Source organism: Pseudarthrobacter sp. lyk4-40-TYG-27, assembly GCF_030209295.1.
Taxonomy (GTDB): Bacteria; Actinomycetota; Actinomycetes; order Actinomycetales; family Micrococcaceae; genus Arthrobacter.
Window position 1 is genome coordinate 171,007 of sequence record NZ_JARVSH010000004.1, and the last position, 54,363, is coordinate 225,369.

The 54,363-nt window shown below is 67.3% G+C and carries 54 protein-coding genes and 1 tRNA gene (2 of these 55 cut by a window edge); 19 read left to right on the top strand and 36 right to left on the bottom strand.

The annotated features are described in order from the left end of the window. The 4 genes in view from QRM96_RS08430 to QRM96_RS08445 are tightly spaced (at most 52 nt apart) and all read right to left on the bottom strand, a layout consistent with a single transcriptional unit that may run on beyond the window. Positions 1-19: the beginning of an MFS transporter gene (locus tag QRM96_RS08430; RefSeq protein ID WP_285319603.1), read on the bottom strand. Its footprint begins 1,343 nt before the window's first position; the window shows 19 of its 1,362 coding nt (coding positions 1-19); it begins with the start codon at positions 17-19; its stop codon lies beyond the left edge, outside the window. A gap of 5 nt (positions 20-24) precedes the next feature. Beyond that, positions 25-531: a winged helix-turn-helix transcriptional regulator gene (locus QRM96_RS08435; RefSeq protein ID WP_026264312.1), complete on the bottom strand. Its 507-nt coding sequence runs from the start codon at positions 529-531 to the stop codon at positions 25-27. Between the two features lie 52 nt (positions 532-583). Continuing rightward, entirely contained in the window at positions 584-1,747 is a 1,164-nt protein-coding gene (locus QRM96_RS08440; protein WP_018760526.1) for a cystathionine gamma-synthase, read from the bottom strand. A 10-nt stretch (positions 1,748-1,757) separates the two neighbouring features. Continuing rightward, positions 1,758-3,143 carry a cystathionine beta-synthase gene (locus tag QRM96_RS08445; RefSeq protein WP_018760527.1) on the bottom strand — a complete coding sequence of 462 codons (1,386 nt, stop codon included), beginning with the start codon at positions 3,141-3,143 and terminating at the stop codon, positions 1,758-1,760. A 62-nt stretch (positions 3,144-3,205) separates the two neighbouring features. On the opposite strand from QRM96_RS08445, the gene QRM96_RS08450 reads away from it, so the two are divergent. Continuing rightward, positions 3,206-4,390 carry an ArsB/NhaD family transporter gene (locus tag QRM96_RS08450; protein WP_285319605.1) on the top strand — a complete coding sequence of 395 codons (1,185 nt, stop codon included), beginning with the start codon at positions 3,206-3,208 and terminating at the stop codon, positions 4,388-4,390. Positions 4,391-4,411: 21 nt separating this feature from the next. On the opposite strand, the gene QRM96_RS08455 is transcribed toward QRM96_RS08450, so the two are convergent. Beyond that, entirely contained in the window at positions 4,412-4,825 is a 414-nt protein-coding gene (locus QRM96_RS08455; protein WP_018760529.1) for a VOC family protein, read from the bottom strand. Positions 4,826-4,961: 136 nt separating this feature from the next. Between QRM96_RS08455 and QRM96_RS08460 the strand changes: the two genes are divergently transcribed. From QRM96_RS08460 to QRM96_RS08475, 4 genes are all read left to right on the top strand, one after another. Then, on the top strand, positions 4,962-5,945 hold the full coding sequence (locus tag QRM96_RS08460; protein WP_285319199.1) for a DNA-3-methyladenine glycosylase family protein: 984 nt from the start codon (positions 4,962-4,964) through the stop codon (positions 5,943-5,945). A 105-nt stretch (positions 5,946-6,050) separates the two neighbouring features. Then, positions 6,051-6,641, top strand: coding sequence for a hypothetical protein (locus tag QRM96_RS08465; RefSeq protein ID WP_285319201.1), 591 nt, complete (start codon positions 6,051-6,053; stop codon positions 6,639-6,641). A 68-nt stretch (positions 6,642-6,709) separates the two neighbouring features. Next, complete coding sequence (locus QRM96_RS08470; RefSeq protein WP_109044320.1) at positions 6,710-8,203, top strand: calpain family cysteine peptidase; 1,494 nt, start codon at positions 6,710-6,712, stop codon at positions 8,201-8,203. 137 nt (positions 8,204-8,340) lie between these two features. Then, positions 8,341-8,658: a hypothetical protein gene (locus QRM96_RS08475; RefSeq protein WP_109044319.1), complete on the top strand. Its 318-nt coding sequence runs from the start codon at positions 8,341-8,343 to the stop codon at positions 8,656-8,658. On the opposite strand, the gene QRM96_RS08480 is transcribed toward QRM96_RS08475, so the two are convergent. Next, positions 8,659-10,335, bottom strand: coding sequence for an AMP-binding protein (locus QRM96_RS08480; RefSeq protein ID WP_285319204.1), 1,677 nt, complete (start codon positions 10,333-10,335; stop codon positions 8,659-8,661). A 103-nt stretch (positions 10,336-10,438) separates the two neighbouring features. Between QRM96_RS08480 and QRM96_RS08485 the strand changes: the two genes are divergently transcribed. Beyond that, positions 10,439-10,717: a putative quinol monooxygenase gene (locus QRM96_RS08485; RefSeq protein ID WP_018760535.1), complete on the top strand. Its 279-nt coding sequence runs from the start codon at positions 10,439-10,441 to the stop codon at positions 10,715-10,717. 69 nt (positions 10,718-10,786) lie between these two features. On the opposite strand, the gene QRM96_RS08490 is transcribed toward QRM96_RS08485, so the two are convergent. Next, positions 10,787-11,224, bottom strand: a complete 438-nt coding sequence (locus QRM96_RS08490) for a thioredoxin family protein (RefSeq protein WP_285319206.1) — start codon at positions 11,222-11,224, stop codon at positions 10,787-10,789. A 92-nt stretch (positions 11,225-11,316) separates the two neighbouring features. Then, the gene (locus tag QRM96_RS08495) at positions 11,317-11,871 is read right to left on the bottom strand and encodes an acyl-CoA thioesterase (protein WP_285319207.1); all 555 of its coding nucleotides are present in this window, start codon (positions 11,869-11,871) and stop codon (positions 11,317-11,319) included. A 72-nt stretch (positions 11,872-11,943) separates the two neighbouring features. Here QRM96_RS08495 and QRM96_RS08500 point away from each other — a divergent pair, with 72 nt between their 5' ends. Next, the gene (locus QRM96_RS08500; RefSeq protein ID WP_285319208.1) at positions 11,944-12,678 is read left to right on the top strand and encodes a potassium channel family protein; all 735 of its coding nucleotides are present in this window, start codon (positions 11,944-11,946) and stop codon (positions 12,676-12,678) included. A gap of 341 nt (positions 12,679-13,019) precedes the next feature. Continuing rightward, positions 13,020-14,045 carry a LysM peptidoglycan-binding domain-containing protein gene (locus QRM96_RS08505; protein WP_285319209.1) on the top strand — a complete coding sequence of 342 codons (1,026 nt, stop codon included), beginning with the start codon at positions 13,020-13,022 and terminating at the stop codon, positions 14,043-14,045. Between the two features lie 248 nt (positions 14,046-14,293). On the opposite strand, the gene QRM96_RS08510 is transcribed toward QRM96_RS08505, so the two are convergent. Both QRM96_RS08510 and QRM96_RS08515 read right to left on the bottom strand, forming a co-directional pair. Beyond that, positions 14,294-14,375: transfer RNA gene (locus QRM96_RS08510), tRNA-Tyr, on the bottom strand. 170 nt (positions 14,376-14,545) lie between these two features. After that, entirely contained in the window at positions 14,546-14,800 is a 255-nt protein-coding gene (locus QRM96_RS08515; RefSeq protein WP_026264315.1) for a hypothetical protein, read from the bottom strand. Positions 14,801-14,984: 184 nt separating this feature from the next. Between QRM96_RS08515 and QRM96_RS08520 the strand changes: the two genes are divergently transcribed. Then, a complete protein-coding gene (locus QRM96_RS08520) occupies positions 14,985-15,476 on the top strand; it encodes a YajQ family cyclic di-GMP-binding protein (protein ID WP_018760541.1) in 492 nt (163 codons plus the stop codon). A gap of 47 nt (positions 15,477-15,523) precedes the next feature. Here QRM96_RS08520 and htpX read toward each other — a convergent pair whose 3' ends face one another. Together htpX and QRM96_RS08530 are read right to left on the bottom strand one after the other, a co-directional pair. After that, complete coding sequence (gene htpX / locus QRM96_RS08525) at positions 15,524-16,390, bottom strand: zinc metalloprotease HtpX (RefSeq protein WP_285319210.1); 867 nt, start codon at positions 16,388-16,390, stop codon at positions 15,524-15,526. A gap of 28 nt (positions 16,391-16,418) precedes the next feature. After that, positions 16,419-17,690: an MFS transporter gene (locus QRM96_RS08530; RefSeq protein WP_285319212.1), complete on the bottom strand. Its 1,272-nt coding sequence runs from the start codon at positions 17,688-17,690 to the stop codon at positions 16,419-16,421. A 106-nt stretch (positions 17,691-17,796) separates the two neighbouring features. Here QRM96_RS08530 and QRM96_RS08535 point away from each other — a divergent pair, with 106 nt between their 5' ends. From QRM96_RS08535 to QRM96_RS08545, 3 genes are all read left to right on the top strand, one after another. Next, positions 17,797-18,282 (top strand): Fur family transcriptional regulator, encoded by a 486-nt coding sequence (locus QRM96_RS08535; protein ID WP_285319214.1) that lies wholly within the window; start codon positions 17,797-17,799, stop codon positions 18,280-18,282. Between the two features lie 7 nt (positions 18,283-18,289). Beyond that, the gene (locus tag QRM96_RS08540) at positions 18,290-19,786 is read left to right on the top strand and encodes a catalase (protein WP_285319216.1); all 1,497 of its coding nucleotides are present in this window, start codon (positions 18,290-18,292) and stop codon (positions 19,784-19,786) included. A 141-nt stretch (positions 19,787-19,927) separates the two neighbouring features. Continuing rightward, entirely contained in the window at positions 19,928-20,563 is a 636-nt protein-coding gene (locus QRM96_RS08545) for a DUF2461 domain-containing protein (RefSeq protein ID WP_285319218.1), read from the top strand. Here QRM96_RS08545 and QRM96_RS08550 read toward each other — a convergent pair. The 8 genes from QRM96_RS08550 to QRM96_RS08585 form a co-directional block, all read right to left on the bottom strand. Then, complete coding sequence (locus QRM96_RS08550; protein WP_285319220.1) at positions 20,548-21,204, bottom strand: TetR/AcrR family transcriptional regulator; 657 nt, start codon at positions 21,202-21,204, stop codon at positions 20,548-20,550. The genes QRM96_RS08545 and QRM96_RS08550 overlap by 16 nt on opposite strands. A gap of 79 nt (positions 21,205-21,283) precedes the next feature. Beyond that, entirely contained in the window at positions 21,284-22,843 is a 1,560-nt protein-coding gene (locus tag QRM96_RS08555) for an amino acid permease (RefSeq protein ID WP_285319221.1), read from the bottom strand. Positions 22,844-23,016: 173 nt separating this feature from the next. Beyond that, positions 23,017-23,424 (bottom strand): DUF779 domain-containing protein, encoded by a 408-nt coding sequence (locus QRM96_RS08560; RefSeq protein ID WP_285248567.1) that lies wholly within the window; start codon positions 23,422-23,424, stop codon positions 23,017-23,019. After that, on the bottom strand, positions 23,424-24,446 hold the full coding sequence (adhP, locus tag QRM96_RS08565; RefSeq protein WP_285319223.1) for an alcohol dehydrogenase AdhP: 1,023 nt from the start codon (positions 24,444-24,446) through the stop codon (positions 23,424-23,426). Before adhP ends, QRM96_RS08560 begins: the two co-directional genes overlap by 1 nt. Before the next feature lie 41 nt (positions 24,447-24,487). Continuing rightward, positions 24,488-26,011 carry an acetaldehyde dehydrogenase ExaC gene (exaC, locus tag QRM96_RS08570; protein WP_285319224.1) on the bottom strand — a complete coding sequence of 508 codons (1,524 nt, stop codon included), beginning with the start codon at positions 26,009-26,011 and terminating at the stop codon, positions 24,488-24,490. A 152-nt stretch (positions 26,012-26,163) separates the two neighbouring features. Further along, positions 26,164-27,507 (bottom strand): GAF domain-containing protein, encoded by a 1,344-nt coding sequence (locus QRM96_RS08575; RefSeq protein ID WP_285319226.1) that lies wholly within the window; start codon positions 27,505-27,507, stop codon positions 26,164-26,166. Between the two features lie 57 nt (positions 27,508-27,564). Beyond that, positions 27,565-29,025 (bottom strand): FAD-dependent oxidoreductase, encoded by a 1,461-nt coding sequence (locus QRM96_RS08580; RefSeq protein WP_502934882.1) that lies wholly within the window; start codon positions 29,023-29,025, stop codon positions 27,565-27,567. A gap of 39 nt (positions 29,026-29,064) precedes the next feature. Beyond that, the gene (locus tag QRM96_RS08585; protein ID WP_018760554.1) at positions 29,065-30,060 is read right to left on the bottom strand and encodes a DNA topoisomerase IB; all 996 of its coding nucleotides are present in this window, start codon (positions 30,058-30,060) and stop codon (positions 29,065-29,067) included. A 104-nt stretch (positions 30,061-30,164) separates the two neighbouring features. On the opposite strand from QRM96_RS08585, the gene rarD reads away from it, so the two are divergent. Beyond that, entirely contained in the window at positions 30,165-31,190 is a 1,026-nt protein-coding gene (gene rarD, locus QRM96_RS08590; protein ID WP_109044310.1) for an EamA family transporter RarD, read from the top strand. A gap of 81 nt (positions 31,191-31,271) precedes the next feature. On the opposite strand, the gene gabT is transcribed toward rarD, so the two are convergent. Together gabT and QRM96_RS08600 are read right to left on the bottom strand one after the other, a co-directional pair. Next, positions 31,272-32,642 (bottom strand): 4-aminobutyrate--2-oxoglutarate transaminase, encoded by a 1,371-nt coding sequence (gene gabT / locus QRM96_RS08595; RefSeq protein ID WP_018760556.1) that lies wholly within the window; start codon positions 32,640-32,642, stop codon positions 31,272-31,274. A 74-nt stretch (positions 32,643-32,716) separates the two neighbouring features. After that, entirely contained in the window at positions 32,717-34,147 is a 1,431-nt protein-coding gene (locus QRM96_RS08600) for an aminobutyraldehyde dehydrogenase (RefSeq protein ID WP_109044309.1), read from the bottom strand. Between the two features lie 168 nt (positions 34,148-34,315). Between QRM96_RS08600 and QRM96_RS08605 the strand changes: the two genes are divergently transcribed. Further along, complete coding sequence (locus QRM96_RS08605) at positions 34,316-35,752, top strand: PucR family transcriptional regulator (RefSeq protein WP_018760558.1); 1,437 nt, start codon at positions 34,316-34,318, stop codon at positions 35,750-35,752. A gap of 6 nt (positions 35,753-35,758) precedes the next feature. On the opposite strand, the gene QRM96_RS08610 is transcribed toward QRM96_RS08605, so the two are convergent. Beyond that, entirely contained in the window at positions 35,759-37,363 is a 1,605-nt protein-coding gene (locus QRM96_RS08610; RefSeq protein ID WP_285319230.1) for a CYTH and CHAD domain-containing protein, read from the bottom strand. A gap of 135 nt (positions 37,364-37,498) precedes the next feature. Here QRM96_RS08610 and QRM96_RS08615 point away from each other — a divergent pair, with 135 nt between their 5' ends. Further along, positions 37,499-38,764, top strand: coding sequence for an MFS transporter (locus tag QRM96_RS08615; protein WP_285319232.1), 1,266 nt, complete (start codon positions 37,499-37,501; stop codon positions 38,762-38,764). Positions 38,765-38,768: 4 nt separating this feature from the next. Next, entirely contained in the window at positions 38,769-39,449 is a 681-nt protein-coding gene (locus QRM96_RS08620; RefSeq protein WP_285319234.1) for a FadR/GntR family transcriptional regulator, read from the top strand. Between the two features lie 74 nt (positions 39,450-39,523). Here the strand turns inward: QRM96_RS08620 and QRM96_RS08625 are convergent, their stop codons facing one another. Beyond that, on the bottom strand, positions 39,524-40,063 hold the full coding sequence (locus QRM96_RS08625; protein ID WP_285319236.1) for a hypothetical protein: 540 nt from the start codon (positions 40,061-40,063) through the stop codon (positions 39,524-39,526). Positions 40,064-40,223: 160 nt separating this feature from the next. Here QRM96_RS08625 and QRM96_RS08630 point away from each other — a divergent pair, with 160 nt between their 5' ends. Genes QRM96_RS08630 through QRM96_RS08640 form a run of 3 tightly spaced genes read left to right on the top strand, consistent with a single transcriptional unit; the run spans position 40,224 to position 41,821 of the window. Beyond that, the gene (locus tag QRM96_RS08630) at positions 40,224-40,514 is read left to right on the top strand and encodes a hypothetical protein (RefSeq protein ID WP_026264322.1); all 291 of its coding nucleotides are present in this window, start codon (positions 40,224-40,226) and stop codon (positions 40,512-40,514) included. Between the two features lie 3 nt (positions 40,515-40,517). Further along, positions 40,518-41,345, top strand: a complete 828-nt coding sequence (locus tag QRM96_RS08635; RefSeq protein ID WP_018760564.1) for a DUF1206 domain-containing protein — start codon at positions 40,518-40,520, stop codon at positions 41,343-41,345. Positions 41,346-41,380: 35 nt separating this feature from the next. After that, the gene (locus QRM96_RS08640) at positions 41,381-41,821 is read left to right on the top strand and encodes an SRPBCC family protein (RefSeq protein ID WP_285319237.1); all 441 of its coding nucleotides are present in this window, start codon (positions 41,381-41,383) and stop codon (positions 41,819-41,821) included. 65 nt (positions 41,822-41,886) lie between these two features. On the opposite strand, the gene QRM96_RS08645 is transcribed toward QRM96_RS08640, so the two are convergent. From QRM96_RS08645 to QRM96_RS08700, 12 genes are all read right to left on the bottom strand, one after another. Then, positions 41,887-43,353, bottom strand: a complete 1,467-nt coding sequence (locus QRM96_RS08645; RefSeq protein ID WP_018760566.1) for an FAD-dependent oxidoreductase — start codon at positions 43,351-43,353, stop codon at positions 41,887-41,889. 97 nt (positions 43,354-43,450) lie between these two features. Next, positions 43,451-44,713, bottom strand: a complete 1,263-nt coding sequence (cobA, locus tag QRM96_RS08650; protein ID WP_285319239.1) for a uroporphyrinogen-III C-methyltransferase — start codon at positions 44,711-44,713, stop codon at positions 43,451-43,453. Positions 44,714-44,800: 87 nt separating this feature from the next. Next, positions 44,801-45,247, bottom strand: coding sequence for an SRPBCC family protein (locus tag QRM96_RS08655; RefSeq protein ID WP_285319240.1), 447 nt, complete (start codon positions 45,245-45,247; stop codon positions 44,801-44,803). Between the two features lie 105 nt (positions 45,248-45,352). Beyond that, complete coding sequence (locus tag QRM96_RS08660) at positions 45,353-46,318, bottom strand: ABC transporter permease (protein ID WP_285319241.1); 966 nt, start codon at positions 46,316-46,318, stop codon at positions 45,353-45,355. After that, entirely contained in the window at positions 46,308-47,033 is a 726-nt protein-coding gene (locus tag QRM96_RS08665; protein WP_018760570.1) for an ABC transporter ATP-binding protein, read from the bottom strand. The genes QRM96_RS08660 and QRM96_RS08665 overlap by 11 nt, the downstream gene beginning before the upstream one ends. A gap of 26 nt (positions 47,034-47,059) precedes the next feature. Further along, entirely contained in the window at positions 47,060-48,190 is a 1,131-nt protein-coding gene (locus tag QRM96_RS08670; protein ID WP_285319606.1) for an ABC transporter substrate-binding protein, read from the bottom strand. A gap of 130 nt (positions 48,191-48,320) precedes the next feature. Continuing rightward, on the bottom strand, positions 48,321-49,121 hold the full coding sequence (locus QRM96_RS08675) for a hypothetical protein (RefSeq protein WP_285319244.1): 801 nt from the start codon (positions 49,119-49,121) through the stop codon (positions 48,321-48,323). A 212-nt stretch (positions 49,122-49,333) separates the two neighbouring features. After that, positions 49,334-50,743, bottom strand: a complete 1,410-nt coding sequence (locus QRM96_RS08680; protein ID WP_285319245.1) for a sulfate adenylyltransferase subunit 1 — start codon at positions 50,741-50,743, stop codon at positions 49,334-49,336. Next, complete coding sequence (cysD, locus tag QRM96_RS08685) at positions 50,743-51,687, bottom strand: sulfate adenylyltransferase subunit CysD (RefSeq protein WP_285319246.1); 945 nt, start codon at positions 51,685-51,687, stop codon at positions 50,743-50,745. Before cysD ends, QRM96_RS08680 begins: the two co-directional genes overlap by 1 nt. Beyond that, positions 51,684-52,412 (bottom strand): phosphoadenylyl-sulfate reductase, encoded by a 729-nt coding sequence (locus QRM96_RS08690; protein WP_018760575.1) that lies wholly within the window; start codon positions 52,410-52,412, stop codon positions 51,684-51,686. The genes cysD and QRM96_RS08690 overlap by 4 nt, the downstream gene beginning before the upstream one ends. Then, positions 52,412-54,157, bottom strand: coding sequence for a nitrite/sulfite reductase (locus tag QRM96_RS08695; RefSeq protein WP_285319248.1), 1,746 nt, complete (start codon positions 54,155-54,157; stop codon positions 52,412-52,414). Before QRM96_RS08695 ends, QRM96_RS08690 begins: the two co-directional genes overlap by 1 nt. A 54-nt stretch (positions 54,158-54,211) precedes the next feature. Further along, a protein-coding gene (locus QRM96_RS08700; protein WP_285319249.1) for a sirohydrochlorin chelatase crosses the window boundary here: on the bottom strand, positions 54,212-54,363 show its 3' portion. Its footprint extends 718 nt past the window's final position; only the last 152 of its 870 coding nucleotides appear in the window; the start codon falls outside the window, past its right edge; it ends in the stop codon at positions 54,212-54,214.

The following is a 54,363-nucleotide window of genomic DNA, read 5'->3' on the forward strand; positions in this document are numbered from 1 at the left end:
CGGCTGCTTCCTCGGGCAGGGTGCTCACGCGGCCGTTCCCTCCCGGGCTGCGGTGGACAACCGGATGGGCTGCTCGGACCGTGACCGGCTGTGCCAGCTGGTGTTCGCGGCGGTGAGCCGTTCCCCGCACCTCGTGCAGGTGTCGGCCGAGGTGGTGGGTTTCCCGCAGCCCGAATGGATGACGTACAGGTGGGCCTGCTCCGAGGGCGCGGGCAGGTGCTTCTCCGCCCAGATGGTGACCGCGTTCAGGACCGGGAGTGCGTCTTCACCCATGGCGGTGAGCACGTATTCCTGGCGGGTACGGCCGCCGTCGTCGTACGGCTTCTTCTCCAGCAGCCCGGACTCAACCAGACCCGCGAGCCGCTTGGTGAGGACCGAGTCGGCCACTTCGAGGCGGGCCTTCATGGGGTCGAACCGGCCGTTCCCGAAGAAGACCTCGCGCAGGACCAGGACGGACCAGGGGTCGCCCAGGATGTCCAGGCCGCGGGCCATGCTGCAGGTGCGTTGGGACCAGTCTGATCGGAGGGGCATACGGGAACCCTAGCTGACTTTCTTCAAGAAAGCCAGGGTTCCCCTGCCGCCGCTACGGTATTGCGGAAAAGGCCTGGTCGAGGTCGGCGATGAGGTCCTCGACGTCCTCGATGCCGCAGGACAGGCGCAGCAGGTTGACCGGAACTGCCAGCTCGGTACCTTTCACCGAGGCGTGGGTCATCTCTGACGGGTAGTTCATGAGCGATTCGATGCCGCCGAGCGATTCGGCCAGGGTGAACACGGTGGTGGACTCCGCCACCTTCCGGGCCGCGGCTTCACCGCCCTTGAACTGCACGGACACCATGCCGCCGAACTTGCGCATCTGCGTCCTGGCGAGTTCGTGGCCGGGGTGCGTCGGCAGGCCCGGGTACAGCACAGCCTCCACTTCGGGACGCTCCAGCAGCCACTCGGCCACCGCCTGGCCGTTCTCGCTGTGCCGGTCCATGCGCACGCCAAGCGTCTTCAGCCCCCGGGTGGTCAGGAAGGCGTCCATCGGCCCGGACACCGCACCCACCGCGAACTGCACGAAACCGATCTTCTCCGCCAGCTCCGCGTCCTTGACCACCACGGCGCCGCCCACCACATCCGAGTGTCCGCCAATGTACTTGGTGGTGGAGTGGACCACCACGTCGGCACCGAGGGCCAGCGGGTTCTGCAGGTAGGGCGAGGCGAAGGTGTTGTCCACCACCAGCAGGGCGCCGGCGGCGTGGGCGATATCCGCGAGCGCGGCGATGTCCGTGATCTTCATCAGCGGGTTGGAGGGGGTCTCCACCCACACGAAGCGCGTCTTGTTGGCAGCGACGGCGCTGCGGACGGTGTCCAGGTTGGCCATGTCCACCGGGGTGTTGCCGATCCCCCAATCGCCCAGCACCCGGCTGATCAGCCGGTAGGTGCCGCCGTACGCGTCGTTGCCGAGCACGATGTGGTCGCCCGGGCGGGTGAGGGCACGGATAAGGGCGTCCTCCGCAGCCAGGCCGGAGCTGAAGCTGTAGGCGTGCGTCCCGAGTTCCAGGGCGGCAAGCTGTTCCTGCAGCGCGTCCCGGGTGGGGTTGCCGCCGCGGCCGTACTCGTAACCGCTGCGCAGGCCGCCGATGCCGTCCTGGGCGTAGGTGGAACTGAAGTGCAACGGGGGGACCACGGCGCCGGTACGGGGCTCGAAAGCCTGGCCGGCGTGGACGGCCCGGGTGTTGAAGCCTTGGTTCTCAGAGGCAGTCATGGGTGCTCCTTTAGTTGCTCAGGTAGGCCAGCAGGTCGTGCCGGGTGAGGATTCCCACGGGCGCGCCCACAAACGTGACCATCAGGGTATCCGTGTCCGAGAGCAGCTCCCTGGCGGCGGAGATGGTTTCCAGCGACCCGATCACGGGCAGCTTGGGGCCCATGTGTTCGGAAATCTTGTCCGTCAGCTTCGCTTCGCCGCGGAACAGCTTGGCGGTCAGCGTTCGTTCGTCCACGGCACCCAGGACCTCACCCATGACCACGGGCGGTTCCTGCGAGAGGACCGGGATGTGGCTGACGCCGAACTCGGTCATGATGTTGATGACGTCCCGCACGGATTCGTTGGGGTGGATGTGTACCAGGTCCGGAAGTTCGCCGGTCTTGGACTTGATGACCTCACCCACCGACGTTTCCTCGCCCCCGGAGAGGAAGCCGTAGGAGCGCATCCACTGGTCGTTGAAGATCTTCGCCAGGTATCCGCGGCCCGAGTCGGGCAGGATGACCACGACGACGGCACTTTCGGGCAGGTCCCGCGCCGCCTTGAGCGCTGCCACCACCGCCATGCCGGAGGAACCGCCCACCAGCAGGCCTTCCTCCCGCGCCAGGCGCCGGGTCATGGCGAAGGAGTCGGCGTCGCTGACGGCGATCACGTCGTCGGGGATGGACTTGTCGTAGTTGCCGGGCCACATGTCCTCGCCCACGCCCTCGACGAAGTAGGGCCGCCCGGTGCCGCCCGAGTAGACCGAGCCCTCGGGGTCGGCGCCGATGATCCGGACCACGCCGCCGTCGGACTCCGGCCGGTCAGCCGAAACTTCCTTCAAATAGCGGCCGGTCCCGGTGATGGTGCCGCCGGTGCCGGCGCCGATGACGCAGTGCGTGATCCTGCCGTCGGTATCACGCCAAATCTCAGGGCCGGTGGTCTTGTAGTGGCTGCCCGGAGCGGCGGGGTTGGAGAACTGGTCCGGCTTGTAGGCACCGGGTGTCTCCCGGGTGATCCGGTCCGAGACGCCGTAGTAGCTTTGCGGGCTCTCCGGCGGGACCGACGTGGGCGTCACCACCACTTCGGCGCCGTAGGCCTGCAGCACGGCCCGCTTGTCCTCGCCCACCTTGTCCGGGACCACGAAGATGCACTTGTAGCCCTTTTGCTGCGCCACCAGGGCCAGGCCCACGCCGGTGTTGCCGGACGTCGGCTCCACGATGGTGCCGCCCGGCTTCAGCTTGCCTTCGCGTTCGGCATCCTCGATCATCTGCGCCGCGATGCGGTCTTTGATGGAACCGCCGGGGTTCAGGTACTCCAGTTTGACCAAAATGGTGGCTTTGATGCCCTCGGTCACGTGGTTGAGTTTGATGAGCGGCGTATTGCCGATGAGGTCCAGGATGGACTGGGCGTACTTCATAGATACAAAGCTACCGCTTCCTGCAGGCCGTTCCCCGCCCGGGATGCGAGGATAGCCCGGTGATGCAGTTCGCATGGCTGAAAGCCACCCGCAGCTACCTGCTGCCCGGCGCAACCCTGGCGGCAGGCCTGGCCACCCTCGCCGTCGGCGCCCTCCCCGTCCCGGACTTCGGCGAACTGGCCGGACGCACCATTCCCATCCTGGCTTTCGTGCTGGCCATGTCCCTGGTGACCGAACTGGTGGACGAGGCAGGACTTTTCCGCGTGGTGACGGACCGGTTGGCGGCGCTGGGCAGGGGCCGCGTTTTCACCCTGTGGCTGTTGGTGGTGGCCGTGGCCACGGTGGCCACGGTGTTCCTGTCCCTGGACACCACCGCCGTGCTGGTGACACCCGTGGTTGTCCTCCTGGCTGTCCACGCCCGGATCCCTCCCCTGCCGTTCGCACTGACCAGCATCTGGCTGGCGAATACGGCCTCACTCCTGCTGCCCGTCTCCAACCTGACCAACCTCCTGGCCCAGGACCGGCTTGGCCTGAGCCCCTGGCGCTTCGCGGGACTGGTCTGGGCGCCCGCCGTCGTGGGACTGCTGGTCCCCCTCGTCCTGCTCTGGTTGGCGTTCCGGCGGGAGCTGCGCGGAACCTACGGGCCGCAGCCAACGCATCCCGTCCGTGACCGCACCCTGTTGAAGGCCGCCGCCGTGACGCTCCTGGTCCTGCTCCCGGCCCTGGTCTCAGGCGTCCCGGTCCAGTACCCCGCCCTTGCCGCGGCGGCGGTCCTGCTGGCGGTCTTCCTGCGCCGCAGGCCCTCGGCCCTGCGGTGGTCCATGGTCCCGTGGCGGCCGCTGATGCTGACAGTGGGCCTGTTCATGCTGATGGAAACGCTGCACGCACACGGGCTGACCACGCTGCTGGCAGGCATCGCCGGATCGGGCGACGGACTGCCGGCACTCCTGCAACTGGCCGGGCTGGGCGCGGGGGCGGCCAACGCCGCGAACAACCTTCCCGCCTACCTGGCCCTGGAGCCGGTGGCCGGGTCTCCGGCCAGGCTGGCCGCCCTGCTCATCGGCGTGAACCTGGGCCCGCTGGTGAGCCCCTGGGCTTCGCTGGCCACGCTGCTGTGGCATGAGCGCCTGCGGGTACTGAACGTCCCTGTCAGGTGGGGCGGGTTTGCGGTGGCCGGGCTGGTGGCAGTCCTGCTGACGGTGCCGCTGGCCGTGCTGGCGCTGTGGCTGGTTTCCGGGATGCCCTGACGGCTCGTCTTTCCAGGGTGCTCAGGCGCCGTCCGGGGTCCCGGTGGCCTGCGGCGCGAGGTTCTGCCAGAGCCCCATCACGTTGCCCTCGGAATCCTGGAAGTATGCCGTGTAGCCCATGCCGGGGATCTCGTTCCTGGGCATGACCACTGCACCGCCCAACTCCTCCACCGTCTTCAGTGTGGCGTTGATGTCCGGAACATCCACGGTGATGACGGGAGCGGTGATCCGTCCTTCCCTGGCCATCATTCCGCCGTTGATCGCCCCGGGCGTGGTTGGCTGCCCGGTGGCCGCATCCATGTCCGTGGTGATGACCATGGTGTAGTCCATCCCCGGCACCGGTTCCATCCGCCACCCCAGGGCTTCCTGGTAGAACTTCATTGCCCGCTCAGGGTCGTCCGCGGGAATCTCAAAATGCACTGCTCCGCCCACCATGGCCTCCTGGTTCTCGACGGCACGGCTTATGGGCAGCCGCTGCCCGTGCGCCAGCAGTGATCCTAGTCCCGGGCTGCGACGCGGAGAAGGGCCGATGGTCCCGCCGGTGTCGGTGGGCCGTGGGACCATGGAAGACATGACGATCGCAGACGCACCTCCCCGGCTGGCGGCCGCCGCGGACGTGTCCCTGCGCTGGTATCCGGAGGCGCCCTACAGCTTGTCCCGGACCCTTGGACCGCTGCTGCGGGGCAACAGCGATCCGTCTTTCTGCGTCCAGGGCGACGTGATCTGGAATGCCTTTACGTCCCCCACCGGCCCGGCCACCCTGCGGCTGTCCCCCGCGGGCGGCGGAGCGGGCGGCCCCTGGGTGGACGTCCAGGCATGGGGCCCGGGTGCTGCGGCCGCGGTCCAGGCAGCACCCCGGCTGTTGGGGGCCGACGACGACTGGCGGGATTTCGACGAACCCGCCTTCCATGCCACGCTGCCCCGCATGGTCCGGGAGGCACGCCGGCGCAGCCAGGCGCTGCGCCTGCCCGCGAGCGGCCGCATGGTGGACCAGTTGGTGCCCATCATCCTGGAACAAAAGGTGACGGTGGTGGAGGCCCGGCGCGCCTACCGGTACCTGGTCCACCGCTACGGGACGCCGGCCCCGAGCGCGGGGGCCTCCACTCCGGCAGGACTCATCGTGGCGCCAACAGCGGCCCAATGGCTGCAGGTCCCCAGTTGGGAGTGGCACAAGGCCGGCGTGGGTCCCCAGCGTTCCGCCACCGTCATGCGGGCGCTGCGCTCCGCCGCCGCCCTGGAGCGGCTGGCAGCGTCGCCGGCCGCGGAAGCCGCAGAAAAAATGCAGGTGATTCCCGGGATTGGAGTCTGGACCGCCGCCGAGGTGGTGCAGCGCACCCACGGCTGCCCGGACTCCATCGCCGTGGGCGACTACCACCTGGCGGCCTACATCGGGGCCGCGCTCACGGGGCGCAGGACCGACGACGCCGGCATGATCCAACTGCTGGAACCCTGGCGCGGGCACCGGCAGCGGGTGGTGCGGATGATCCAGAGCACCGGTTACCGCAAGCCCACTTTTGGCCCGCGCATGACTATCCAGGACCACCGCCGGCACTGAAACCCTCCGCGGCAGGTCAACCGGTGCTTGATCCGGACCGGGATGGGTAAGGCTAGGGTGTGGCGTCCGGCCAGGCACGGCCGGACCACGAGTGAGAGGAACCCCATGAGCTCCGATCCAGGACGCACCAACCACGCCGGCGGAGAACCCCTGGACGTGGATCCAACCGGGCAAGACCCCGCGGTGGTGGACCCGGAGGCGCACGATCCTGACGGGGAGGCCAAACTGAAGCTGCAACTGGCCATCTTCGACGTGATTCGCCGCGGGGCCACGGGCAAGAGCCTTGACGAAATCCGGGAGATGCTGCTGACCGCGTTCGCAGCGCGGGACGTTGCCCCACCACCGTTCACCTGGGTGGAGTCGGCGGCGTCCTCTGCGTTTTACGGTGAGCCCTACATCATCGACTACCCAACTGCCATCGCCGCCGACGATCTGGAGGCTGCCCCCGATGAGGCGGTGCGGGAGCGGCTGGCCGCCCGACGGAAACTGCGCGAGACCCAACTGCCGCAGGGAATCCTTCCGGCACCGTCGGAGTGGCAGATTCCCGCCAACGAGGTGACCGGCGGCGGGACGCGGCAGGCCACCCAGGCCGGAAGGAACGGGGCAGCGGTCCTGGCCTTGGTCGCACTGGCGGCGGGCGCCGTCGCCGTTGTGGCGCTACGGCTGTCCCGCCGCCCAACCGGCCGCAGTAGCTAGCGGGCAGTTCTCCCCATGCCTCCGGCGGGGCGCCTCGCGTAAGCTTGCGCCTGGATATTGGGGGAATAATGGCAGGCATTTACGGGGCGGACGTCGCCCAACTTCGCGCCCTGGGGAAGGCCCTTACCGCCTCCTCCGCGCGCTTGATGTCCACTGCCACGGCGCTGTCGAGGAACGTGGGCGAGCCAGGCACCTGGAAAGGGGCCGACGCCGAGGGGTTCCGGAACGACTGGAATGGCACGCACAGCCTCCTGCTGGGCCGCGTCATTGAGGCCCTTGCGGACGCAGGGAAGGCAGCCGCACGGCACGCGGACGAGCAGGAACGCGCCAGCGGCGCCGGTGGCGCGGCAGGCCGGACCAGTTCGGCCGGGGGCCCTCCCGGCACGGCCGCCGGGGATGCGACGTCCGATTACCTGACCGGCGGGGAGCATTCCGTGGTGCGCCACCCCGACCGCGGCGAAGCGAACCTTTCGGCGCCCGAACTGGACAGGCTCCGGGGCCTGGTCAGGGACGCTGCGTCGGGCGACAACTTCTTTGTGGGCAACGATTCGGACGTCAACAAGCTCCGTGACGCCTTGACCGGGCTCAAACCTGCCCAGCTGAACCAGTTGCTGGAGTCGTTAACCGATGATGAGCTCCGAAGCCTGGGCAGCGGCGCGGCGGCCGACGGCAAGGGACTGTTCAACTGGGAGGGAACCACGCCTTTCGAACGTCAGCAACTGCTGGACCAGTTCCTGTCCAAGGCGTCAGCAGAGCAGGTGGGGCGCCTGAAGGACCTCATCCCGTGGGCCCAGCCGGACGGGCAGGCCATGGGAGATGCAGCGAGGCCTGATGGCCCTGAGGCCAGCAGCACGGACCGGTGGATGGAACCCAAGTGGCCGGTGATCGGACAACGCCCGGGCACTGGCGACATCAGGCAGGGGCAGTACGGGGACTGCGTGGTTTTGGCCGCCGCCGGGGCCATGGTCAATGCCGATCCGGGCTGGGCCCGCGAGCACGTAACGGATAACGGCAACGGCACGGTTTCCGTCCTGCTGTTCGACAAGAACGGAGAGGAGCAGTGGGTGACCGTCACCTCGGACCTGCCGGCAAACAGCAATGGCGCACAGATGGGAGCCAAAGCAGGGTTTGGCGGCAACTGGCCTGCCTATGTTGAGAAAGCGCTGGCCCAGGTTTACACCGAGGACGACAGAAACGACGGGACAGCGGAAGGGGCGCCCCCGGACCAGGCGTACCCGCCAGGGAACTACCGCGCCATTGAAGGCAACTGGGGTCCCGACGCATTCCAGTATTTGGCGGGACCGGACGTGGAACGCACCGATGACGCCGGGAAGCTGTGGGAAGCGGCCCGCAGGGGACGCCCGGCCTTGGTCACAACACTGGGTGAAACGCCGGAGGAGGCGCCCAACGGATACCATGCCGGCCACGCCTATTTCGTGACCGGAGTTGACGAGCGGGGGAACATCGTCCTTCAAAATCCATGGGGCCCTTCCGAGCCGCGCATGCAGATCTCGCAGGACGAATTCAGCAGGCTCTTCAGCGATGCCACGGTGGCGGGCTGATGCCGCGTCCCGCCCTGCGGCTTCGCAGCCGCGTTCTCGCCTGCACGGTTTTGCCTCTGGCACTCACTCTGAGCGGCTGCTCCACCTCCGCGGAGCCGTCCCAACCGCACTCATCCCAAGCCTCAAAGGAGCCAACCATGACGTCAACGGCAAGCTGCACCCACGCTGGAACTTACCGGATCATCCCGTCTGCAAATGGCTCTTTTCCGCTTCTGCCGGACTCCCCGCGGGGCCCGGATGCCACACCGCTCGTGCGACTGTCCAGCACACACCTGAAGAATGACCCGCCGACGGCGGACCTGTCGATAGCCTTGTTCGAGGTCAGCAGCCCGGCATCGAAGGACTTTCCAGGATTGGCACTCGGGCAGGAAGCCACCTTTGACGGCTACACCGTCCGGATCACCTCGATCTGCGAGGGCGAAGTCCGATTCGACCTGGTGCAGCAGCCCGGCTAGTCAGAGCCCCAGCCGCGCCACCGCTTCCTCCCGCATCTGGACTTTGCGGATCTTCCCGGAAACCGTCATGGGGAAGTTCTCCCGGACCTCCACGTAGCGGGGAATCTTGAAGTGCGCCAGCCGGCCGCGGCAGAACTCAGCCACTGCCGCCGCGTCCAGTGGCTCCGCTCCGGGTTTGAGGATGATGCAGGCCATCAGTTCCTCGCCATATTTCGGATCCGGGACCCCGATGACCTGGACGTCCTGGATGGACGGGTGGGAATACAGGAACTCCTCAATCTCGCGCGGGTAGATATTCTCGCCCCCGCGGATCACCATGTCCTTGATCCGGCCTTCCACCACCACATAGCCGTCGTCGTCCATGCGGGCCAGGTCGCCGGTGTGCATCCAACCTTCCGCGTCGATGGCCTCGGCGGTCTTGTCCGGCTGGTTCCAGTATCCAGCCATGACGGCGTAACCGCGGGTGCAGAGTTCTCCGATCTGCCCGCGTTCAAGGTCTTCACCGGTGGCAGGATCCACGATCTTGCTTTCAAGTTGCGGCATGGTGCGGCCCACGGTCTCGGTGCGCTGGTGCAGCGTGTCGCCCTTGCGCGTCATGGTGGACACCGGGGACGTTTCGGTCATGCCGTAGCAGATGGCCACATCCACCATGTTCATCTCGGAAATCACCCGGTTCATCACCTCGATGGGGCACAGCGAGCCGGCCACCACCCCGGTCCGGAGCGTCGAAAGGTCATAGGAGCCGAAGTCCGGGAGTGCCAGCTCGGCGATGAACATGGTGGGCACCCCGTACAGCGACGTGCCGGCAAAGTCCTGCACGGCCTCGAGTGCGGCGGCAGGCGAGAAACCGCGCCCGGGGATGATGGTGGCGGCCCCGTGGCTGAGCGCGTTCAGGTTGCCGATCACCATGCCGAAGCAGTGATAGAACGGCACGGGGATGACCACCCGGTCGTGCTCGGTGTACCCCAGCAACTCGCCGATCGCGTAGCCGTTGTTGAGGATGTTGTGGTGGGTCAGCGTGGCGCCTTTGGGGAATCCCGTGGTACCGGAGGTGTATTGCAGGTTGATGGGATCATGCGGGCTGAGCTCAGCCATCCGGGCCTTCAGGGCAGCGTGCCCGACGTCGTCCGCCCGCTTGAGCAGTTCAGCGTACGTGAGTTCCGCGCCGCCTTCGGGGCTGCCGGCCGCCAGGCCGTCCAGGCCATGGTCCGGCAGGAAGACGAGTTCCTTCAGGTCCGGGCACGCGGCCAGGGCCTGGCGGGCCATGCCGACGTAGTCGCTGTTGGCGTCTGACGGCGCGGTGACCAGCATGCGCATGCCGTTCTGCTTGACGACGAATTCGAGTTCGTGGCTGCGGTAGGCGGGGTTGACGTTCACCAGGATCACGCCGGCCTTGGCGGTGGCGTACTGCAGGAGCGTCCACTCGGCGCAGTTGGGGCTCCAGATGCCCACCCGCTCCCCCTTGGCGACCCCCAGGGCGAGGAGCGCCCTGGCCAGCCGGTCGACGTCGTCGTTCATCTTGGTGTAGCTCCAGCGCCGCGCGTCGGCGCCGGGCACGGGTGCAGCCTCGATCAGTGCGTCATGGAGCGGAAAGTGCGCGGCCACGCGCTCGAAATTCGCGCCAATGGTTTCTTCCAGGAGCGGGACGTCAGTGTCCCCGGCTGTATAAGCACGCATGCTGGAACGCTACCAACAGGATCCCGGCAGGAGAAGGAAGGCGGGGCCGGACGCGGGCGCAACTCTGGGAGACGGGCCGGCGGCGCCCGGTATTGTGAAAACCATGAGTGCACCCATTGACCTGATAGCAACGTTCATCCCCAACGACGGCGAGTTCTTCCGCGTCAAACTGGCCCTGGAAATCGCCATCGACGAGGTGGTGAATGAACCGGGCTGCATCCGCTACGAGCTGACCGAGGCAACGGAGGAAAAGCTGGTGCTGACGGAGCAGTGGGCGTCCCAGGAGGAGCTGGACAAGCATTCCAAGGGCACCGCGGTGCAGGACCTGAACGAATCGCTGAGCGCACTGCTGGCCGAACCGGTCAAGGTGGAACGCGTCTAGCACAACCGTTAGACGCAGAAATGCGGGACCTCCGGAGGGAGGTCCCGCATTTCTGCGTCTAACAGCGACTTAGAAGTCGGGAATCTGGGTGCCGTCCTGGGGACCGTTCTGGGCGCCGGCGGGCTTGCCGGCCGCGGCAGCTGCTTCCTCCCGCTGGCGGGCCACATGGGCGTGGACCTCATCCATGTCCAGGGCCTTAACAGCGTCAACCACCTGCTCCAGCTGCTGGGCGTTCAGTGCGCCGGGCTGCGAGAACACCAGCACCTTTTCGCGGAAGGCCATCAATGTGGGGATGGAGGTGATGCCTGCCTCCGCCGCGAGCTGCTGTTCGGCTTCGGTGTCCACCTTGGTGAAGAGGACATCCGGATGCTTCTCGGACACGGTGGCGTACGTGGGACCGAACTGCTTGCAGGGGCCGCACCATTCTGCCCAGAAATCGACCAGGACAATATCGTTGCCTTCGATCGTGGATGCGAACTGTTCACCTGTGATGTCAAGGGTAGCCATGCGACTACGCTACGCGCCCTGGGCTGTCCGTGTCGCGGGTGTTCGCTCCCCGCGTCATCGGGAATACCCGGCGTACGACGACGACCAACGGTTCAGCTGTGGGCATCCCACAGGTGCGGGGCGGGGGTGCGGCTGCCGGGGAGGGCGCTGGTGGCGCGCCATTCGTGGATCCATTCGGGCAGCACCAGGTCCGCCGGCGGGGCACCAAACTCCGCGATGATGTCTTCCTGGCTGACCGGGCTTCCCTTGGTGACCAGCCGGGTGGCGATGTAGGCACGTGCGTAAATCTCGCCGTCGGCCACCATGCGCTGCTCAAAGAAGATCGCCTTGGTGTCCAGCCCGATGACGCGGGTCTCGATGGTGTACTCCTGCCAAAGTTGCAGCGACTTGCGGAAGGCGATGGTTTCGGCGGAAACCACCGGGCTCCAGCCGCGGCGGCGCATCCGCTTCCAGACGCCGCTGCGCACCATGAGGTCGAACCGGCCAAGGTCCATGAGGGAGAGGTACATGCCGTTGTTGACGTGCATGGCGATGTCGATGTCCGTGGGCAGTACCCGAAGCGGCAGCGACGAGGACTCCCACACGGACAGGGGCGCGCGCCGGGCGGAACGGAACAGCAGGAGCAAGGTTCTCAGGAGCAGGTGCATGCCCCAATGCTACCCGCGGGTAACATGCTGGGCACCTGCTGTTGATGGGGGCGTCGCCGTAGGATTTCCTGCATGACGCAGCAACGCTACCGCGACCTGGCGGAGTGGCCTCTGATGGCAACGGCACTGGTGTTCCTGGCAGCCTACGCGTGGCAGGTCATCGGACGGCTCGAGGGCAGCGGCGCGGACTGGCTGGAAATGGTCATGTGGGTGACGTGGTGCGTGTTCGTGCTGGACTATGCGGCGAACCTGTGGCTGGCGGAGAACCGCCGGCAGTGGTTCATCCGCAACCTCCACGAGCTGGTCATCGTGGCGCTGCCCTTCTTCCGGCCCTTGCGCCTGCTGCGGCTGGTGACGCTGTTGTCCGTTTTGCACCGCACCGTGGGCGAGACGCTGCGCGGCCGGGTGGCCACCTATGTGGCCGGTTCCGCCGCGCTGCTTGTGTTCGTGGGCGCGCTGGCAGTCCTGGACGTGGAACAGTGGGCGCCGAACGCCAAGATCCTCACGTTCGGCGACGCCCTGTGGTGGGCCACGTCCACCATCACCACGGTGGGCTACGGGGACATGTATCCCGTCACGCCCATTGGCCGGCTGGTGGCAACGGCGCTGATGATGAGCGGGATCGCCGTGCTGGGCGTGGTGACCGCGTCCATCGCATCGTGGCTGGTCCAGCGGGTGGAGGACACAGCGGAATCGGTTGCCGAAGCCGTTGAAGAGCCCATGCGGGTGGAAGTGGCGGAACTGGTGGCTGAGATCGCCCTGCTGCGCCGGGAAATCGCGGAACTGCGGGACCGCCGGGCGCTGTAGCGGCAAGTACCGCACGCTCCGGGCCTGAGTAGGGGCGCTGCCGGGGACGAGTACCGGTGCCGAAAACTCGGGTAATTCCTACTGGTGCCCGCGCGGTGGCCGGATTCCTAGACTCGGGATTCCTAGGACCACCACGCACCGGCAGGTGCACCGGGTTGCTTCCGGACGTTCCTGCCATCACGCGGAGCTCCGCATTTTCTGGGTATGCGGATGCCTCCATCTTGCACCGCCCGCGGCTCCGGCACCTGCCGGGGCCGGCGGTGCAATGGCATCGCGATCCGTCCTTGACCGGGGGCATGCACCGCATGTCCTGGCGGGACCGAACCCAGATGGGCCCACCCATGAACCAGCCTCTCCCCCCTTCCGACGGCACCAGCAGGAGCTTTGTCACCGACGAACCCCGGCCGGACCTCACCACCGGACGTCCGGTCATCAGCAACAAGTTATGGGCCGGCATGGCCACGGCGGCCGTAGTCGCCGCAATGGGCATCGGCGCCATGGCTGCCCCACCCGCGTCCCTCAGCGGAGGCACACCTGCGGCGGCGGTCCAGGTGGCGGCGGCCGCCGTTCCGTCGTCGGCTCCCGCCGTTGAATCCAGCGGGGCAGCAGAGGCCTCCGGACAAAATGCCCCCGATGCGCCCTCCGCTGCGGCCGCGCCTGTGGCCGCGCCAGCTGCGGACGCAGCCCCGGCACCGGCAGCAGCCCCCGAACCGGCTCCAGCACCCGCTCCCGCACCGGCTCCAGCTCCGGCTCCAGCTCCCGAACCGGCGGGTGACCCCAACGTCTACACCGTGGTCTCTGGCGACACGGTGGGCGGGATTGCTGCCAGCCACGGAGTGGACATGAACGCCATGCTCGCCGCCAACGGCCTGGGCGCATACAGCATCATCTACCCGGGCCAGACGCTGCTGCTGACCGGCCCCGCCATAGCGGTGGCCGCCCCGGCTCCGGCTCCAGCCGCCGCGCCCGCCCCGGCAGCAGCCCCGGCCCCCGCCCCCGCGGCGGCTCCCGCACCTGCGCCGGCACCGGCAGCACCCGCCGTACGCACCATCTACGTGGCAGGATCGGGCGGCCAGTCAATGGTGGACGCATGCATCGGCCCCATCCACTTCACCCCGAACGACGGGTACTCGCTGTTCATCACAGAGCACGACTTCTGCGGCGGCTGGGCGCGGTTCTCCGGAATAGGGGTGGGTGAGACCGTCAGCATCCCCGGCTACGGCACCTACACCGTGACCGGCCGCGGCACCGTCCCCAACCCCGGAACCACCAACGACGTGATTGCTGTCTTCGGCGGGTTCCCGCGGGCCATCCTGCAAACCTGCATCCCGGGCACCAGCACGATGCTCCTGATCGCGTTGAACTGACTGCACGTAAACCACGGCGCTGAACCGGGATTTCAGAAGCTTGTCCGCGGGTCCGAACCTTAACCGGCAGGATCCGCGGACAAGGCCATGACGCTTCGCCGGAGGGTGAGTTCGGCGTCCTTCATTGGCGGCCCGGCCGTTGCGTGGTGTCGACGACGGTCCGGCGCCGCTTCCGGGCGTCCTCCGGACCTGCCCGGAGACACGAAAAAGCCTCCGGAACCTGAAGGTTCCGGAGGCTTTTCCAAGGGTGGCAGATGAGGGATTCGAACCCCCGTAGGCGTTGCCAGCTGATTTACAGTCAGCCCCCTTTGGCCGCTCGGGTAATCTGCCGAACTTCAAAAGAAGTACCCGCCGATGCAGTGGTCGGAGCGTCCGTTTCCGGTCCGTTCCGCTTCCAGTAACCGCGGGCAAGACAACTTTACAGAACTTCCGGCGAAGAATCGAATCGGGCCCTGCAGCACCCATAATCCCCTGAAATGACGGGAAAAGACGCCCCCCGGTCAGGCTTCACCCAGGATGCGCCCTGCGAGCTTGGCTTCGAAACTGAGCGCCTGCTCTGCGGTGATCTGGTTCAACTGCACCGCCCGCTGGAGGTCGGCCCGCACGCCGTCCATCCGCGAGGACGCGTCCGCCACCGGGCTCAAAACGATCGAGGCCGCCACCGCCGCAGCGGCCACCGAGGTTGCTGCCGTTGCCACCGCCCCGGCTGCTGCTGAGGTGGTCCGGGTGACGTAACGGGCGGCTTTGCGGTGCATGATGTTCCCTTCGAGCATTTACGACTGCTCCAACTCTCGCCAGGGCGTCTTCGTTCCCGCGGTGCGTCCGCTGTGAGGGAACTGTGAATTCATCGCCACCCCCGGGTGGGGCATCCGTATTAGGCTTGATGCCAGTGATCCCGGCCCTGTTACGCGCAGGGCTCCCATCAGCAAAAGGAGAGTCATGGCAGGCGAGTCAACGTTCGACGTCGTAAGCAAAGTGGACAAGCAGGAAGTGGCCAACGCCCTCAACCAGGCCCAGAAGGAACTCACGCAGCGCTACGACTTCAAGGGCGTCGGCGCGGAGGTGGACTTCAGCGGCGAGAAGATCCTCATGAAGGCCAATTCGGAGGAACGCGTGCTGGCCGTCCTGGACGTGCTGCAGTCCAAGCTGATCCGCCGGGGCATCTCACTGAAGTCGCTGGACACCGGCGAGCCCTACGCCTCCGGCAAGGAATTCCGCCTGGAAGCCTCCATCAAGGAGGGCATCGCCCAGGACCTGGCCAAAAAGATCAACAAGCTGATCCGCGACGAAGCCCCCAAGTCGGTCAAGTCGCAGATCCAGGGCGATGAGCTGCGCGTCTCCTCCAAGTCCCGTGATGATCTCCAGGCCACCATGGCACTCCTGAAGGACTTCGAGGAAGCCGATCTGCAGTTCGTGAACTTCCGCAGCTAGGCTGCCGCCGCAGGCGTTCCCTGCGCGCACATGCGTGCAGGGAGCGGCTACAGCTGACGGCCGGCCATCCGCTCGAGCCGGGCGATCCGGTCCCGCATGGGCGGGTGGGTGGCGAACAGCTTGTTCATGGCGCCCCCACGGAACGGGTTGGCGATCATCAGGTGCGAGGCGTTGACCAGGCGCTGGTCCTGCGGCAGCGGAGCAATGCTGACGCCGCGCTCAATCTTGGCCAGGGCTGAGGCAAGCGCCAACGGATCGCCGGTCAGCTGCGAACCGTCCTCGTCGGCGTCGTATTCCCTGGTTCGGGAGATGGCCATCTGGATCAGTGACGCCGCGAAGGGCGCCAGCAAAGCCATGGCGATCATGGCCAGCGGGTTGGCGTTCCGCCGGTCTCCCCCGCCGAAGATCAGGAGCATCTGCCCCACCGAGGTGATGACGCCGGCGACGGCGGCAGCCACCGAGGAGGTGAGGATGTCGCGGTTGTACACGTGCATGAGTTCGTGCCCCAGCACACCCCGGAGCTCGCGGGCATCCAGGAGCTGAAGGATGCCCTCGGTGCAGCAGACGGCCGCGTTGCGCGGGTTGCGTCCGGTGGCGAACGCGTTGGGGTTCATGGTGGGCGAGACGTAGATGCGCGGCATGGGCTGGTTGGCGCGGGCCGAGAGCTCCCGGACAATCTGGTAAAGCTGCGGGGCCTGCGCTTCGGTGACCGGAAAAGCCTGCATGGACCGGATGGCGATCTTGTCGCTGTTCCAGTACCCGTAGAAGGTGGTGCCGACGCCGATCAGGGCCATGATCCAGATGGGGGCCGAGCTGCGCGTTCCCACCCCGATCAGGCCGCCGAGACCCAGCAGCACCGCCCACAGGACGCCAAACAGGGCCGCAGTCTTCAAGCCGTTGTGATGATTGTGCACGTTTCCTCCTCACTAAGGGAACGGTCCGCTAAGGTACCGGGTTCCGGGCGTCATACCGGCGGAATCCCGGCCGCAGCTGAGCCGCCAGCCAGGCGCCCGCGATGCACAACAGACCGCCGAGCAGCAGGACCCAGCCCTCATTCAAAATCCTAGTCGCGCCGCCGGCCAGCAGGTCGCCGATCCGCGGTCCGCCGGCCACCACCACGATGAAGACCCCTTGAAGCCGCCCGCGCAGGTGGTCCGGGGCGGCCGCCTGGAGAATGGTGTTGCGGAAGACGCTGCTGATGGAGTCCGCGATGCCGGCCAGGGCGCAGCAGACGGCAGCCGGCACCAACCACAGGGTGGCGCCGCCGCCCGGCGCCCGGCCGGCCAGCAGAACCACCAGCCCGAAGGCCCCGATGGATGCGCCCCAGCCCATGACGGAAACCACGACGGCGGTCCCCTGGCGGCGCACGCTGCCCAGCGGGCCGGAGAACAGCCCGGCAAGAAAGGCGCCGACGGCGGTGCATGCCAGCAGGATGCCCACGGTTGCCTCTCCGCCGCCGATCATCACGGCGGCAACGGCGGGCAGCAGCGCCCGCGGCTGGGCAAGGATCATGGCGATGAGGTCGATGATGAACGTCATGCGGAGGTTGGGCCGGGTGCCAAGGAACCGGAATCCCTCCACCACGGAGCGGATCCCCGCCTTGCGCTGGCCCCCGGTGGGCGCCATGGGCGGCAACCGGTACACAGCCCACAGCACAAACGCGAAGCTCACGAAATCGATGGTGTACGTCCAGCCGAAGCCCAGCCACGCGACGAGGAGGCCGGCCAGCAGGGGCCCGGCGGTCATGGCAAGGCCCAGGGAGAGCATGCTCAGGGCGTTGGCGGCAGGCAGGAGTTCCTTGCGGATGAGCATGGGAATGATGGCGCTGCGGGCCGGCTGGTTGATGGCCTGCGCCCCGCTCTGCAGTGCCACCAGCAGGTACAGCATCCACACGCTGCCCAGCTGCACCCAGGCCTGCAGGGCAATGAGGCCGGTGGTCAACCAGAGCACCGCAGTGGCCAGCAGGGCGATGCGCCGGCGGTCGTGCGCGTCCGCAATGGAACCGCCCATGAGCCCGCCCACCACCAGCGGAACCAGCGCAAAGACGCCCAGCAGGCCAACATAAAAGCTGTCCTGGGTGAGCCGGTACACCTCGAGGCTTACGGCCACCAGGGTGAGTTGGCTGCCCACGGCGGATACCGCCGAGCCGAGCCAGAGCCGGCGGAATGCGGGGCTCTCCTTGAGCGGCGTCATGTCAGCAAGCAGTTTCCCCACCCTGCAACCCTAATGTCACCTGGACCGCCTGCCGTTCACCAGGAATTGGCGGGAGGTTAGCCGCGCCTTATTGCGATAAATTCAAAATAAGTGTTTGAATGGAGCCATGACGGAGCACTTTGACGGCCAGGACGCTTGGGCTGCGGCCCTGCGCGCCCACGGCCGCAGGGTGACCAAGCAGCGGCTCGCCGTGCTGGCCGCCGTCGAACGCCACCCGCATTCACCTGCCGAAAGCATCCTGGCCGCCGCCCGGGCCGAACTGCCCGAGCTGACGGCCCAGTCTGTCTACGTGGTCCTGGGCGACCTGACGGACCTGCACATGCTGCGCCGCTTCGAGCCCCCGCACTCCCCCGCCCTGTACGAGACGCGCGTGGGCGACAACCACCACCACGCCATCTGCATCGGCTGCGGGCGGGTGGAGGACGTGGACTGCGCCGTCGGCCATGCCCCGTGCCTCACGCCCCACTGGAACCCTGACGCCAAGCCCATGACCATCCAGATCGCGGACGTCATGTACCAGGGCATCTGCCAGGACTGCCAGCGGGCCCAGCAACTTCCTCCCCACAGTCCCTCGCAAGAAAAAGAGAAATAGGAGAACAATGACTGCCGTTTCCACAACCCAGTCAGGTGCGCCGGTTACGTCCGACGCTCACTCGAAGTCAGTTGGTGCCGACGGTGCCATCATCCTGACCGACCACTACCTCATCGAAAAGCTTGCCCAGTTCAACCGCGAACGGGTTCCGGAGCGCGTAGTGCACGCCAAGGGCGGCGGCGCCTTCGGCACGTTCAAGGCCACTGAGGACATCTCCAAGTACACCAAGGCCGCGTTCCTGCAGCCGGGCGCCGAGACCGAGATGCTGATCCGCTTCTCCTCCGTCGCCGGCGAGAACGGTTCCCCGGACACCTGGCGCGATCCCCGCGGTTTTGCCGTGAAGTTCTACACCACCGAGGGCAACTACGACCTCGTGGGCAACAACACCCCCGTCTTCTTCATCCGCGACGGCATCAAGTTCCCGGACTTCATCCACTCGCAGAAGCGCCTCCCGGGCACGCACCTGCGTGACGCCGACATGCAGTGGGACTTCTGGACCCTGTCCCCCGAGTCCGCACACCAGGTCACCTGGCTCATGGGCGACCGCGGCCTGCCCGCCTCCTGGCGCGAGATGCAGGGCTACGGCTCGCACACCTACCAGTGGATCAACGCCGCAGGCGAGCGCTTCTGGGTCAAGTACCACTTCAAGTCCAACCAGGGCGTGAACTCCATGACCAGCGAGCAGGCTGAGCAGCTGGCCGGTTCCGACGCGGACTTCTACATCCGCGACCTGTCCGAGAACATCGCCGCCGGCAACTTCCCCTCCTGGGACCTGCACGTCCAGGTGATGCCGTACGAGGACGCCAAGACCTACCGCTTCAACCCGTTCGACCTGACCAAGGTGTGGCCGCACAGCGACTACCCGCTGATCAAGGTTGGCACCATGGAGCTGAACCGCAACCCGGAGAACTACTTCGCGCAGATCGAGCAGGCCACGTTTGCGCCGTCGAACTTCGTCCCCGGCATTGCCGCCTCGCCGGACAAGATGCTGCAGGCCCGCATCTTCTCCTACGCCGATGCGCACCGCTACCGCGTGGGCACCAACCACGCCCAGATCCCGGTGAACCAGCCCAAGAACCAGGTCAACAACTACAGCCAGGACGGCGCCGGACGCTACCTGTTCAACGCCCCGTCGGTTCCGGTCTATGCACCGAACTCCGTGGGCGGCCCCGCTGCGGTTGAGCCGCAGAACCCGGCCGGCGGCTGGGAGAACGACGGCGAACTGACCCTCGCCGCGCACTCCCTCCACGCGGAGGACAGCGACTTCGTCCAGGCCGGCGCGCTGTACCGCGAGGTCTACGACGAGGCCGCCAAGGCCCGCTTCCTGGAGACGATCTCCGGTGCAGTGGGCGGCGTCAAGAGCGCCGACATCAAGGAACGGGCCATCCAGTACTGGACCAACGTCGACGCCGAGCTGGGCGCCAAGCTGCGCGCCAACCTCGGCGCAGCCGACGCACCCTCGGCTCCGACCTCCCAGGCAGAGTCCGCCAACAAGGTGGGCTAGCACCGCCTTCAGGCCCGCGGGCCACAGAACACCCCGTTCCCGGGCTGCCGGGAACGGGGTGTTCTGCTGTCCGGCTGTTGTTTTTGCACATACGGCTTCCGGGATCTGGTCGGTTGCGGCAGGCAGCCCTAGGCTCCCTACATGAGTACTTTCGCAGGCATTCCCCCGGAGGCCTTTGGCTTCTACGCGCAGCTGGAAGAGAACAACAACCGCGACTGGTGGCAGGAACACAAGGCGACATATGAGGAGGCGGTGAAGCGGCCGCTCACCGCCCTGCTCGCCGAGCTGGAGCCCGAGTTTGGCCCCGCCAAGCTGTTCCGTCCCAACCGGGACATCCGCTTTTCGCTGGACAAATCGCCGTACAAGACCGCCCAGGGAGCATTCGCAGCACGGCAGGAAGGCGTCGGTTTCTACCTCCAAGTCAATGCGGACGGACTGTTGATCGGCGGCGGCTACCATTCCCACACCCCTGCCCAGCTGGCCCGTTTCCGGTCGGCCGCCGATGCTTCCGCCAGCGGGTCCGCCCTGCAGGACATCGTGGATGCCGTGGCCGGGGCAGGGTTTGCCATCGAGGGCGAGAAACTGAAGACCGTCCCGCGGGGTTTCGCCAAAGACCACCCCCGCGCCGAGCTGCTCAAGCACAAATCGCTGTCCGCCGGGGTCGAGGTAGGCCAGCCGGAGTGGGTTTCCACACCGGACGCCAAGGCGGAGATCGCGGAACGGTGGCGGAAACTCCGTCCGCTGGTGGAGTGGGTGGGCCGCTACGCAGCCCCCTGACGTCCTCCGGCCTGTGGTCCTGCGGGGTGCTGTGCTGCTGGGTGCTGTGCTGCGGCTTCGAGGCGCGTCTCGAGGTTGTTGAAGAACACGGCCAGCATGAGTTCGAAGGCCTTGGTGGCGGCATCGGGCTGGTTCATCACCACGAAATCGAACTGCAGGCCGTAGAAGGTGGACGTGAAGAGCCTGGCATCGGTGTCCGCGTACTCTTCGGGAATGCCCTGGACCATCAGCCAGTCCCGGGTCTTGTGGTGCAGCAGGCGGAAATGCTCCTGCGCGGTGCCCCGGGGCGTCGCAGCCACAACGTCCTGCGCTGTGGCCTCGAATTCGAGCCGGGTCAAGTGCCGGTTCCGCTGGGCCATGGTCCACTGCCACGAGTCGAGCAGGAATGCCCGCCACGCGTCCCGGTCAATATCGCGGACATCGGTGTTGCGCATCCGGTCCAGGCGCGACTCGATGGACACCACGATGTCGTTGATCAATTGTTCCCGGCTGCCGAAGTGGTACACCAGCGTGTAGGAACTGATCCCCAGGCCCTCGGCCAGGCTCCGGAAGCTCAGCTCGGCCAGGGTCTTGTCCATCAGGTAGTCAAGGATGGCAGCGAGCAGTTCAGTTTTGCGTTCTGAACGGGAGGGACGTGCCATACCTCCATCCTAGGAGCCGGAAACGCCACTGCCCGCCCGGCTGGGGGCCGGGCGGGCAGTTCTTGCGGGGGAAGGGACCTCAGGTCCGGGACAGCTCGTCCTCGTCATCCGACGCATCCGGTGCGTCTGCGGTGGCAGGACGGCTGTTGACGGACGCGTTGGCTTCAGCGAAGCGCTCGTTGAGCCGCGAGTGGCGCTGGCCGTAGGCGAAGTAGATGGCCAGGCCAATGACCAGCCAGAAGGCAAAGAAGATCCAGGTCTCCACGGCGAGGTTGGTCATGAGGTACAAGCAAAGGACGGCGGAGACAACCGGCAGCACCTTGCCGAACGGGACACGGAATGCCGGCTTCAGGTCCGGGCGCTTCTTGCGGAGCACCAGGATTCCCAGGCTCACCACCACGAACGCGGAGAGCGTACCGATGTTGATCATTTCCTCCAGCAGGTCCACGTTGGTAAGGCCGGCAACGAGGGCTACCGCGGCGCCGCAGATAATCTGGAGGCGCGCCGGCGTCGAACGCTTCTCGCTGGTCTTGGACAGGGCCCGGGGCAGCAGACCGTCGCGGCTCATGGCGAGCACCACGCGGGACAGCCCCATGAGGAGCACCATGATCACGGTGGTCAGGCCCACCAGGGACCCGAAGGCGATGACCTTGGCGGCCGACGTGTCACCGACCGCCTCGAAGGCGGTGGTGAGGGTGGGGCTCTTGGCCTCGGCCAACTGGGTGTAGGACACCATGCCGGTCAGCGCCAGTGACACCAGGATGTACAGCAGCGTGACCAGGGCCAGGCCGCCGAAGATGCCACGGGGAAGGGTCTTTTGCGGGTTCTTCACTTCTTCGGCCGACGTTGCGACCACGTCGAACCCGATGAAGGCGAAGAACACCAGGGCGGCGCCGGCAAAGATGCCCAGGGTGCCGTACTGGGCCGGGGCGGCACCGGTCAGGAAACCGAAGAAGGACTGCTTCAGCACATCCGCGCCGCCGGTGCCGGCGGTGGGCTCCGCCGCGGGAATGAACGGCGTGTAGTTTTCGACCTTGACGTAGGTGAAGCCCACCACGATCACGAAGAGCACCACGCCGATCTTGATCAGGGTGAAAATGTTGCCAACCCGGGCCGAGAGCTTGGTGCCCAGGACCAGCAGCACGGTGAAGATGGCCACGATCAGGAAGGCACCCCAGTAGAGGTCCACGCCGCCCAGGGAGATGGCGGGCGGGATATCGGCCCCGGTGAGCGCGAAAACCTTGCTGAGGTAGATGCCCCAGTATTTGGCGATCACGGCGGCGGCGGTGAACAACTCCAGGATCAGGTTCCAGCCGATGATCCAGGCGAGGAGTTCGCCCATGGTGGCATACGTGAAGACATAGGCTGAACCGGCCACGGGGATGGCGGTGGCGAACTCGGCGTAGCACATGATGGCCAGCGCGCAGGTGACGGCGGCGATGGCGAAGGACAGCGTGACGGCGGGGCCGGCGAAGTTCGCGGCAGCCTTGGCGCCAACGGAAAAGATGCCGGCGCCCACTGCAACGGCGACGCCCATGATCATGAGGTCCCAGGTGCTGAGGGAGCGCTTGAGCTTGCGTCCGGGTTCATCGGCGTCAGCGATCGATTGCTCGATGGATTTTGTCCGCAGAAGATTCATTGGGGGTCACAATCCTGGTATGTGATGGAAACAGACCTATCAACGATAGTGTCCATCCACTGGACGGTCCCAATTGTCCCGAATAGTGAGACGACCAAAAGCCCGAACTTTATTCCGCGAATGCATCCGGGGCCCTCCTGATGGAGAGCCCCGGAGCATGTTGGCCGAACTTCCTAGACGGGCCAGTCCATCAGGGTTGAGCGGATCAGGAAGCGCTTGCCCTCGGGCGCTTCGACGGAAAACCCGCTTCCCCGGCCCGGAACAACGTCGACAGTCAGATGCGTGTGGCTCCAGTAATTGAACTGTTCCCGGGACATCCAGAACTCCAGGGGCAGGGGCTGCACTCCGTCCGACAGGTCGAAAAGCCCCAGCAGGACGTCTGAATCCCCGGTGATGAAATCCCCTGCCGGGTAGCACATCGGCGAGGAACCGTCACAGCAGCCGCCGGACTGGTGGAACATGAGCGGACCGTGCCGCTCCCAGAGCATCCGCAGGAGGTCCACGGCCGCGGGCGTGAGCGCCACCCGGGAGAAGTCTTCCCCGGGCAGCGTCACGGCGGCCTCAAGCCCATGAACGTGCATCAGAACTTCAGCACCACGCGGCCGTCGATCTTGGCGTGCTTCATCTCGTCGAACACGGCGTTGACCTCGGAAAGCTCCCGCACGGAGACCGTGGGGTGGATCTTCCCCCGGGCGTAGAAATCCAGGGCTTCCGCCAGGTCCTGCCGGGTGCCGACGATCGAGCCGCGAACCGTCAACCCCTTGAGCACAATGTCGAAAATCGGCGCCGGAAAGTCCCCCGGCGGCAGCCCGTTGAACACGATGGTGCCACCACGGCGGGCCATGCCGATCGCCTGCCCGAACGCTGACGGGTGCACCGCAGTAACCAGGACTCCATGGCAGCCTGCCGTTTCACGTTGGATCACTTCCGCTGGGTCCTCATGCAAGGCGTTGACTGTCACTTCGGCGCCGTGGGTCCTTGCCAGGGCAAGTTTGTCGTCGGCGATATCCACCGCGGCGACGCGCAGGCCCATGGCCACTGCGTATTGGACGGCGATATGGCCCAGGCCACCGATGCCGGAGATGGTGACCCACTGGCCCGGCGTCGCCTCGGTCATCTTCAGGCCTTTGTAGACGGTGACGCCGGCGCAGAGCACCGGCGCCACCTCGACGGGGTCGGATCCCGCCGGTATGCGGGCCGCGAAGCGCGAGTCCACGAGCATGTACTCCCCGAAAGAGCCGTCCACGCTGTAGCCGCCGTTCTGCTGCGACTCGCACAGTGTTTCCCAGCCGGTGCGGCAGTACTGGCAGTCGCCGCAGGCGGACCACAGCCAGGCGTTGCCCACGAGGTCGCCGAGGGCGAGATCGGTGACGCCCTCGCCCAGGCCCACCACCTCGCCGACCCCTTCGTGGCCGGGAACGAACGGCGGTGTGGGCTTCACCGGCCAGTCGCCCTCCGCGGCGTGGAGGTCGGTGTGGCACACGCCGGTGGTGAGCACCTTGATCAGCGCCTGCCCCGGCCCGGGCACCGGAACGTCGATGTCCTGGACAGACAGGTCGGTGCCGAATTCGGTTACTACTGCTGCTTGCATTGTCGTCGTCATTGGCGAAATCCTTGCGTCGTTGTAGCGGAGGTAGCGATGGTTTAGAAGAAGCCCAGCTTGTTCTCGTCGTAGCTGACCAGCAGGTTCTTGGTCTGCTGGTAGTGGTCCAGCATCATGGCGTGGTTCTCGCGGCCGATGCCGGAGGACTTGTACCCGCCGAAGGCGGCACCGGCCGGATAGGCGTGGTAGTTGTTGACCCAGACGCGGCCGGCCTGGATTTCCCGTCCGGCACGGTAGGCCACGTTGCCGTTGCGGGACCAGACGCCGGCGCCCAGGCCGTAGAGGGTGTCGTTGGCGATGCCCATGGCGTCGTTGTAGTCGCTGAACTTTGTCACGGCCACGACGGGCCCGAAGATCTCCTCCTGGAAGATCCGCATCCTGTTGTGCCCCTCGAACACGGTGGGCTCGACGTAGAAGCCGCCTGCCAGGTCGCCCGGCAGTTCGGCACGGGCGCCGCCGGTCAGGATCTTGGCGCCTTCCTGCTTTCCGATGTCGATGTAGGAGAGGATCTTCTCCAGCTGGTCGTTGGAGGCCTGGGCACCCACCTGGGTCTCGGTGTCCAGCGGGTTGCCCTGGATCATCTTCTCCACCCGCGCCACGGCGTCGGCCATGAAGGACTCGTAGATGTCTTCCTGGACCAGGGCGCGGGACGGGCAGGTGCAGACCTCGCCTTGGTTGAAGGCGAACAGGGCGAAGCCCTCCTGCGCCTTGTCGTAGAAGGCGTCGTCCTCCTGGGCAACGTCGTTGAAGAAGATGTTGGGGCTCTTGCCGCCCAGTTCCAGGGTGACGGGGATCAGGTTCTGGCTGGCGTACTGGCTGATGAGCCGCCCGGTGGTGGTTTCACCGGTGAAGGCGATCTTGCGGATTCGGGAGCTGGAAGCCAGCGGCTTGCCGGCCTCCACGCCGAAGCCGTTGACCACGTTGATCACGCCGGCGGGCAGGAGGTCGCCGATAAGTTCCATCAGGACCAGGATGGAGCTCGGTGTTTGCTCGGCGGGCTTGAGCACCACGGTGTTGCCGGCGGCGAGCGCCGGGGCCAGCTTCCAGACGGCCATCAGGATGGGGAAGTTCCAGGGGATGATCTGGCCCACCACGCCGAGCGGTTCGTGGAAGTGGTAGGCGGTGGTGTTGTCGTCCAGCTGGGACAGGCTGCCTTCCTGGGCCCGGACGGCCGAGGCGAAGTACCGGAAGTGGTCCGAGGCCAGCGGAAGGTCTGCGTTGAGGGTTTCGCGGACCGGCTTGCCGTTGTCCCAGGTTTCGGCGACGGCGAGCATCTCGAGGTTTTCGTCGATGCGGTCCGCGATCTTGTTCAGGATGGCGGCCCGTTCCGCCACGGAGGTCTTGCCCCAGGACGGTGCGGCTTTGTGGGCCGCGTCCAGCGCCAGCTCGATGTCTTCGGCGGTGCCGCGGGCCACCTCGCAGAAGGCCTTGCCCGTGACCGGGGTGATGTTTTCGAAGTACTGGCCCTTCACCGGGGCCACCCATTCGCCACCAATCCAGTTCTCGTACCGGTCCTTGAAGGTGAGCTTCGAACCGTCGGTTCCTGGCTGCGCGTAAACGGTCATTGCTTAGCTCCTTTGCTGTGCAGGAGGCCGGCCCGCTCGGGGCCCGCCGTTGCCTACAGCGTAGGAGCCGGGAGGTTGCAGCCAGGTTGCAACGGTGGGTGCGCTTGCCGGAACCCGGTTCCGACAAGCTCAGCCACCGGGCAGGCCGGGTTTCAGGCGCGCAGTTCGGTTTCCAGCCGCTCAAGATCAGCGACGACGGCGGCCCGCTTGGGTGAGCGCGGCGGCAGGAGGCGGAGCGCGGCACGGCGGATGCCGACGTCGTCAGTTGCCTCGGGAAGCGCGGCAAACTTGAGCAGGGACTCGGCGCTGCCGTCCGTCAGGACGGCCTCACGGAGCAGGGACGACACCCTGCTCCGCAGCTCGACGATGCCAGGCGCCTCCGAGCGGGGCAGCACCGCTCCCCGGTAGATCTCCAGCGCCACCCGGTGGGCTCCGCGCTGCAGGCAGCTGAGGACCTGGCCGGTATCGGCCACGATGTCCACCGGGAGCCGGTAGGGACGCGAGCCGGGGACGGCCTCAGGGCTGAGCTGCTGGATCACTTTGCGCAGGCGCACCATCTCGGCCCGGAGCGTCATGGTGGAGCCCTCCCCCGGGTACAGCAAAGAACTGAGTTCCTCGGCGGTGAGCCCATCCGGATTCATCCCCAGCAGGGCAAGGATTTCACTGTGCCGGGCGGACAAGGCAACCGTCTTTCCCCCGAGGCTGAGCAGCGCCTGGTCTCGGCCCAGCAGCTGCAGGCTGTTCCGGTAGAGGCTGCCTTCCGTGGCACCGCGCCCCTGCCCGTCCGCCGCAGCCGGGCTCCGGCGTCGGACGGGTTTCCTTGCCAGTTCTGCCGCGTGCTGCAGGCGCTCCACCCGCAGCTGCGCCTGCGCGGCCGCTACCGTTGCTTCGACCAGCGACAAGGTGTGCGGCGCCACCGCGGTAGCCGTCCCGGTGATGTCCACGACGCCGAGGACAGCTCCCGAGTCGGGGTCGTGGAACGGAACGGCGGTGCAGCTCCAGGGGTGGACGGCGCGCTGGTAGTGCTCTGCGCCGGAGATCTGGATTCCCCTGCCCAGGGCGAGTGCCGTTCCGGGTGCGCTGGTGCCCACGCTCGCTTCGGACCAGTTGGCGCCGGCGACGAACATCATGCCTTCAGCCCGGCGCTGGAGCGCGGGATCGCCGTCCACCCAGAGGAGCCTGCCCACTTCGTCCCCGACGGCCACCAGGAGCCCGCTGTCGTGGCTGGGTTGCACCAGCAGTTTGTTGATGACCGGCATGATCGCGGCCAAGGGGTGCCGGCGGCGGTAGTCCTCCAGTTCATCCCAGTCGAACGCCAGGGGCGCGGCGGCGTTGTCCGGGTTCGCTTTGAAACGGGCGGACCGCAGCCAGGATTCGCGGATCAGGGCGCGCAAACCGGGTATTTCAGGGGTGGCGTCAGCGAACGCATGGTCCAGGCGCTCGTGTCCGGCCAGCGCGGCACGCTGGCGCGGTTCAGGCTGGATCAGGTTCGTCATCGAACTCCCGGAAAGCGCAGGGGTGTGGCGGCTATTCTAACCCCGCCGGCCGGAGGCTCAGCCGCGGGAGATGCGGATCATTTCCTCGCGCGGGACCACCTTGATGCGTTCGCGCACCACGTGGTCCAGCCCTTCGGGCCCGGTCCAGGCAGCGCCGAGGCCGGCCTCGTGGGCGTCGAGCTTGTTCCAGCCCTCCCACGTGGTGTATTCGACGCCGCGCTCCTCCAGGAGGTCGATAATGGCCTGCGGATCCGGGTTGCGGGCCGCCGGGAGGTTCAACCGGTCCTCCAGCAGGAACCCGATGGTCTCCAGGGCATCGCCCTTGGTGTGCCCGATCAGGCCGACGGGGCCGCGCTTGATCCAGCCGGTGGTGTAGATTCCGGGGACCGGCTTGCCCTCGGCGTCCAGGACACGGCCGCCCTCGTTCGGAATGACTCCGCGCTTGGCGTCATACTCCAATTCGTCAAGCGCTGAGCCGTGGTAGCCGATGGCGCGGTATACGGCCTGGACGGGGTATTCGACATACTCCCCCGTGCCCTTGGCGTTTCCGGTCCCGTCCAGCTGCATCCGCTCGAACTTGATGCCGCCCACCTTGCCCGTGCCGTCGTCGAGCACTTCAACCGGGCTGTGCAGGAAGTGCAGGTGCAGCCTGCGGGAGGACGGGTTCTCGGCTTCGGCGTGCTCTTCCACCAGCCAGTTGGTAAGGGTGTTCACCATGGTCTTGATCTGGTTGTTGCTGCGGATGGCCTCGTCCGAGGCGTCGTCGAATTCGAAATCCTCCGGGTAGAGCACGATGTCGACGTCGTCCATGTGGCTGAGCTCCCGCAACTCCAGCGGGGTGAACTTGACCTGGGCGGGCCCGCGGCGGCCGAAGACGTGGACATCAGTAACGGGAGATGCCTTCAGGCCCTGGTAGACGTTGTCCGGGATTTCGGTACTGAGCAGTTCTTCCGGGTGCTTGACCAGCATGCGGGCCACGTCCAGGGCCACATTGCCGTTGCCGATGACCGCGATCTCCTTGGCGTCCAGGGGCCATTCGCGCGGAACGTCCGGATGCCCGTCGTACCAGGACACGAAGTCCGCTCCGCCAAAGGAACCACGGAGGTTGATACCCGGGATGTCCAGGTCCGCGTCCTTGACCGCGCCGGTGGAAAAGATCACGGCGTCGTAGAAAGCGCGGAAATCGTGCAGGGTGAGGTCGCGGCCGTAGGTCACGTTGCCCAGGAACCGGATGTCGCCGCGGTCCAGGACCTTGTGCAGGGCGTTGACGATGCCTTTGATCCGGGGATGGTCCGGGGCCACGCCATACCGGATCAGCCCGTACGGTGCCGGGTAAGCCTCGAAGAGGTCGATGCTGACCTGGAAGTCGCCGTCCTTGACGCCGCTGGACTTGGTGAGGATGTCCGCAGCATAGACTCCTGCCGGTCCCGCGCCGATGATGGCGACGCGGAGCGGACGGTTGGCGGCGGATTCGCTGTGATTGGTCACCGGGAGCCCTTCTGAACTGGTCCTGCTCATGATTCATGCGCTGCATGGTGCAACGCACAAGGCCCCATTCTAGTTGGCGGCCAGGGGCACCACCTGGCCTTCCCGGTACAGGAGTGCCCGGAGTTCGGCTTCGGCGGAGTCCAGCCGCTTCGGATCTATGGTTTCGCCGTCATGGTAGTGGTCCACCACGCGGGGGTCCACGTAGCTCTTGCGGGCGATCGAGGGGGTGTTTCCCAGGGTCTCCGCGGCCTCCACCATGGCCCGGCTGATGGCGCGCTTCCGCTTGGCGGCCGTGCGCAGGGCGCCGGTGCGTGCCAGGCTGGCCGCTGCGGCAGCCGTTCCCCGCAAGGTCCGGAAGTCCTTGGCCGTGAAGTCGGACCCGGTCCGCTCCTTGACGTAGGCGTTGATGTCCGCGCTGGTCACGGGCCGCCAGGTGCGGCCCTCCTTGTAGGCGAGGAGCCGCGCGTTGGACCCGCGCCGCTTAAGCAGGCGCAAAAGGTCGGCGAGGTCGGGATCGCGGATTTCCGATTCCCAGTCCTTGCCGCTCTTGGCCGGAAAGCTCAGCAGGATCCTGTCTTTGCGCACCCGGACGTGGGCACACAGCAGCGTGGCCAGGCCGCGGCTGCCGTTTTCGTTGGTGTAGCGCTCGGAGCCGACCCGCAGGGATCCGCTGTCAAGCATCCGGAAGGCTGCCGCCAGGACGCGTTCACGGCTGAAACCCTCGCTTCGCAGGTCCATGGTGACCCGGCGCCGGGCCACGGGCAGCGATTCGGCCAGCTGCAGGGACCGGTCGAACTTCACCCGGTCCTTCCGCTCGCGCCACTCAGGATGGTAGATGTACTGGCGCCGCCCCACTGCGTCCAGGCCGGTGGCCTGGATGTGGCCGTTCTCGAACGGGGCGATCCAGACGTCGGTCCACGCAGGGGGAATGCCGATGCTTTCCAGCCGGTCCCGCACGGGTCCGGGCGGCAGGGTGGAACCGTCAAGGTCCCGGTAACTGAAGCCTGTTCCTGCAGCCACCCTGCGGTAGCCGCGGCCGGAGGCGTTGCTGCGCCGGAGTCTCATCGGGCGCCGGATGGCCGGTTAGCGGATGTCATAAAAGAAAGCCTACTGATTGTTTTGCGGTTTGCCCGTGTTCGGGGTGGAATACCTGTCCCGGGACTGCTGTTATGGACATCGTGCCCATTCCAGAACGAACGTCCCACGCCGCCCCACTCACCACGTCCCCGGCCCCAGGGCAGAAGCCCGCGGCCACCACGGGCCCCAAGGCCGTTGCAAAGGACACGACGGCGGGCATGCTCTTCGGCATCGGCGCGTACGTTTTGTGGGGGCTGCTCCCCCTGTACTTCTTCATCCTCATGCCAGCCGGCGCCGTCGAAATCGTGGCCAACCGCGTGCTGTGGTCGCTGTTGTTCTGCGCCCTCCTGATCACGGTGACCCGGACCTGGAGCGTGCTTGCGGCCGCGGTGAGGGATCGGCGGGTGTTCGCTCCGCTCGCGTTGGCGGCGTTCCTGATCGCGATCAACTGGTTGACCTACACCTACGGCGTGACCACCGGGCAGGCAGTGGAAACCTCGCTGGGCTACTTCATCAACCCGCTCGTTTCCGTTTTGCTGGGCGTGTTCGTGCTAAAGGAACGCCTCCGGCCGCTCCAGTGGGCCGCCGTCGGCGTCGGCTTCATCGCCGTGGGCGTGCTGACCTACTCGTACGGAAAACTTCCCTGGATCGCCCTGACACTGGCATTCAGCTTCGGACTGTACGGGTTCGTCAAGAACCGGGTGGGCTCCAGGGTGGACGCCATTACCAGCCTCAGCGTGGAAACCATGGTCCTGGCCCCGCTGGCCGCTGTGGCGATGGTTGTCCTGGCCGCCGGCGGCACCGCCACGCTGACCACGCAGGGGGCGGGGCACTTCTGGCTGCTGCTGGCCTCCGGCGTCATCACCGCGGTTCCGCTGCTCTTCTTCGGCGCCTCCGCCCGGCGGCTGCCGATGACCACCATCGGCTTGCTGCAATACTTCGCGCCGGTGCTGCAGTTCCTGGTGGCCCTGCTGGTCTTCCGGGAGGCCATGACCGTGGAGCGTTGGATCGGGTTTGGAGTGGTGTGGCTGGCCCTGCTGCTGCTCACGGTGGACATGCTGCGGACGGCACGCCGGAACTCGCTGGTCCGAAGGGCCGCGCTCCGCGCCGCAGCCTGAAAAGGCTGCCCGGGCACAAAGAAGGTGGGCTCCCCATTGGGGAGCCCACCTTCTTTGCGTTGCCGGAGGGAGTCGTTCCGGTTAGGCGTTGGCCTTGATCGCCGCGGCCAGGACATCCAGCCCGTCGTTGAGCAGCTCGTCGGTGATGACCAGCGGGGGCAGCAGGCGGATGACGTTTCCGTAGGTGCCACAGGTGAGGATGATGACGCCTTCCTTGAGGCAGGCGGCGGCCACGGCCTTGGTCAGCTCTGGGTTGGGTTCCGTGGAACCGGCCTGGACGAGCTCGACGGCGAGCATGGCACCGCGGCCACGGACGTCGCCGATGACGGCGGTTCCGGCAGCAGCCAGGTCGGACTGCAGGTCGCGGAGCCGGCCCAGTGCGAGTTCCTCGATGTGGCGGGCACGGCCGTTGAGGTCGTATTCCTCCATGGACCCGATGGACGCCAGCGCCGCGGCGCACGCCACGGGGTTGCCGCCGTAGGTGCCGCCCAGGCCGCCGGGGTGGACGGCGTCGAGGAGGTCGGCGCGGCCGGTGATCGCGGACAGCGGCATGCCGCCGGCGATGCCCTTGGCCATGGTGATGATGTCCGGGACGACGCCCTCGTGATTCACGGCGAACCATTCACCGGTGCGGCAGAAACCGGACTGGACCTCGTCCGCGATGAAGACGATGCCCTTGTCCTTGGCCCAGGCGGCCAGCGCCGGCAGGAAGCCTTCGGCCGGGACGATGAAGCCGCCCTCGCCCTGGATGGGTTCGATGATGATCGCGGCAACCTGGTCCCCGCCGATCTGCTTTTCGATCATGGTGATGGCGCGCTTGGCGGCCTCGGCACCGGTGATGGAGGGGTTCTCCTCGCGGTACGGGTAGCTCATGGGCATCCGGTAGACCTCAGGGGCGAACGGGCCGAAGTTGGTCTTGTACGGCATGGCCTTGGCGGTCAGCGCCATGGTCAGGTTGGTGCGGCCGTGGTAGGCGTGGTCGAAGGCGACGACGGCGTCCCGCCCGGTTGCCAGGCGGGCCACCTTGACGGCGTTCTCCACGGCCTCGGCGCCGGAGTTGAAGAGGACGGTGCGCTTTTCGTGGTCACCCGGGGTGAGGCGGTTCAGCTGCTCGGCGACCGCGACGTAGCCTTCGTACGGGGTGACCATGAAGCAGGTGTGGGTGAAGTGCTCCACCGCTTCCTTGACGGCACCGACGACGGCGGGGTCGGAGGCACCCACGCTGGTCACGGCGATGCCAGAGCCGAGGTCGATGAAGGAGTTGCCGTCGACGTCATGGATGATGCCGCCGTCGGCGTCTGCAACGTAGACCGGGACGCTGGAGGCGACGCCGGCAGCCACCACGGACTTGCGGCGCTCGGTCAATGCCACGGACTTGGGGCCCGGGAAGTCGGCCTGGACGTTGCGCTTCTGCTCGAGCCGGTAGGTGATGTCTGATGCGGTGGTGGTCATTGGGGTTCTTTCTGTGCTGGTGGTTGGGCTTGCCGAAACCGCGGTTCTCGGAGAGCCCAACCCGCGGAAACTGGTCAGGCGTCGAGGGCGGACATGACGTGCTTGATGCGGGTGTAGTCCTCCACGCCGTACATGGAGAGGTCCTTGCCGTAGCCGGACTGCTTGAAGCCGCCGTGGGGCATTTCGGCGGTGAGCAGGATGTGGGTGTTGATCCAGACGGCACCGAAGTCCAGGTCCCGGCTCAGCCGCATGGCGGTACCGTGGTTGGTGGTCCAGACGCTGGAGGCCAGGGCGTATTCGACGTCGTTGGCCAGTTCCACGGCTTCGGCTTCGGTGCTGAATTTCTGCACGGTAATGACCGGGCCGAAGGTTTCCTTCTGCACTACGTCGTCGGTCTGCTTGGCGCCGGTGATGATGGTGGGTTCGAAGAAGAAGCCCTTCTCCCCCGCCCGGTGGCCGCCGGTTTCGATCCGGCAGTTCTCAGGCAGGTTCTCCACCACGGAGGTGACCGCATTGAAGTGGTTGATGTTGTTCAGCGGGCCGAAGTAGTTGTCCTCGTCGTTCTGCGAGCCCGTGTGCAGGGTCTTGGTGTGCTCCACCATGGCTGCCACGACGTCGTCGTGCACTGACTCCTCCACCAGGACCCTGGTGATGGCGGTGCAGTCCTGGCCCGCGTTGAAGAACGCAAACTCGGCGATGGCCGCGGCGCTCTTCTTGATGTCCGCGTCCTTGAACACGATGGCCGGAGCCTTCCCGCCCAGCTCCAAGTGCGCGCGCTTGAGCCCCTTGGCGGCACCGGAAGCGACGGCAATCCCGGCGCGCACGGAGCCGGTGATGGACACCAGGCCGGGGACCTTGTGCTCCACCATCATGGCCCCGGTTTCGCCGGTGCCCAGGACAACGTTGAGGACACCGGCGGGGAAAATCTCTCCGGCGAGGCGGGCCAGCACCAGGGTGGACTCCGGCGTGGTGTCTGAGGGCTTGAGGACCACGGTGTTGCCGGCGGCCAGGGCGGGGCCGATCTTCCAGATGGCCATCAGGAACGGGTAGTTCCACGGCGCCACCTGGGCCACCACGCCGATGGGTTCGCGGCGGACGTAGGAGGTGTGGCCCTCGAAGTACTCGCCGGCGGATTTGCCTTCCAGGATGCGGGCGGCACCGGCGAAGAAGCGGAGCTGGTCTGCGCCGGCGGCGATTTCCTCGGAGGCGATCAGGGAGCGCACCTGGCCGGTGTTGCGGTGCTGTGCCTCGACGAGTTCGTCGCTGTTGGCCTCGATGGCGTCGGCGAGCTTGAGCAGCATCAGCTGGCGCTGGCCGGGGGTGACGTGCTTCCAGGTCCGGAATGCGTCCTTCGCGGCAGCCATCGCGGCGTCGACGTCGGCCTGCACGGAAACGGGGGCGTGTGCCACCACTTCGCCGTTGGCGGGGTTGACCACATCCAGCAGGGCGGTGCCGGCCGGCGTGACGAACGTGCCGTTGATGAAGTTTTGCAAGGTCTGGACCACGGTGTGCAACCTCTTTCGTAGGAGCCATCGGCGCCCGGGCGGAGGCCGGGACGGATGGATGGAACTGCATTGAGCCTATGCCAGGGCCCCACCGCGGTGAATAGCCACCTGCACACCCTTACGGAATAGGTTTAGTGCGGTTGCCCAGCTCACGTTTATCCTTGCTTCATGGCCATTTCCCTCGCTGCCCTGGTGGGCGTGACGTCCCTGAAGCTGTCCAAGGCGGGCGTGGCGGAGACTACCTGGAACCAGGACATCAACTGGGTGGCCGTCACCGAGCTTGAGGATCCCCAGCGGTTCCTCAACGGCGGGGAGCTGGTCCTCACCACCGGCCTGCGGCTGCGGTCCGCCCCCGAACAGCGACGTTTTGTCCGCCAGGTGCAGCGGGCCGGCGCCGTGGGCATCGGATTCGGGGTGGGCCTGACGCACGAGGCAGTGCCGCCGGCCTTGCTGGCGGAGGCGAACCGGTGGGGCCTCCCTGTGGTGGAGGTGCCGTACGAGACTCCGTTCATCGCCATTACCAAGCTGGTGGCGGACGCCCAGTCGGCAGACCACTACGCCAAGCTTGAGCGGCTGATCGCCGGACACCAGGTGCTGGCCCGGGCACTTTTGACCGGCGGGGGCCTGGCCGAGTTGTTGAAGAATTTGGGCGGCATGCTGCGCACGGATGTTGCCCTGACCCAGTTCGCCGCGCAGCTGTACAACAGCAGCACGTCCAGTCCGTCCGCGGATGCCTGGTCCAGCTACCCCGTGCCCACCGGCCGGAGGGATGCCTGCACGCTGTGGGTCCGCCAGCCGTTCGAGGACACAGGCATCATCGGGTATGCGCAGAACCTGATCAGCGTGGAGCTGAACAACATGGTCAAGCAGCGCCAGGCCCAGCGGGCGCTCTGCGGCCAGGTGCTGGAGGACGTGATCCATGGCGCGCTGGAGACCAGCGAGGCGCAGCGCCGCCTGGCCGGCGTGGGCGTGAACAGCACCCGCAAGAACGTGGTGCTGCTGGCGGTGTCCGCCGCCCATGGCAAGGCCCTGGGAAGCACCTCGGTGCCGCTGGACCTCGAAAAGGCCGTTGCCGCCGTGGTGGGCAAGGACCTGGTGCTGGTGGTCAATGACGACGGCGGGGCGGCGCCGGCGCTGGCACGGAAGCTGAGCGACCACCTCGCCGAGGCCGGGATCCACGCCACGATCGGCATCGGCGGGGCGTACACCAAGCCCAATGGCCTGCGCTGGAGCTACTTCGAGGCGCGGGACGCCGCAAGCCACGGCCTGCCTGTCAATGAACCCGAGCGGCTGAGCCTGACGTCGCTGCTGCTGGCCAGCGAGGACGTGCCGCTGGCGGATATGGCGCATGAGTCGCTGAACCCGCTGCGCGCCTTCGATGCGGCGCACGGCTCGGAGCTGATGACCACGCTGGAGAGCTACCTGAACAACAATGGCTCGGTGGCCGCGGTGGCGGAAGAGCTGACCCTGCACCGCAACACGGTGCGGTACCGGCTGGCCCAGATCACCGAGCTGACCGGCTACGACCCCGCCGTCACCGCGGACCGGGTGCAATTGTGGCTGGCCCTGGCCGTGGCGCGGTTGTCGGCGCGACAGGGCAAATAACCCGCCCTAGATGATGCCGCGGCGGAAAAGGTCTCGGGATTTCTTCCGGGCCTTCAGATATTTGGCGTGTGCGGCGAGCATGATCGCATCCTGCTGGCTGAGCAGCTCGGTGTAGACGGCCGCGGTGGCCGGGTCACTGCCGTCACCGGCAAGGGCCGTCAGCAGTTCCCTGGCCACCACGGCGTCCTGGAAGCTGCCCAGGATCTTTTGCTGCCGGCGGGCGGCCTTGGCCACCTTGGCGGCGCGCTTGCCGCGGACCAGGGCGGCTGATTCCGCCACGTAGCGCAGCCGCTTGGCGTCTTTGCGTACGCGGTGCAGGGCAAGTTCCTGGTCCGTGCCGCGGCGGGCGCGCGTGGCAGCCTTGTGCGAGCGCTTCAACTTCCTGGCGCCCTTGTCCACGGCTTTCGCTGCCGCCTTGCGGCCGGAGGTGACGGCGTCGGCGCGCACCGGCGGGTTGTCGCGGAAATCCTCGAGGTTGTCCAGGAGCCGGAAGTAGCGGGCCGAGCCGAGCGCTTCCTGCAGGAGGCGGTAGGCGGCGTCGAAATTTTCACCTGTCCGGTGGTCAACCGCTGCCGTGGCGGCCGCGAGGCCCTCCCCCGGCGGAAGGTCGGCCAGCTGGCTGCGGAGCTGCGCGCCCAGGACTTCGGCGTCGCGCGGTTCGCCGAGCAGCCGGCCCAGCCACTTCAGCTCGCCCCGGAGCCGGCGCACCGGCGATGCCCTATACAGCTTGCCGTACGCTGCCAGGACCGATCTGATGCGGCGGGCGGAGGAGCGCATGGTGTGCACCGCTTCCGGCTCCTCCAACCGGACGGCGGCGTCGATAGCGAGGATCTCGTCGATCTGCGACGCCACAAAGACGGTGACGACGGCGGCTGCCGGGGCGCGCTTGCCTGCCAGCAGGGCGGGGCTGCTTCCGGCGTCACTGCCGTTCGCATCGTCGTCGGGGGCGGCACCGTTGGAGCGTTTCGCGGCTGCCTTGCCGGCGCCCAGGGCGCGCGCCAGCTTCGAGGCGTGCCCGGCCGGCCGGGCGCCGGCGGCGGTCAGGAGTTCTTCCACCGGCCCGAAGAGGGCGGGCCCGCCGTGGACCAGTTCCACCTCCCACTCGCGCCACTGCCCGTGCGCGCTGGTTCCCTTGTCCCGGCCGGCCAGCCGCTCGGTGGTGACGTGGTCGTCGGCGAGGTCGGCGAGGTGCACGCCGTCGTCACCGTACAGGGGGTAGGTGGTGCGGCGGGTTTCCAGCCGGACCACCGGCACCGGAACGGATCCCCGCAGGTAGGCGTGAAGGTGGGCCAGCAGGCTGTCCGGCACGGCGTCGGGACGGCCAAGGGGCGCGTGCAGCTCCGTCCGCGGCGCGGGACCTTCAGCGGTGGCGGCGGCGGTGGGCGGGAGCTTCAGGTGCCACCCTGCGTCGGTGCCGCCGGTGCGGCGCCGCAGGGTGATCCGGCGGGCCGCCAGGTCGTGGGCGGGGCTGTCGAAGTACACCGCGTCGAGGAGGTCGGTGTGGGGTTTCCCGGTCCGGGCCACTCCGGCGGCTTGTTCCAGCGCCGGCACCACGGCGTCGTCGTCGACGTCGTACTTCTTCTCGATCTCAAGTCCCCGCGAAGCCTCCACAGCCGTCCTTCCGCACCGCCCGGTCCATGCCAGGCCCTCCGACAGTCCGTTCGCAGTCTATGCCAGCCCCGGCATCGGCGAGAGGTTGCCCACAAAACCGCAAACATCAAACGTCTAACCTTTAGGGTGGATGGTATGTCCGCCACTCCCCCCGCGTCCGCGCCGGCAGCAACCGCAACCGTCCCGGCCGGCACCGCCGGCGCGGTGCCCGCCAAGCCGCGCTCCGCCGTCGTCTTCGGCGTGATTGCCCTGGTGCTCATCGGGCTGAACCTCCGTGCCGGGATCACCGGAGCCTCGGCCCTGCTGCACGACCTTCAAGCCGTCCTGGGCTACGGGGCACTGGTGGCGGCCACCATCCCGTCCATTCCCACCCTGTGCTTCGCGGTGGCCGGAGCCGCAACTTCCTGGCTGAGCGGCAAGCTGGGCGTGGAGAAGGCCATCCTGCTGTCGCTGGCGCTGCTGGCCGGCGGGCTGCTGCTGCGCGGCGTCCCGGCAACCGGCATGCTGGTGGCCGGCAGCGTGGTGGGCATGTCCGGGCTGGCCATCTGCAACGTCGCCATGCCGTCCTTCATCCGCGAGCACTTCGCCTCCCGGACGTCGCTCATGACCGCCGTTTACACGGTGACAATGACTACCGGCGGCACCCTGACTTCGGTCCTGGTCGTTCCACTGGCACAGGCCCTCGGGTCGCCGTCCGCCGCGGTGGGGGCGGTGGGCATCGCGGCCGTGGCGGCATTCCTGGGCTTCCTGCCCGTGGCGCTGCACGCCCACCGCCACACCGTCCGGAGCACCGCAGCCCACATCTCGCCCTGGCCGCTCCTGCGGACCGGGAAAGGCCGGCTCCTCACCGCGATCTTCACCCTCCAGGCACTCCTGGCCTACGCGCTGCTGAGCTGGCTGCCGTACATGCTCACCACCATGGGAATGAGCGCCTCGGACAGCGGACTGATGTTCGGGCTGATGCAGCTCGTGTCCGTCCCGGCGGGCATGGTGCTGATTGCCATCGGATCCCGCCCGCGCATGCTGCGCCCGGCCTTTTACCTGGTGAGCGTCACCATGGCGGCCGGGATCGCGGCGCTGTTGGTGCTGCCTGTGGGACTGGCGGCCATTCCGGCTGTCCTGATCGGTTTCGGCCTGGGCATTTTCCCCCTGGTGATGGTGATGATCAGCCGCAGCGGGTCCAGCACCGCCGAAACCACGGCCCTGTCCACCCTGGCCCAGTCCTCGGGGTACCTGCTGGCGACGGCAGGTCCCTTCGGCATGGGCCTGCTGCACAGCGCCACCGGCGGCTGGACCCTGCCGCTGGTGCTGCTGCTGGCACTGGCACTGGTCCAAATCGTGGTGGCCCACCTGATCACGGGGCGCCCGATGTCCGGAACCCGCCCTGCGGAAAGGAAGTAGCACCTTGTCTTTGAGCCCGTCCGTCCGCCAGCCGCTGGCCGCCGAAGTTACCGCCAAGCTGCGGGAAATGGTCCACTCCGGCGAATGGGCGTTGAATCAGCGCATTCCGCCCGAGCCCGAACTCATGGCGCGGCTGGGGGTTTCCCGCGGGACCCTGCGCGAGGCGGTGAAGGCCCTGGCCCACGGGGGCATGCTGGAGGTCCGCCGCGGTGACGGAACCTACGTGCGGGCCACGAATGAGATGTCCGGTGCCGCGCGGCGGCTCTACCAGGACCATACCGAGCAGCACATCCTCGAGGTCCGGCTGGGGTTGGACACCCAGGCTGCCCGGCTCGCCGCGCGCAATGCCACGGACGACGACGTCACGGCCCTGCGCGCCTTCCTCGCCGCCCGGGACCAGGCCTGGAAGAACGGCGACATCGAGGCCTGGGCCGACGCAGACTGGCAGTTCCACCAGGGAGTGGCCCAGGCCTCCGGCAACCCGCTGCTGCATGAGCTGTACGCCAGCTTCGGGACGGCATTCCACCAGGACCTGCTCACGCAACAGCGCCGGCCCGGCTTCAATGGGCTTCCGCGGGACGGCCACGAAACACTGCTGGACGCCATTGAACGGCGGCACGAGGACGACGCCGTCGCCACCGTGAACCGGAACCTGAACTCCTGCGCGGAGTGGCTGGCGGAGTAAATCTCCCCGCGCATGGCGGCGGCCCGGCACTGTGGTGCCGGGCCGCCGTCGTCCGTCCTGTGCCTGCCGGTGAATCAGCTCCGGCGCAGGCCTGCGAGGACGTTCGTGGGGCGCTGCATCTCGCCGTGCTTGGCGCCCAGGATGATCACCAGCGCGGCGAATCCGGGGATGGCCCACTGCAGGAGCTTGAGCTGCTGCTGGGCGGACTTCAGCTCGTCCGATGCCGCCGGCTGCGGCTCGGTGGCTCCCTTGGCCGCCTCATCGGCAAGCTTGTCCACTTTCTTGCCCAGGATGCCCGAGTACAGGGTCACCCCGGCGCCCGCAAGGGTCACGACGGTCTTGATGGCGGTGTCGCGTGCCACGCCGTCCTGCTTGGCGATCCGGCCCTTGTTTTCCCAGGCGATGGCGAGGTCTGCCGCCAGGTGCGCGGCGAACGCCGCGGTCTGGACCGGCGCCCACCGCATCCAGCCGGCGCTGGAAAGCCGGGTGCGTTCGGCGGGATCCTTGGCCTGCGCGGCCGCCCCGTTCAGGCCGATGGCGCCCATCAGCGATCCGCCGAACCATGCTGCCGCCGTCAGGTCGTGAACTGAACGCGCTAAGAGATTTCCTGCCATGATGTGCATTCCTAACGTTGTGAACGGGTTCCGGCGTGCTGCCCTCCGCGGGTGTCGCATGCCGTGTCCTAATCAAGGTATGGTCTGCTCATACTAAGCACACTTACTAATATTACGAAAGCCCGGCCCCCGGCCCCGCCGACCGCGTAATATCAACGCCATGGGAAACACAGGGACATTGTTCGGCTGGGCCTTCGGGAACCCCGCCCGGGAAAGTGACAGCGGCTATGTGGATGCGCTGGAGCGCCAGGCATTGGGGAACGCCCGGGAAACGGCCAAGGCCAAGGGCGTCAGTGTCCTCGCCGGTTCCGAAGTGTTCACCGTCCTCAGCGGGCACGATTCACTGGTGGAACTGGACAACGCCCCCGGCCAACTGGTGGTCCGCTGCACTGTCCATGTTGAGGGCCCCGGAGCCGAGAACATGCGGGCCGAAGGGCCCATGAACGGCTAGGGCATGTCCGACGGCGATTCCACCCTCAGCCAGGCAGCCGACGCGGTCGAAGACGCGTCCAACCACAAGGTCCTCGATGTCCTGGCCCGCGCGGGATTCGCCGTCATGGCGCTGCTGCATGTGATCGTGGGTGCCATCGCGATCGCCATCGGCTTCGGCCACCAAGGGGACGCCGAGCCAACCGGGGCCATCGCCCGGCTGGCGGACAACCCCTTCGGCACCGTCGTCATGTGGGGGTGCGTGGTGGCCTGCCTGGCCTTGGCTCTCTGGCAGGCCAGCGAAGCGACCCTCCGTGCCCGGAGCCTGCCCCGGAAGGAACGGCTGGCCAAACTGGTGTCGTCGGGTTTCCTTGCCATCGCGTACGGCAGCGTGGGCCTCAGCTTTGCCGGATTCGCCGTTGGGCAGCCCAGCGACTCGGGCGACAACACCAGGGATTTCAGTTCCGGCGTGATGGCGCACCCCGCAGGGCCTTGGGTCCTCGTGGCCCTGGGCCTGACCATCCTCGGCATTGGGATCTACTTCATCGTCAAGGGCCTCCGGCGCGGGTTCAAGGAGGAGCTGTTCCACTTTGACGGCACCCGGCGGGGTCGGCTGATCGACAGCCTGGGCGTCACGGGCCATGTGGCCAAGGGCATCGCCCTGGTCCTGACCGGCCTGCTGTTCGTGATCGCCGCAGCCCGGCACCGGCCCGATGAATCCACCGGACTGGACGGCAGCCTCAAGGCCCTCCAGGACCACCCGTTCGGCCCCACCCTGCTGGTGGCCATTGGCGCCGGCTTCATCGCCTACGGGATTTTCGCGATGATCCGGGCCCGGTTCGGCCGCATGTAGCACCGCCTTTTGCCCATGAAGAGAGAAGGAACCCCATGTCCACTGTCTCGCAGCTGTTCACGTGCCCCGCTGCCGACGTCTGGCGGGTCATCGCCGACGGCTGGCTGTATTCCGGCTGGGTGGTGGGCGCCTCCCGGATCAGGGATGTGGATCCCGAATGGCCGGGGCCCGGAGCCCGGCTCCACCACTCCGTAGGAGCGTGGCCGCTGGTGCTCAACGACAGCAGCCGTGTCACCGCGGTGGATCCCGGCCGCTCCCTGGAACTCGTGGCGCGCGGCTGGCCCGTGGGCGAGGCCAAGGTGGACATCAGGCTGGAGGACCGCGGCGGCAAATGCCTGGTGACCATTGCCGAGGACGCCATCCGCGGGCCGGGAAAGCTGATGCCGAAATTCCTCCGGGATCCTGTCATCTCCGCCCGGAACCGCGAGACCCTTCGCCGGCTCGAGCTCATGGCCATCGGCGGCGCGGGAAAATAGCGCAGCAGGGTTAAATGGCGGGAGCCGCGGAACGGTGGTTCCGCGGCTCCTGCAGCAACAGGATCCTAGACCTGGGCGGACACGCCATCACGGGAAATGGACACCATGTCCTCGCGCGGGACCACCTTGATGCGCTCACGCTTGACCTCGACGCCGTGCGAGCCGCCGGCCTCGGTGGCGGCCGCGCCAAGCGCGAGTTCGTGGGCGTCCAGGGCCAGCCAGCCTTCCCAGGACGTGAACTTCACGCCGCGGGCATCGAGGAGCTCGACGACGGCGTCTTCAGCAGGCGCGGAGGCGACCGGGAGGTTTTCGCGGTCTTCCAGCAAGTAGGTCACGGTTTCCAGGGCGTCGCCCTTGGTGTGCCCGATCAAGCCGACGGGGCCACGCTTGATCCAGCCGGTGGCGTAGATACCCGGCACATGGTTGCCTTCGGCGTCCAGGACGCGGCCGCCGTCGTTCGGGATGACGCCCCGCTTGTGGTCGAACTCGATCTCGGGCAGGGCGGAACCGAAGTAGCCGATGGCGCGGTAGACGGCCTGGACCGGGTAATCCACGTACTCGCCGGTGCCGCGGGCGTTGCCCGTGCCGTCCAGCTCGGTGCGCTCGAACTTGATGCCGGCCACTTTGCCCGGAGCTTCGGCGTCGTCGTAGATCTCCACCGGGCTGTGCAGGAAGTGCAGGTGCAGGCGGCGGGAAGCCGTGAGCTCGGAGAGGTCTTCGGGCTGCTCTGCGATCCAGTTGGTGAGCGTGCCCACCATGGTCTTGGTCTGGTTGTTCGTCTGGATCTGGCGGTCCGATTCCTCGTCGAACTCGAAGTCCTCCGGGTACAGGATGATGTCCACGTCCTTGGAGTGGGACAGCTCGCGGAGCTCCAGCGGGGTGAACTTGACCTGGGCAGGCCCGCGGCGGCCGAAGACATGGACGTCCGTGACCGGGGAAGCCTTCAGGCCGGCGTAGACGTTGTCCGGGATTTCGGAAACAAGGAGGTCGTCGGCGTGCTTGGACAGGACGCGGGCCACGTCCAGCGCCACGTTGCCGTTGCCGATCACGGCGATCTCCTTGGCCTCGAGCGGCCATTCACGGGGGACGTCCGGGTGTCCGTCGTACCAGGAGACGAAGTCGGCGCCGCCGTAGGAGCCGTCCAGCTCGATGCCGGGGATGTTCAGGTCCGCGTCCTTGATGGCGCCGGTGGCGAAGATGACGGCGTCGTAGTGGGTGCGCAGGTCCTCGATGGTGAGGTCCGTGCCGTAGTCCACGTTGCCGAAGAAGCGGATGTCGCCGCGGTCCAGGACCTTGTGCAGGGCGTTGACGATGCCCTTGATGCGGGGGTGGTCCGGGGCCACGCCGTAGCGGATCAGGCCGTAGGGCGCCGGGTAGCGGTCGAAGAGGTCGATGCTGACGGTCAGCTCGCCGCTCTTGACGGCCTCGCTCTTGGTGAGGATGTCAGCGGCGTAGACGCCGGCCGGGCCGGAGCCAACGACGGCGACGCGCAGCGGACGCGCAGCAGTTCCTACGGTGGTGCTGGATGACACGGCTGTGTTCCTTTTCTTCGTTCCGGCCCAACTGGCTCGCATTCGTTGCCGTTTTGACGGCTCAGAACGACAACAACTGCCAGTCAGTTGGGTGGGGCTAGGTGGTGAGGACGGTCTTGCGGGGGCTGTTCGGGGTGGTGGTGCCGTAGTCGGCGGTTTTGAAGTGCGGCGGAGCGAACGGGCTCACGCGCACCACGTCACCGATGACGATCACGGCGGGGTTGGCAACACCGGCGGCGTCGGCCTGGTCCGCGATGGAACCGAGCGTGCCGATGGTGACGCGCTGGTCCGGCAGGTAGCCGTTTTCCACGATACCAACAGGGGTGTCCGCCGGCATGCCCGCTTCGCCCAGCGCGGACGCGGATTCCCGGAGCTGGCCGACGCCCATGAGCAGGACGATGGTGTGGTCCGGGCGGGCGGGAACCTCGGAGAGTTCCTCGTGTCCGGTCACCACGCTGAAGCCCTTGGCCAAGCCGCGGTGCGTCACGGGGATGCCTGCGGCGGCCGGGACGGAGATGGCCGATGTAACGCCGGAAACCACTTCAACCTCCACACCGTGCTGGCGGCAGTATTCGGCTTCCTCGCCGCCGCGGCCCAGCACGTAGGGGTCCCCGCCCTTGAGCCGGACCACGCGGTGGCCCTTCAGCGCTTCTTCGACCAGGATCCGGTTGATCTCCGCCTGCGGCACCGGGTGGTGGCCGGGGGTCTTGCCCACTTCGATGACGCGGACGTCCGGAGCCAGTTCGTTCAGGAGGCCGCGGGGGCCCAAGCGGTCAGCCACGACGACGTCGGCCTGCCCCAGGAGCCGGCGGCCGCGGACCGTGATGAGGCCGGTATCGCCGGGGCCGCCACCAACCAATGCAACGGTTCCCCGGTGTGCGCGGCGGCGGCGCAGCGGGAGGTCGCCGGTTTCGAGGGCGGTGGCGACGGCGTCGCGGACGGCCATGGCGTGGCGCGGGTCTCCCCCGGCGTTCACGGCGATCTTGACGTCATCCACCTCGGCGACGGCGGGCGTCCAGGCGGCGGAGGCTTCGTGGTTGGAGGCATTGACGCACCAAACCCGCTGCGCCTCGGCGTCGGTTGATACCTGGGCATCCACCTCCGGGTCGCCGGTGGCGGTCTGGGCGAACCACACGCCGTCGACGTCGCTGGAAAGGTAGGGCCGCGCTTCCCAGGTGAGCAGGCCGGCGTCGGCCATCTCCTTCAGCGCGGGCGAGGCAACCGGGGCCACGACCGTGACCACTGCACCGGCGTCGAGCAGGCCTTTGGCGCGGCGTGCGGCAACGGGGCCGCCGCCCACCACCAGCACGGGGCGGCCGAGCAGCCGCAGCGCCGTGGGGTATATGTCCTGAATTGCCATGGATCAACGGTAGGGCCGCGTCACATTCGCCAACAAAGGCCGAGCAACACCAGTTCACGCAAGGTAATGCTGCGTCACAAACGATTCCTAGGGCCGCCCGGCGAGGAACCGGCCCCTGCGGATGATCAGGCGCTCCAGGTAGCGGGCCAGGACAAGCCGTTCGACGGCGGTACCCAGGGCCCCGAGCGGGGCGGTGAACTCCACCCGGTCCGTCATCACGCTTCCCGTGGCAGTGGGCGCGAAGTCATGGACATGCCGGAAGGCCTTGAAGGGGCCCCTCAACTGTTCGTCGGTGAAGCTGCGCGGGTAATCCAGATGGGTAATGCGGCTGGTCATGGTGAGCGGGACGCCGAAGTGCCGTGCCCGCCAGGTGACCTCCTGGCCGTGCCCGATCAGCCCGCCCGTGACACCGGCCACCGCGCGCTCCCCGGATGCCTGCTGCGAGTCCACGTGCAGGTCGATGCTGCGTGCCCGGTCGAAGAGCTCTCCCACGGGGAGCGAGGACTCGGTGCGGCATACGAAGCTGGCTGTCATGGCGCCAGTCTGCCACCTGTTCCCGACCCGAGCGGGCAGGACAGCAGAAAGCCCGACAGCGGGACTCGCCGTCGGGCTCTCTGCAGGGTTGGGTGCCGGCGTGGGCTAGCGGGTACTGCCGGACAGGAGGCCCCGGCTGCGGAGGAGCCGCTTCTCGATGGGGCCGAAGACCAGCAGCTCAATCAGGATGCCCACCGCCAGGATCAGGAGGATGGCAGCCATGACCACGGCCATGTCCGAAAGGGTCCGGCCCTGGTCCAGCAGCGAACCCAGGCCAAAGCCGATGGTGCCGCCCACCGCAATGATTTCAGCGGCCATGAGGGAACGCCAGGAGAAGGCCCAGCCCTGCTTCAGGCCGCCCAGGTACCCCGGCAGCGCGGCCGGAAGGACAATCTGCAGCGCCATCTGGAGCCGGGACGCACCCAGCACAGTGCCCACCCTGCGGTACTGCGGCGGGATCTGGTCCACGCCGGAGATGAGCCCGTTGATGATGGAGGGGATGGCTCCCATGAACACCACGAAGTAGACGGTGGCGTCGGTGAGGCCGAACCAGATGATGGCCGCGGGGACCCAGGCCACCGAGGGCAGGACCTGCAGGCCGGAGATCAGCGGGCCGAAGGCGCGCCGCAGAGGCGCCACCTGGGCCAGGAGCAGCCCCACCGGCGTGGCGATGGCCACCGAGATGAGGAAGCCCACCACGCCCCGCTGCAGTGACGTCCAGACGGACTCCTGCAGCTTGCCGTCGCTCCAGAGGACGCCCAGCTGGCCGAGGACGTCCAGCGGACCCGGCACCAGGTCGCGGCGCTTGACGCCCAACGACACGTAAAACTGCCAGACCAGCACCAGGACCAGCAGGGCAGCCACGGGCAGGAGGATCCGGCTCCAGTCGATCCGGTGCTTCCGGTCGGCGTCGGACTGCAGGGAATCCAGGCCGGACTCCAGCTCCCGGAGGTCCTCTTTGCCAGTGGAGGTCCTGGTCAGGGCGGCGTGGACGTGACGGGTTTCAGCGGCCGTGGCTTCGACAGGCTCAACCACCGGCTCTTCTTCAACCAGGGGTGGGTTACTTGGCATGGCGGCGAATCTCCTCCCGCAGCCGGGCCGTGATGACCCCGGTCAGCTGGCCGGCGAGCCCGGCGTCGGTTCGGTGTTCCTCGGTGACGGACCATTCCTGGACCACCCGTCCGGGACGGGAGGACAGGAGCAGGACGCGCTGTCCCAGCCGGACGGCCTCGCGGACGTTGTGGGTGACGAACACGATGGTGCGTCCGGTTTCCTTCCAAATCCGTTCCAGCTCATCGTGCAGCAGGTCACGGGTAATGGCGTCCAACGCGGCGAAGGGCTCGTCCATGAGCAGCAGTTGCCGGTCCTGCGCCAGCGAGCGGGCCAGTGATACTCGCTGCCGCATGCCGCCGGAGAGTTCGTGCGGACGCTTGTCCCCGGCAGAGCCGAGGTGCACCAGTTCCAGGAGTTCCTGGGCCTTGGTGCGGCGCTCGGTTTTGCCCGCTCCCCTGAGCTTCAGGGCCAGTTCGATATTTTCCCGGGCCGTGAGCCACGGGAAGAGCGCGGCGTCCTGGAACATGAAGGCGGCGCCGTCGCTGGGCACTTCCAGGGCGCCCGACGTCGGCGCTTCAAGTCCCGCGATGATGTTCAGGAGGGTGGACTTGCCGCAGCCGGAGGCACCGAGGAGGGCAACGAACTCGCCCTGCTTGATGTTGGCGTTGACGTCGTCCAGTACCGGGGCGCCGTCGCCGAAGCGTTTGCCCAGGTTTTCCAGTACGACTGGCATGGTGCCGTCCTTAGGTAGTGGGTGGGTCAGTCCTGGCCGAGGCCGGCCGCGGAGATCTTGTCGGCGCCACCGGTGACCTGGTTGAGCGCACGGAGGTCGAAGAGCCCGTTGATGTCGGCCTTCTTGGTGGTTCCCGCATCCACGCCGTCCTGCAGGAGCTTGGGGTAGCTGCCGGCCAGGGGGTCAAGGGTGAAGGTGATGTTTGCCAGCGACCTGGTAAGGACATCGGTGGGCAATGCTGCCCCGGCGGATTCCTGCAGTGCGGCGTTGATGAGGTTCGCCTTCTCGTCAGCAGACGCGGAGTTGAGCCAGGCCACGGATTCGGCGTTGCCTGTCAGCAGCGCCTTGACGGTGTCCGGGTGGTCCGCGGCGAACTTCTGGTTCACGATCAGGATGGTGGTGGGAAACTCACCCGGCTTGCCAGTCCCGGTGCCGTCCCACAGGTCCTTTTCATCCACCAGCACCTTGGCGCCGGCCTGGAGCACCAGGCGGGAGGCCCAGGGCTCCGGCAGCCACGCGCCGTCGAGCTTTCCGTCCTGGAACAGTTTGAGGGTCTGGGCGTTCTCGGTGGGGTTGATGGCGACGTCGCCACTGCCATCCACGTTGGTCTTGTAGCCCTGCTTCGAAAGCCAGGCACGGAGCGCGACGTCCTGGGTGCCGCCCAGCTGGGGCGATGCGAGGGTCTTGCCCTTGAGGTCTGCGGCGGAGTTGATCTCCGGCTTGACCACCAGCTGCGCCCCGCCGGCGGCAGCTCCGGCGATCACCCGGACGGACTCGCCCTGGCTCTTGGCGAACGAGTTGATGGCCGGGTTGGGGCCGATGTAGGCGGCATCGATGGCACCGGCGTTCAGGGCTTCGATGGCGGCCGGTCCGGCGTTGAACGTCTGGGTGCTGAGCTTGGTGCTGCCAAGGGCCTGCTGGAGGAACCCTTTTTTGACGCCCACCAGGGCCGGGGCGTGCGTGACGTTGCCGAAGTAGCCCAGCTTCAGCTCGGCCGCGGGGCTGGGCTCTGCGGCCTGGGCCTCGGTGTTGCGGGAGACGTTCGAGGCCACAATGGCTCCGACGGCGATCAGGAAGACCAGCCCGATGGCCAGGGCAGCTTCGATGGCACGCTTGCGCTTGGGAACCGCGCTTTCGCCTGCCACGATGCGGGTCATCCCGGGCTTGGAACTAGTCATTGTTTCACCATAGGGAGTGGCCCAAACCCGTTCAATGACGCGGAAACGGGGGGTCACGCACGTTCATGTAGCGTCACATTAGGCCGCCCCAGGGCCCGGTTTCACAAATTCAGGCGCTGCGGCGTTGACCAACTGCCACAGCATGTGCGCCACCGCGGTGGCGGGGTCCTGCCAGGCTCGCCCGGTGGTGGAGCAGGCGGCGCACGTTGAGCCAGCAAAACAAGGCCAGTCCCAGGTACAGGCAGAACTCCATCACTTCGGAATACTCAGAAATTCCGTAATCGGCCGCCGGCCACACCAACAGGCGGAAGAGGCGGTACGCCGCGGCAAGCCCAAAGGCCGGCACCAGGCCCAGGGGCGGAATGAGTAAGTGCAGGGACACGGCCTGCTTCCAACGTGCCCGGACCGCCGCCCACACCAGAGGGGCGCACGCGCCGTACAGGCTGGCCAGGAGCATGGCTGCCGGGACCAGTTCCTGCACGCCTCGGATGTTGTGCAGCGTGGTTTCACCCTGCCGGTTGATCTGCTCCATGGATTCGGGAGTCTGCCAGCCAAAGATGCGCTGTCCCCAGGAAATTTCCTCGCCCGCGAGGAACCAAGCCGCGGCGCCGACCAGCCCGTAAACAACAGCCATGCCCCTCTGTCCGGACGCCGGGAGCCGGACGGCGATGAACGTCAGGAAGATCGCCGCCGCCAGGAGGCTGAGGAACTGCAGCCACTCCACCAGCGAGTCCTCGGCGAGGAGCCAGATGTACAGCGGGGGGTATACGACCGTGGCCGCAGCCGCCACCGAAATACCGCCGGGGATCAGGGCGAGCGTCACTGCCTGCCGCCGGGTGATCCGCCACTCCCGGGCATCACGGGCACATGCCAGTACCGCTGTGGTCCGCCACCGGTGGATGGTTGGCATCACGCCTCCCGAACGAATGGCCCGGGCTTGGAACCACGGGCATCGAGCAACAATGCCTGAGCTTCCCATGCCACACTTCGTCCCGAAAGATCCGGCGGGCACATTTTGCGGTTAAGGTGCGGATTGCCGCATGAACGCGAAAACGCCGGAAACCTGCGGGCTCGCTGTTCAGGAACGGCGAGCCCGCAGTTTTCCGGCGAATCGAAAAAGGACTAGATGCTGTAGCGCTCGTCCTCGTGGTCGCCCGGGTGGTCCTTGACCAGGCCGGCGGCCAGCGTGTTGCCGTCCAGCGGGTCGATGACCAGGAACGCTCCGGTGCGGCGGTGGTGCAGGTAGTTCTCCAGCGGCAACGGGGCGGCGAGCCGGAGCTGCGCGTGGCCGATGTCGTTGAGCTCCAGGTTCGAGGCGGCCTCCAGCTTGAAGGTGGCCAGGTCCAGTTTGCCGGAGACGTTGCGGACCATCGCCTGCACCGTACGGGTGCCATGCTTGACCAGCACCTTCTGGCCTTCGCGCAGCGGCTTCGGGGACAGCCAGCAGAGGGCGGCGTACAGGTCGGCGGAGGCTTCGCGGACGGTTCCTGCGGCGGCGATGGTGTCACCGCGAGCGACGTCGAACTCGTCCGCCAGCCGGATGGCCACAGACTGCGGTGCGGCGGCTTCCTGCAGCGAAGCGCCGGCGAAGTCGATTCCCGCCACGGTGGTGGTGCGCGGAGACTGGCCCGGCGTCAGTACGGAAACCTTGTCTCCCACCTTGACCGAGCCTTCGGTGATCTGGCCGGCGTAGGCGCGGTAGTCGCGGTAGGCCTCCGCGTCCAGGCCGGCGGCGACGGCATCCGGAGCCAGGGCGCCCTGCGGCCGGATCACCAGCTGCACGGGAAAGCGGAAGCTTTCCAGGTGGCTCTCGAGCTCATCGGCGGCGGGGAGGGTTTCGAGGACCTCGAGCAGGGCGGGGCCTGTGTACCAGGGGGTGCGCTCGGAGCGGTCCACCACGTTGTCGCCGTCGAGCGCCGAAACCGGGATGACCAACAGGTCGCTGATGCCGTCCGAGCCGAGGCCCAGTTCGCGGCCCACCTGCTGCACATCGGCTTCGATCCCGCGGAAGACGGATTCGCTGAAGTCCACCAGGTCGATCTTGTTCACGGCCACGATCACGTGCGCCACGCGGAGCAGCTGCAGCACGGACAGGTGCCGGCGGGTCTGCTCCAGCACGCCCTTGCGGGCGTCGATGAGGACGACGACGGCATCCGCGGTGGACGCGCCGGTCACCGTGTTCTTGGTGTACTGCACGTGCCCGGGGCAGTCGGCCAGGATGAAGCTGCGCTGGTCGGTGGCGAAGTAGCGGTAGGCCACGTCGATGGTGATGCCCTGTTCGCGCTCGGCACGCAGGCCGTCGGTCAGCAGGGCCAGGTCGATGCCGCCCTTGTCGCCGCCAAAGCCGCGGTCCGCTGAGGTGCGGGCGACGGCGTCGAGCTGGTCAGCCAAAATGGCCTTGGAATCGTGCAGGAGGCGGCCCACCAGAGTGGACTTGCCGTCGTCGACCGATCCTGCCGTGGCGAACCGGAAGAGCGTGGTGGGCAGGCTGTCGTTGATTGAGCCTGTCGAAATCCCGGAAATCGTGCTCATTAGAAGTACCCGTCCTTCTTGCGGTCTTCCATGGCGGCCTCGGAGATGCGGTCATCTGCACGGGTGGCGCCACGTTCGGTGAGGGTGGAGGCGGCGACTTCAACCACGACGTCGGACACCGTGTAGGCGTTCGATTCCACGGCACCGGTGCAGGACATGTCCCCGACGGTCCGGTAGCGGACGGTCTTGGTAATGACGTCCTCATCGGGGCGGGGCTGGGAGACCTCGCCCACCGCGCGCCACATGCCGTCACGCGCGAAGACCTCACGCTCATGGGCGTAGTAGAGGCCCGGCAGCTCGATGTTCTCGCGCTCGATGTACCGCCAGATGTCCAGCTCGGTCCAGTTGCTGATGGGGAAGGCCCGGACGTGCTGGCCCACGGTGTGGCGGCCGTTGTAGAGGTTCCACAGCTCTGGGCGCTGGTTGCGCGGGTCCCACTGGCCGAACTCGTCGCGGAGGCTCAGGATCCGCTCCTTGGCGCGGGCCTTGTCCTCGTCGCGGCGGCCGCCACCGAAGACGGCGTCGAACTTGTTCTGCTGGACCGCGTCCAGCAGGGGGACGGTCTGCAGCGGGTTGCGGGTGCCGTCGGCGCGCTCGGCCAGCTCGCCGCGGTCGATGAACTCCTGGACGGAGCCGACCACGAGTTTCAGGCCGAGCCGCTCCACGGTGCGGTCGCGGAAGTCGATGACCTCGGGGAAGTTGTGGCCGGTGTCCACGTGCAGCACGGGGAACGGCACCTTGCCGGGCCAGAACGCCTTGGTGGCCAGGTGCAGCATCACCACGGAGTCCTTGCCGCCGGAGAACAGCAGCGCAGGCTTCTCGAACTCGGCAACAACCTCGCGGATGATGTGGATGGCTTCGGACTCCAGGGTGTCCAGGCTGGACAGGCGCGTGGATACGGCGGCGTCAGTCACCTGGGTCTCCTCGGTAAGTGAAGTGCTCATACGTGTAGTCCGCATTCTGTCTTGTCGGTTCCTGCCCAGCGGCCGGCGCGGGGGTCCTCGCCGGGTGCCACCTTGCGGGTGCAGGGCTGGCAGCCGATGGAGGGGTAGCCCTGGGAAAGCAGCGGGTTGACGGGCAGGAGGTTGTCGTCGGAGTACTGGACCAGCTGGTCGAACGTCCAGGCGGCCATCGGGTTGACCTTGACCAGGCCGTTCTTCTCGTCCCAGCCGATCAGGGGCGTGTTGGTGCGGGTGGGGGCTTCGTCGCGGCGGACCCCGGTGAACCACAGCTCGTAGCCGGCCAGGGTGCGCTGCAGCGGAGCCACCTTGCGGAGGGCGCAGCACTGGGCGGCGTCGCGGGCGAAGAGGTCCTTGCCCAGGAGCCGGTCCTGCTGCTCCACGGTGTTTTCGGGGAGCACGTCCACCACGTTGACGCGGAGGTTTGCGGCCACCTCGTCACGCGTGGCATAGGTTTCCGGGAAGTGGTAGCCGGTCTCCAGGAACAGGACGTCGACGCCGGGCATCTGGTCCGCGACCAAGGCCGGCAGGACGGCGTCGGCCATGGAGCAGGCGACGGCGACGGCGGGCAGGTCGAAGTTGCGTTCCACCCAGGCGATGACGTCGCGGGCGGGGGCGTCCCAGCCGAGTTCCGCGGCGCCGGCTTCAGCCAGTGCCTTGAGCTCCTCGACCGGACGCTTGGCGGGTGCGGGTGCCAGGTGTTTTGCCATTACTGCAGTGCCTCCTCGTCTGCTGCGTGGGCCCATTCGGCGAAGGTCTGGCCTTCGGTGCGGTCGGCAACGAACCGGCGCACCACGCGCTCCACGTAATCGGGCAGGTCGTCGACGTACACTTTCAGGCCGCGGACGGTCCGGCCCAGGCCGGCTTCCTCGCGGGTGTTGTTAGCCAGGCCGCCGCCAAGGTGGACCTGGAAACCCGGGGAGGGCTCGCCGTCGGGCGTTGGCAGCATCATGCCCTTGAGGCCGATGTCCGCCGTCTGGATCCGGGCGCAGGAGTTGGGGCAGCCGTTGATGTGCAGGGACAGTGCCTGCGGCAGCTGGCCGGATTCGGCGAGGTCGGCCAGGCGGCGTTCCAGTTCGGCCACGGCGGTGGCGGCCGTCATCTTGGTTTCAACGATGGCCAGCTTGCAGTATTCGATGCCGGTGCAGGCGATGGTGCCGCGGCGGAACACCGACGGCCGTGCAGAGAGGCCCAGGGCGTCCAGTTCGGCTACCAGCGGCTCCACCTGGTCCTTGTCGACGTCCAGGACCACGAGCTTCTGGTGCGGGGTGGTGCGCAGCCGGTAGGAGCCGCGTGCCTCCAGGGTGTCGGCGAGCTTGACCAACGCGGAGCCGGAGAGCCGGCCGGCCAGCGGCGTGGCGCCGATGAAGAATTTGCCGTCCTTCTGCTCGTGCACGCCCACGTGGTCGCCCGGGGTGGCGGGCTTGGGGGCGGCGGGACCGTCCGCCAGCTTGTAGCCGAGGTATTCGTCCTCGAGGATCTGGCGGAACTTCTCCGGCCCCCAGTCGGCCATCAGGAACTTCAGGCGGGCCTTGGTGCGCATGCGGCGGTACCCGTAGTCGCGGAAGATGCTGGTGACGCCGAGCCACACGTCGGCGGCCTGCTCCGGCTTCACGAAGGCGCCCAGGCGCTTGCCCAGCATGGGGTTGGTGGACAAGGCGCCGCCGGCCCACAGGTCGTAGCCGATGCCGAGTTCGGGGTGCTCGACGCCCACGAGCGCGAAGTCGTTGATCTCGTGCACCACGTCCTGGCTGGGGTGGCCGGTAATGGCGGTCTTGTACTTGCGCGGCAGGTTGGACAGCAGCGGGTTGCCGATGAACCGCTCTCCCAGCTCGGCGATGAGCGGGGTGGGGTCGATGATCTCGTCCTTGGCGATGCCGGCCACGGGCGAGCCCAGGATGACGCGGGGAACGTCACCGCAGGCTTCGGTGGTGGACAGGCCCACGGATTCCAGGCGGTTCCAGATCTCGGGGATGTCCTCCACCCGGATCCAGTGCAGCTGGATGTTTTGGCGGTCCGTCAGGTCGGCGGAGTCGCGGGCGAAGTCCACCGAGATCCGGCCGATCACGCGCAGCTGCTCGGTGGTGAGCGCGCCGCCGTCGATCCGCACGCGGAGCATGAAGTACTTGTCCTCAAGCTCGTGCGGCTCGAGCGTGGCGGTCTTGCCGCCGTCGATCCCGGGCTTGCGCTGGGTGTACAGGCCCCACCAGCGGAACCGGCCGTGCAGGTCCTGGCTCGGGATGGCGTCGAAGCCTTCCTTGGCGTAGATGGTCTCGATACGCTCGCGGACGTTCAGGCCGTCGTCTTCCTGCTTCCAGGTTTCGTTGGCATTCAGCGGCGTCTTGCCGTCCACCTTCCACTGGCCGTGCGGCTTCGCGGCGGGTCGGGACGGGCGTGCGGGGCGCTTGGGGGCAGCGGAGTCCGCAGACGCTCCGGCTAGAGCTGTATCAGTCATGCAACGACTGTAGGGTGCCCCCGATTTACGTCACAAAGGTCCGGAAATGCTGAGTCACCTAGGGAAATATTTCGTCACGAAACGCCGAACGGCCTTGAAGATGCCACCGTGCTGTGCATCGGCGGGTGCCCCGGGCACTCCCGCCGTCGGTGCTGCGGGCGCGGCTTCCGGGGCAGGTTCGGAGCGGGTTGCGTGCATTGCCGCGA

Bases quoted from the DNA above. Each gene is read 5' to 3' on its own strand.
- QRM96_RS08515 (WP_026264315.1), bottom strand. From the start codon at position 14,800: ATGCACCGCAAAGCCGCCCGTTACGTCACCCGGACCACCTCAGCAGCA.
- QRM96_RS08560 (WP_285248567.1), bottom strand. From the start codon at position 23,424: ATGCACGTTCATGGGCTTGAGGCCGCCGTGACGCTGCCCGGGGAAGAC.
- QRM96_RS08670 (WP_285319606.1), bottom strand. From the start codon at position 48,190: ATGACCCGCATCGTGGCAGGCGAAAGCGCGGTTCCCAAGCGCAAGCGT.
- QRM96_RS08450 (WP_285319605.1), top strand. From the start codon at position 3,206: ATGCAGTTCGCATGGCTGAAAGCCACCCGCAGCTACCTGCTGCCCGGC.
- QRM96_RS08485 (WP_018760535.1), top strand. From the start codon at position 10,439: ATGAGTGCACCCATTGACCTGATAGCAACGTTCATCCCCAACGACGGC.
- QRM96_RS08630 (WP_026264322.1), top strand. From the start codon at position 40,224: ATGGGAAACACAGGGACATTGTTCGGCTGGGCCTTCGGGAACCCCGCC.
- cobA (WP_285319239.1), bottom strand. From the start codon at position 44,713: ATGGCAATTCAGGACATATACCCCACGGCGCTGCGGCTGCTCGGCCGC.
- QRM96_RS08640 (WP_285319237.1), top strand. From the start codon at position 41,381: ATGTCCACTGTCTCGCAGCTGTTCACGTGCCCCGCTGCCGACGTCTGG.
- QRM96_RS08470 (WP_109044320.1), top strand. From the start codon at position 6,710: ATGGCAGGCATTTACGGGGCGGACGTCGCCCAACTTCGCGCCCTGGGG.
- QRM96_RS08535 (WP_285319214.1), top strand. From the start codon at position 17,797: ATGACGGAGCACTTTGACGGCCAGGACGCTTGGGCTGCGGCCCTGCGC.
- QRM96_RS08480 (WP_285319204.1), bottom strand. From the start codon at position 10,335: ATGCGTGCTTATACAGCCGGGGACACTGACGTCCCGCTCCTGGAAGAA.
- QRM96_RS08695 (WP_285319248.1), bottom strand. From the start codon at position 54,157: ATGACTGATACAGCTCTAGCCGGAGCGTCTGCGGACTCCGCTGCCCCC.
- QRM96_RS08475 (WP_109044319.1), top strand. From the start codon at position 8,341: ATGACGTCAACGGCAAGCTGCACCCACGCTGGAACTTACCGGATCATC.
- QRM96_RS08580 (WP_502934882.1), bottom strand. From the start codon at position 29,025: ATGAGCAGGACCAGTTCAGAAGGGCTCCCGGTGACCAATCACAGCGAA.
- QRM96_RS08540 (WP_285319216.1), top strand. From the start codon at position 18,290: ATGACTGCCGTTTCCACAACCCAGTCAGGTGCGCCGGTTACGTCCGAC.
- QRM96_RS08665 (WP_018760570.1), bottom strand. From the start codon at position 47,033: ATGCCAGTCGTACTGGAAAACCTGGGCAAACGCTTCGGCGACGGCGCC.
- QRM96_RS08500 (WP_285319208.1), top strand. From the start codon at position 11,944: ATGACGCAGCAACGCTACCGCGACCTGGCGGAGTGGCCTCTGATGGCA.
- gabT (WP_018760556.1), bottom strand. From the start codon at position 32,642: ATGACCACCACCGCATCAGACATCACCTACCGGCTCGAGCAGAAGCGC.
- QRM96_RS08575 (WP_285319226.1), bottom strand. From the start codon at position 27,507: ATGACGAACCTGATCCAGCCTGAACCGCGCCAGCGTGCCGCGCTGGCC.
- QRM96_RS08680 (WP_285319245.1), bottom strand. From the start codon at position 50,743: ATGAGCACGATTTCCGGGATTTCGACAGGCTCAATCAACGACAGCCTG.
- QRM96_RS08550 (WP_285319220.1), bottom strand. From the start codon at position 21,204: ATGGCACGTCCCTCCCGTTCAGAACGCAAAACTGAACTGCTCGCTGCC.
- QRM96_RS08455 (WP_018760529.1), bottom strand. From the start codon at position 4,825: ATGGTGGGCGGAGCAGTGCATTTTGAGATTCCCGCGGACGACCCTGAG.
- QRM96_RS08545 (WP_285319218.1), top strand. From the start codon at position 19,928: ATGAGTACTTTCGCAGGCATTCCCCCGGAGGCCTTTGGCTTCTACGCG.
- QRM96_RS08505 (WP_285319209.1), top strand. From the start codon at position 13,020: ATGAACCAGCCTCTCCCCCCTTCCGACGGCACCAGCAGGAGCTTTGTC.
- exaC (WP_285319224.1), bottom strand. From the start codon at position 26,011: ATGACCGTTTACGCGCAGCCAGGAACCGACGGTTCGAAGCTCACCTTC.
- QRM96_RS08585 (WP_018760554.1), bottom strand. From the start codon at position 30,060: ATGAGACTCCGGCGCAGCAACGCCTCCGGCCGCGGCTACCGCAGGGTG.
- QRM96_RS08460 (WP_285319199.1), top strand. From the start codon at position 4,962: ATGACGATCGCAGACGCACCTCCCCGGCTGGCGGCCGCCGCGGACGTG.
- QRM96_RS08490 (WP_285319206.1), bottom strand. From the start codon at position 11,224: ATGGCTACCCTTGACATCACAGGTGAACAGTTCGCATCCACGATCGAA.
- QRM96_RS08605 (WP_018760558.1), top strand. From the start codon at position 34,316: ATGGCCATTTCCCTCGCTGCCCTGGTGGGCGTGACGTCCCTGAAGCTG.
- QRM96_RS08675 (WP_285319244.1), bottom strand. From the start codon at position 49,121: ATGCCAACCATCCACCGGTGGCGGACCACAGCGGTACTGGCATGTGCC.
- QRM96_RS08690 (WP_018760575.1), bottom strand. From the start codon at position 52,412: ATGGCAAAACACCTGGCACCCGCACCCGCCAAGCGTCCGGTCGAGGAG.
- QRM96_RS08445 (WP_018760527.1), bottom strand. From the start codon at position 3,143: ATGAAGTACGCCCAGTCCATCCTGGACCTCATCGGCAATACGCCGCTC.
- QRM96_RS08465 (WP_285319201.1), top strand. From the start codon at position 6,051: ATGAGCTCCGATCCAGGACGCACCAACCACGCCGGCGGAGAACCCCTG.
- rarD (WP_109044310.1), top strand. From the start codon at position 30,165: ATGGACATCGTGCCCATTCCAGAACGAACGTCCCACGCCGCCCCACTC.
- QRM96_RS08625 (WP_285319236.1), bottom strand. From the start codon at position 40,063: ATGGCAGGAAATCTCTTAGCGCGTTCAGTTCACGACCTGACGGCGGCA.
- QRM96_RS08635 (WP_018760564.1), top strand. From the start codon at position 40,518: ATGTCCGACGGCGATTCCACCCTCAGCCAGGCAGCCGACGCGGTCGAA.
- adhP (WP_285319223.1), bottom strand. From the start codon at position 24,446: ATGACGACGACAATGCAAGCAGCAGTAGTAACCGAATTCGGCACCGAC.
- QRM96_RS08555 (WP_285319221.1), bottom strand. From the start codon at position 22,843: ATGAATCTTCTGCGGACAAAATCCATCGAGCAATCGATCGCTGACGCC.
- QRM96_RS08615 (WP_285319232.1), top strand. From the start codon at position 37,499: ATGTCCGCCACTCCCCCCGCGTCCGCGCCGGCAGCAACCGCAACCGTC.
- QRM96_RS08660 (WP_285319241.1), bottom strand. From the start codon at position 46,318: ATGCCAAGTAACCCACCCCTGGTTGAAGAAGAGCCGGTGGTTGAGCCT.
- cysD (WP_285319246.1), bottom strand. From the start codon at position 51,687: ATGAGCACTTCACTTACCGAGGAGACCCAGGTGACTGACGCCGCCGTA.
- QRM96_RS08495 (WP_285319207.1), bottom strand. From the start codon at position 11,871: ATGCACCTGCTCCTGAGAACCTTGCTCCTGCTGTTCCGTTCCGCCCGG.
- QRM96_RS08435 (WP_026264312.1), bottom strand. From the start codon at position 531: ATGCCCCTCCGATCAGACTGGTCCCAACGCACCTGCAGCATGGCCCGC.
- QRM96_RS08440 (WP_018760526.1), bottom strand. From the start codon at position 1,747: ATGACTGCCTCTGAGAACCAAGGCTTCAACACCCGGGCCGTCCACGCC.
- QRM96_RS08655 (WP_285319240.1), bottom strand. From the start codon at position 45,247: ATGACAGCCAGCTTCGTATGCCGCACCGAGTCCTCGCTCCCCGTGGGA.
- QRM96_RS08520 (WP_018760541.1), top strand. From the start codon at position 14,985: ATGGCAGGCGAGTCAACGTTCGACGTCGTAAGCAAAGTGGACAAGCAG.